Source organism: Paraburkholderia sp. UCT70 (assembly GCF_050434085.1).
GTDB lineage: Bacteria > Pseudomonadota > Gammaproteobacteria > Burkholderiales > Burkholderiaceae > Paraburkholderia > Paraburkholderia tuberum.
Genome location: NZ_JBNPVZ010000003.1, coordinates 975,022 through 1,032,692, shown reverse-complemented (window position 1 = coordinate 1,032,692; position 57,671 = coordinate 975,022). Strand labels below are relative to the sequence as shown.

The window sequence follows — 57,671 nt, the reverse complement described above, 5'->3', positions numbered from 1 at the left end:
ACCCATTTCAGTTTCATTGCGTCTCCAGTTTTGTAGCTTTAATCCACCCGTAACGACGTACGTTCAATACTCAACACGCCATGCCACCCGCTTCCTCAAGTCGGCAACAGATAGTCCTGAAACGCTTCGCGCAGCTGGTTCTTCAACACCTTGCCGGTAGCACCAAGCGGCATCGCATCGACAAACACGATGGCATCCGGCGTCCACCACTTCGCGATCTTCCCTTCGAAGAACCCCAGCAGTTCTTCCGCCGTCACCTGTGCATCGGGACGCTTCACGGCGACCAGCAGCGGCCGCTCATCCCACTTCATGTGCCTGGCCGCAATGCAGGCCGCGCTCGCTATCGCGGGGTGCGCGGCTGCGAGGTTCTCGATCTCGATCGAGCTGATCCATTCGCCGCCGGACTTGATCACGTCCTTGCTGCGATCGGTGATCTGCATGAAGCCGTCGGCGTCGATGGTCGCGATATCGCCGGTCGGGAACCAGCCATGCGCGTCGGCATCAATCCGCAGCGGGTTGCCACCTTCATTGCGGAAGTAGTTGCGCACCACCCATGGGCCGCGCACCAGCAGATCGCCAGCGCTCACACCGTCCCACGGCAGTTCCTGGCCGCTCTCGCCGAGGATCTTCATATCGACGCCAAACACCGCGCGCCCCTGTTTCGATTGCACGGCGCAACGGTCTTCCGGGCGCAGCGCCAGATGTTTCGATTTCATCGCGCCGATGGTCCCGAGCGGACTCAGTTCGGTCATGCCCCATGCGTGCAGGACCTCCACGCCGTACTCATCCTGGAACCTGTGAAGCATCGCGGACGGGCAGGCTGCGCCGCCAATGACGGTGCGCCTCAGGGTCGAGAATTTCCGGCCGGTCTGTTCGAGCCAGGTCAGCAGGCCTTGCCATACTGTTGGCACGCCGGCCGCAAATGTGACCTGCTCGGCTTCAATAAGCTCGTGCAGCGATTCGCCATCCAGCCCGGGACCGGGGAAAACGAGCTTGGCCCCGACCATGCACGCGACATACGGAATGCCCCACGCATTGACATGGAACATCGGCACGACCGGCAGGATCACGTCGCGCGCCGAGCAGTTCAGCGCATCCGGCAGTGCGGCAGCGAACGTGTGAAGCAGCGACGAGCGATGCGAGTAGAGGACGCCCTTCGGGTTGCCGGTGGTACCGGACGTGTAGCACAGCGTGCAGGCGGTATCCTCGTCGAAATTCGGCCACGCATAGGTGGATGAACTCCCTTCGACCAGATCTTCGTAGCACAGCAGGTTGGCAATACCGGTATCCAGCGGCATATGCGCGTGGTCGGTCATCACGATGAATGCCTTGACCGTCTTGCAGCGCCCGGCAATGGCCCTGACCAGTGGCAGGAACGTCAGATCGAAGCACAGGACCTGGTCTTCCGCATGGTCGACGATGTAGGCGATCTGGTCTACGTGCAGGCGCGGATTGATCGTATGCATCACTGCGCCCATGCCGGATATACCGTAGTACAGCTCCATGTGGCGATAGCCGTTCCAGGCGAGGGTGCCGACACGGTCAGACGGCCTGATGCCCAGACTCGTGAGCGCATTGGCCATCTGTCGCGCACGCCGGTGACAGTCGCGGAAGGTGTAGCGATGGATGTCACCCTCTACCCGCCGCGACACGATCTCCGTATCCCCATGATGGCGATCGGCATGCACGATCAGCGAGGAAATCAGCAACTGCTTTTGCAGCATCAAACCGTTCATTTCGTCCGTCCATTCTTTAATGCAAAGTCACGAGCCGACATCGCCCGCGGCAGCATTCGAGCCATTGAGCGCCTGCGGTCTTTTACCGGTCATTCGTCTGTTGCCAAAGACCGATCTCTGGAAGCGTTCACCCATACCATTCGTACAACTGATTGTTATGGCGGACCCCGAAGAGGTCGATGCAAGGATTTTTCAGGTGTGGTCGCTTCAGGTCACGCGGCGCATCGGGTCATATCACTACGCCGCCATTCGGGCTGATCACCTGACCGACCAGGTAATGATCGCCGGCGAGGTAGGTCACCGTCGAGGCGTATTCCTCCATCGTTCCCAGACGTCCGGCTGGCACCATCTGCCAGAACTGGTTGCGCTTTTCCTCACCGGCGGCCTCGAAATATTCCGTGAATTCAGGAGTGGCCACACCACCTGGCGCCATCGCGTTGACGAAGATATTGGCACCCGCCACTTCGGCCGCGACCGACTTCGTGAAGGCAACCACCGCGCCCTTGGTGGCGCTGTAGTGCGGGCTATGGGCGCTCATGGCCGAGATGCCGGCGATCGAGGCGATGTTGATGATCCTGCCGTCGCGCTGCGGATGCATCAGCCTGAGCGCTTCGCGGGTGCAGTAAAAGAGGCCGTGCACGTTAACGTCCCAGTAACGATGCCACTCCTCGTCGCTGATGCTGCTGGTGAAACCCAGCGACTGCCGCGGCACGGGCGTGGTCAGATACCCGTAATGCCGGTTGCGGCGCGCCGTATCGACGGGGGTGTTCGGCACGAGCGCGGCATTGTTGACGAGAATGTGCAGCGTGCTGAAGCGCTCGCCGATGGCGGCAAACAGACTGGCGACTTCGCTGCTGGACGACACGTCGCAGCGCAGCGCCAGACACGGAGCACCGGCCGCTTCCACCGCGGCGCGCGTTTGTTCCAGGGCCGGTATGTCGATATCGCAGATCGCGACCCGTGCACCGGCGCGGGCCAGATCAACGGCGATGGCGCCCCCCATGCCGCGGCCTGCGCCGGTGACGAGGGCGACTCGCCCTTCCAGATTCTGACGTTGGTTCTGCATTTTCATTACCTCACAGGTTGAATGGTTTCCAGTGCGGGCGCGCGGTGCCTGCGCGAGGCGCGCGCCGCGAGGGCGAAAAACAGCGCCGAACTGATCGTCATCACGTCAGTTGCGACGAGGACGCCCATCAGCGGAGCAGTGGCGCCAGCCTTGATGAAATGGTCAGCGGCCATACCGATGACCACGGTGCCGATGGCAAGGGCGAATACGTTGATCGACAGCATCGCGAAGCCCGTGACCGTCGAGCGCATGTTCTGCGGCGTCACGCCGGTAATAACCGTAATCGCCGGGCCGTAGACCGCCAGCGGCAGGAAGAATCCGGCGCACATGCCGATGTAAAACAGGGGTGACCCTGCCGGCACGAAGCGATAAGCCAGCATCAATGGCGCACAGATCACGACGAGGAGTGCCATGAAGCTGGCGTGACCGCCGCGCAGTTTGCTCGCCACACGATCGCCCATGACGCCACCCATCACCGCGCCCAGCGTGCCGAACACCAGTTGTAGCGCGCCGGTCCTGGTGGCAATGCCAGCCGCGTTCATGCCGCGCTCGTTGACGAGCCACAACTGCGAGAAGGAAAAGCTGGCAAAAACGAGGTGCACCAGTACGAAACCAACGATCACGAAGCCCAGCGCACGGTTGCTGCCGACGGTGCGCAACACCGCGAGCGCCTGGGCTACGAACGGTGCGCCGCGTTCCTGCGGTGCGAGCTGGCTACGGTCTTCCTTGAGCAGCGCCAGCGGCAAGGCAACGGCGACGCCGATGATGCCCAGGGCATAGAACGTGGTCCGCCAGCCGTGCGTGGCCCCAAAGCTGCCGGCGAGCAGGAAGCTGCAGCCGACACCTAAAGGAATCCCCATGAAGAACAGTCCCATGGCCGTGCCGCGCCGCTTCTCGGAGAACAGTTCAGCCAGCAGCGCCACCGCGGCAGGTACCAGCGCCGCTTCGCCGCTGGCAACGAAAAAGCGCGCCACGACCATCTGCTCGAAGCTCTGCGCGTGGCCGGAGGCCAGCGTGCACGCGCTCCAGATCAGCACGCCGGCGGCGATGACCCGGGTGCGGCTGAAACGATCCGCAAGGGTGCCCATCAACATCGCCATCACGCCGAAGCTCAGCACCCATACCGCGCCGACCAGAAAGCCGTATTGCGTGTTGCTGAGTGCCAGGTCTTTAATGATCTGCGGCGAGAAGCCGAGCAGCATATTGCGGTCGATGTGCGCCAGCAGGTGGATCACCAGTAGCGACGCCAGAACCGCAGAGGGGCTTTTCTTCCAGAACATCATCTGTCTCCATGCCTGAGAGGGGGTTTGTCGCTAGCGAGGCGCAACGCACTACGCTGCCGTGTTGCGCCCCGTTATCCCCGCTCAGGCGACCTTGCGTGCCGGCACGTCGCGCCGGCTGGGCGTCCGGTTAGGGACCATACGCAGGTTGTGCAGCGTCTCGTCGACCGAACTCCACTGGGTGCCGGTCTGGTAGATGCGCCGGGCATCCTCGCCGCTCGCGATGTCGCGGTTGAGCTCGCGCGCAATGCGCACCATCCGCTCGATCTGCTGCACCGAAGTCTCGCGTTCGCCATCCGGGCCGCGTAGCGTGTCCTCGATGCCGACTCTCACGTGCAGGCCCAGGGCAATGGCCATCGTGTTCATCGGCACGACATTGCGGTTATACGATTCGATCGTGAGGACGGCGCCGTCCGGCGTGCGACGGGCAAACTCGATCAGGTCGGCCGGATGTGACCACGACGAGCCGCCACCGAGCGTCACGTAATTGAGGTTCAGCGGCCCGCTATAGTCGCCCTTGCGGATCAGACGCTCGAGCGTCTCCAGTTGCGGCAGGTTCCCCAGCATGAACTGCGGCTGGATGCCGGCGGCAATCAGCCGCCTGATGTGCTCAACGTGCCAGGACGGATTGGACGGAGAGATCATGTCGCGGTAGGCCGCCTGCAGCACGGGATTCATGAACGAGGTGCCGGCGATGTCGGCCTCGGTCATCAACTCCATCACGTTCATCTGGCCGGTGTTGATCGCGACGGTGACCTGATCCGGACGCGGATTCAACTCCGCGAGCATGTGGCGCGTGTCGTCGTCGGCCCATTTGGCGGCTTCGCCTTCACTCTCGGGTGCAAACGAGATCGAGCCGCCGACCTGCAGAATCATCTTCGGTACCGCTTCGCGTAGACGCGCCAGCATCTCATTGAACATCGACAGGCGCTTGCTGCCTTTGCCGTCGGCTTCGCGGACATGCACGTGCAGGACCGTCGCGCCTGCGTTGTAGCAGTCGACGGCCTTCTGCACCTGCTCGTCCATCGTGACCGGGATATCGTCCGAATCGCCGGGGATCCATTGCGGCCCATAGGGCGCGACCTGGATCACGAGTTTTTCCTGGTTTTCAGGCAGCAGGGAGTCGTCAAGGAAATGCATGGTCTGTGTTCCTCTTTGAAAATTAATGAAGTGACGGCGCTGACGTCAGGCAACGGCCTGCGCAGCGTCGATGTTTGCCTTCTCGAAGGCGGCCAGTTCTTCCAGCAGGATCGGCGCGCCGAGACTGGAGGAATGAATGCCAAGGACGCTAACCGCCTGTAAGACCGCAGCGATTTCTTCCCTGGTGGCGCCCAGTTCGAGCGCGCGGCGGATGTGACGGCGTGTGCCCGGCGCATACATATGCGTGCAGGACGCGTCGACCGCGATGGCGAGGAACTCGAACACCTTCGGTTCCAGCACACCCGACATCACGGTGTGCATGCCCATCGCCATGAATTTCTCGGCCCAGACAGGATCGAGTTCTGCAATGGCATCCCAGGCGGGATTCCAGTTGCCGGTTGCGCGCAGTTGATCGCAGACCGGGGTCGCGCTGCGGCTCGTCTCATTGCTCATTGTTTCGCCTCCTCTCGAACTTCTCGAATTTCCGTACGCGTTGGTCATCACGCGTCTCTGGAGGCAAGTATCGGATACTGGCAAATAGCGGTTTGACAGATTGAGGCAAAAAATTTACATTTTGATGCACGAGGGAAAACCATATGTCCTATCTGCTTCGCAGTGCCGCCCTGACCAGTTACGTCGAAGTGGCCCGATCGGTGGGCCTTGATCCCTACCAGCAGTTGAGTGATGCCGGCATTGACCGTTCCGCGTTGCTGAACCCCGACATCATGATCCCGGCCGAGGCAGTGGCGCGGTTGCTGGAAACCTCCGCCCGGGCCGCTGCCGTCGAGGATTTCGCGCTGCGCATGGCCGAGACGCGCCACCTCTCCAACCTTGGCCCTCTCGGTTTTGCGATGCGGGAACAGCCGACACTGCGCAAGGCGCTCGAATCAATGGCGCACTATCTGCGCCTGCAGAACGAAGCGGTCGTGATGCGCGTCGAGGAAACGGCAGGACTCGCCATCATCCGGGAAGACCTCATGGGCGGCATGCCTGGCTCGATGCGCCAGGCAACGGAGTTGATGCTGGGCGTCATGTATCGGACGCTTGGCCTGGTGCTGGGCGCAGCGTGGAAGCCGCGCACCATCTGTCTCACGTACAGCGCTCCAGCCAGCCTCGCCATGCATACGCGTGTATTTGGCGCGCCCGTTGAGTTCAACCAGGATTTCGACGGCATCGTGTGCCTCGCAGCGGATCTCGACGCCGCGATTCCAGCTTACGATCCGGTCATGGCGCAGCAGGTGCGCCGGTATCTGGATTCGATGCTGCTTCAGTCCAACGCAACCATGTCCGACAAGGTCAGGAAACTGGTCATTGCGCTTTTGCCGTCTGGCACCTGCTCGGCCGACCGGATCGCGCAGCATCTGGGCGTGGATCGCACGACCGTGAATCGCCACCTCGCCCGTCAGGGTGACAGCTTTCTGTCGATTGTCGATGCGGTGCGGGTTGAACAGGTAATGCGGTATGTCAGTAGCGGCGACCGGCCGCTGTCTGAAGTGGCTACGCTGGTAGGATTCTCATCGTTGAGCGCGTTTTCCCGCTGGTTCAACGGCCGTTTCGGCTGCAGCGTTTCGACATGGCGCCGCAAAAATGCACAACGAAGTGCCGGGGCCCGCGATGCATCGCCTGGCTAGCCAGCGCGTTGGGTCGCTGATTCTCGTAGCAAGACGACGGGTGAAGCGGAGCGGTGAACCAGGGATCAAATCAACATCGACGAGTGTCTCGTGTCCAGCCGGAAGGGGACGACCAACAAGCCTTTTCGAGTGGCTGAAACTGGCCGACTACTGCCTGTCGGCAAGTGGTCACCCCGGAAAATCCGCGAAGAACAATCTTTTTTGGCCCGACGGTGCGAGAAATGCACGGATTGGAGTCGGCCCTGCCAGCTAGATAAGGGACGGTTGATCGCCCGCTTCGGGAGCGAGCGCGGTTCGTTCGCGCGGCGGAAGCGGGTACGGTTCCGCGTGCAAGGCGTCGGCTGGCAGCAATCGCAGGAACGATCTGGCTTCGTCCGTACTCCTGCACGAAAGCCAGTCAATGTGATCGGATTGCGGGAGCACGACGACAGCGCGCTTTTCCGCTCCGGGTTTGTGAAACCGCTTCATTAACGGATGATCGTCGGCGTTGAGCGTAAGCATCGTCATGCTCATGGCTTGCGTGCCGTCCGGGTTTTCCCACGTGCGCCATAGGCCCGCTATGGCACACGACACCTGATCAGCCAGACCGATCCGCCAGCGCACGGGCTTGCCGGTTTCATATGATGGCTTCCCCGGCGACACCCGCCCGTTCTTGCGTTGGCAACAGTTCGGGCCGTGAGTGCGGATGTATGGACGCCAGGCACGAGAGCACTCAAGCAATGACGCTATGGAGGATGGCGCGCTGGCGCGCGTCTCGAAACAGGGTCGAGGTTATTTCAAGCCGCATGCCCTTTGACGACGTGCGCTCCGCGGAGGCCTCGAGAAAGTATCGGACATTACGCCTGATCGCTTCCATATCGATTCCATAGATGTTGTAGCAGCATCTTCTGCCAGGCGGGAGTGACGCGCGCGATTTACAGGTTCCACATGGTCTCATGTATGGAGTGGGCGCTGTCTCTCGCAGTGAAAAACCTCTCCCTTTAATATTTTCATTTGATGGGGCATTGTCTGGCTTGATGAACGTATAAACACGATCTGGAAGCGATTCCGGGTAGAAGAGGAAACCGAAGCAAAAACGTGCCGAAGTGAATATATCCTGAAGATCGAAGCCTCTGAACGGGCGCGTCACGATCGTGCCGCCATATTCGAAGTACAGTTCTTCCCTGAAATGTATTGCGAACGCGCCTGAAGCGGCCACGATCTGATTACGCTCCAAAAACAGAAAGATGGCGCCAAGATCGACGGCATTGGCAACTTCACGCGCGCTGCGCCGAAGGATATTAGGATCGCTTTCCCGTTCGTAGAACGCAACAATGCCTGGAATGTCGCTGTGTTCTGCGCGTCGCAATGTGATGTCCATCATATGCGCTTTGTTGCGCCCTCCGCAATGTAATATTGGATCAGCCTTGGAACAGGGCACACACGTCTTCAGTTGACTAAAGGCGACGTCTCGCGAGCGGGTTCGAAATATAGCGAACCGCGAAATCGGAAAGCGGTGAGCAAGGCAACAGGCAAAGACTGGACAGCGCGAGCGTGCCTATCTTCTTCTTATAGCTCCAGAACGGATTGGCGACTATCGAGCGCAAATAACCATGCGACTGCCGGCTGACCCATCCCCAGCGCTTCGCGAACGAAGCCTGATAAACAGCAGAGCAAAAATACGCCTTCTCGAGTGAGAAGTCGTGAAACGATGGCGGAAGCTCTATGCCGAGCCGCGAGCGCGCCATCTGCCGAAGGATCGACCAACGCTTGGTCAACGCCCTGGGCGCCTTGTCGGTGCTGTCCGAATTGGCGAAATCGATTCCTGTGTTTTCGGTCCGATGCACGCGGTATGCGCCTAACGATTTCGGGATCGTCGCGATTGCTCCCAACAATGCGACCCCGTAGATCGCGTAGAAGTCTGCGCCGTAGCGATTACTGCTTGCTTCCGGCACGGGAAAGATTTTCTTTAATGCGCTGGTCCGGTAGGCGTTGCCTGACGCTGGCGGCGACGGATAGAGCCAACCCCGGCGCAGCAGGCTACCGCAGTCGACTGGCGCGGCGGAGTGAGGTACGTATGTACCCGTGGGCTTCCCGGCTGAATCCACAACGTCGAGACGGAACTGAACCTTGACGGAGTCGCCGGCCTCGAATGCTTGCATGACCTCGGACACCGCACCCTTGTACAGTAGATCGTCGGAATCGAGCAGGATCACGAATTCCGTGTCGATCATATTGACTACATCGTTATATGCGGAGACCTGGCCGCCGTTCTCCCTATAGAGCGCCTGGATGCGGCCGCCATAACTTTCTACGATTTCGCGTGAGCCGTCCGTCGATCCGTCGTCGATCACCAGAACACGCGTTTCCGGGTAGTCCTGAGAAAGAGATGAGTCAATTGCGTCGGCCAGAAAGCGACCGTGGTTGTAATTGCAGATCACGATTGTGATTTTTTGCATGGCGCTTCACCACTGTCGTTACCGCTAATGGAGAGTTCGCGAAAAACATCGGCAGGAAACTACCGTGCCCCGGGCGAAGTTGCTCGGAAGGAAGGCCTTATCGACAGGTAAGCGTCTGGTATCAGGCTTCCCCACTCGTAGTCGATCCTGTCCGGCATGAATGGCAGAACGCCCGCACCCGGCGTGAAAGTAAGTTCACCAAAATAAATCTGGTTATTGGGCGAATACAGGTCCACGCGGACATAGTCGAAGTCCGCCGAGAGCTTGATCCGAGCGTCCACGATCGCGTCGAGATTGTCCGGGCGAGGCGGCGGGTTTTCACTGGGTTTGTACTCGCCAATGACTACGTCCAGATGGTTCCAGTTGACGTCGTACAGATCGCCGCGCGTATCAGCGCCGAATCTGTCCGAGATGACGAGAATGTAGATGACCAGCCGGCCTGATTTGGCACCAAAGCACTGCAGCTTATAGTCGGGGGGAACGTTGCCGCTCTCATCGAGCAGCAGTTGCTCGAAGAAGATACGCGGCTTGATGGGGCGATAGTGCTTTTCCCGACCGATCTTGTAGAAGTCGAGGGACAACCAATGGTTCGCGAGATCCCGCAATTCCTCGAATGAGGTTGCCGATTTGTTTCTGACCACCTTGACATAAGTGCTGCCGTGATTCGCCTTCATCACGAACGAGTCCGGCAACGCATCGAATACCTCTTTCGTGAAGGTCTCGGGGGCGGCAAGCAACGGTATAAGATGGCTCTCGCCAAGCTTTCTCGCAACATAGTCCCTGACCGTAAGCTTGTCGGTCAACTCGGTGAGCCACGGATCCGGCCGCAGGCTTTTCTGCAGAATTTTCTCGTTGAATGTTGTCGGACGAAGCAGGTTCGGATAACGGCCAATGTACTTGTGATGCAACAGGCTCAAGAACAATGGCGCAGGCAGCATCGACTTGGCCGCGTCTTTCAGCTTGCGCAGAGTTGGGTTGGTCGTCGTCATGGTTCCCATCCCGTCAGATAGTCTTGCCGTATGTGAGGCCAGGCCAGCCTTCCAGGTACGTCACTGCGGAGGTTAGCGCACAGAGTCCGTCGTGATTGACGGCGTCGCTAAAGGAAGGTACTTTGGCCCATTTTCGCGAAAACGGCGGCTTCTGCAGGGCTCTTTCGGGATGAAAAGGTCCGGAGCCTTCTCAACGGCCAGAGATGGAAACTGCGTCCGCAAGATGGCTGGCGTGCGCGGCGATTCGTTCAGCAGCGAATTCAGCCCGCACCGGTCTGCCGTGAGGATATCCCTGCGCATGCGGGTACGCCCGCCGTCAGCAACGACGCGATCCAGAACCAGGTCTACCAATCGAACGAGATCGTCGCCGGTCAGTTGCTCGTAGCGCTTCACCGCAGGGCTAACGTAGTGTTCGCACCTGTGCCATCGCAGTCGAGCGCTACGGTCCCTAGCAGGTCCAGAAGTGCCGCCAGGCGTTGCCGGTCCTGAGCGGTAATTCCCGGCCGGACAAGCACGCCTTCAACCTCCGATACGCAGTAATCCCGGCGGATAACCCGCGGACGGCGCACCAGGGTGTTCACCGCAGCTTCCAGCTGTCCTATTTCGTTACGCACGACACCCATTTGCCTCTCCGCAATCCCGAACTGAAATCCGACCTGCTGAGACACCTCTCTCATGCGGTCGCCTGCAAATTCCGACAACGCCCGTCCCCGCTCTACCTGGGCGTTACAACGAGCCATATGACCAGAACAACACCCGTCAGCACTGCGAGCAAACGTCGCTAGCGACATCGGGAACAGCCTTTGAGATCGACCGGCATGTGCACCGGGGAATCAGATGTTTGTCCGAGCCTTCGGTGAAAGTGTCCGATAGTCATTCTTTGAGCATGGCGGCCCCGGCTCCGAGACTGTTCGCGCCTTGGCGCGGCAGGCACACGGTTAACACGGCTTAAGTTGGATCCGAATCGCGTCGATAGCGCCGTGATGTGCCTGCCCTGCTGCAACAAAATTCAGCGCACAACAGAGCGATGATGCGCGCGACACGTTGAGACGGTTGCCGGCGAAATGGCACAATAAATTACTGGCGCCTAAGCGCGCGGAGCAGGCAAGCGGGGCGCTCAGTAATGAATTGTCAGCGGCTCGGGATAGTATTGCGTGAGCGAATAGGAGCTTTCGGGAGACCAGGCTTCCAACGTCTCCTGACCGGGCGAGCATCGGCCGCTTATCAAGAAAGACATAAACGTCGTCTGGACTGAGTAAGTGTCGCCCGCAATATATACGGTCGCATCGACTCCTTGTCTGACGATTTGGGATGGCCGTACTTGCGAGGTCGCGGCAGCGGTCGGAGTGATTAGCGGGCTGCCACTGCAGTCTGATGTCGGATATGCAGAGAAGTCGCCCGCCCATTGAAATTGCGACGCTGAATGCTGACTACCGTTACTGATGCTTACCCGTTGAATCGGAGCAAAAATCACCGCGCCGTTCACGAGAAGAACAGTGCCAAGCGGCTCATAGCTAATCAGCGGCCCCACCACCTTGCCTTGGCTGTCAAAGACCTTCGGGGTGCGTTGCCCACCCCGTTCGCCGCTTTCCCTACCGCCTGACCCGCTTCCGTCGAAGCCGTAAGACAAAGTCGCCATACTTAGGGCGAGGAGAGCAGCCACCAGCACTTTGCGCACTTGAACCTCCATTGTCAGTGATGCGGCTAGGGTCGGGACTGAGCCGTTGCGGACCATCACGAACTGAAACGTACTCCGTCTAAAGAATAGCTGCTGGCCTCGCGCAGGCATGCCGATGTCTCCGCGTTTCGCGCCATTTTGCTGTACGGTCGTGGCCACATGTCGCGGGCCCGCATTCCTGACGCTTCCTGCAGGTCAACGTGGGCCACGACAAACGGCATCCGCCGTGAGCCTGGGCGAGCTCGAACGGTTGCATTCGAACGGCTCGGAGGACCGCTAGCTGCTAGTGATCGCCCGCCCGGCGGCGGGACAAGCCAGCGATTGCCTCCATCCACGGAGCTGGCCGGCGAGCAAACGAGGCGTGCTTCTGTTTTCGCCCAGCATCCGCTCTCTGATGTGACCAATCAAATGGCCGCTGGACCTCGGAAACTGCCGTCAAGGTTGTGCAGGCTCTACGTCCGCAGTGGGTCGTAAGTACCCATTCGCGGAAGCAAGAGTCGCCGCTTCGGAGCCGCCTCGGGCGAACGGCCGGTTATTGCCGTGCAGCCGCCCCATGAGGCGCGATAGCTGAGCGTCCGCAATGGCCGATCACCGCCGAATGCAAACGGCATACGTGCGCCGAATCCCGCAAGACCCTGATCGGCAGCACGTGACCCGAAGCGGTCCTTCAGTTTTCGCGAAAGCAGCCGTTCAACAGTCTGTGAAGTCTTGGATCAAAAATCATGTTTACCCCAGAGTTTTCTGCAACCGATGCCGCCGAGCATATCCTGCTCGCCAATCACTATCTGGAGACAGAAGAGGCGCTGAATCTAAGCATTGCATTCGTTCGGGGACGCATTCACTTTGGCCGACAACACGTACCTCTGCCCGCAACGTTTGTCGTGCACTACGACGTGCGCGGTGAACCGGCCCGGGATTTCCGGAGGCTCCACTTCTTGAGAAAATGGAGCTATGGAAAACACCAAGAAGAAGTCCCCAAGGTACTCGCCGGAAGTTCGTGAGCGGGCTGTGCGAATGGTGCTGGAACACCAGGGCGACCGCGAATCGCAATGGAAAGTGATCGCGTCGATCGCAGCGAAATTTGGCTGCTCGGGTGAAACGCTGCGTAGCTGGGTGCGCAAGGAAGAGCGGGATCGGGGTTTGCGCCCGGGCACAAGCACGCAGGAGCAGGATCGGCTCAAGGAACTGGAGCGGGAGAACCGTGAGCTGCGCCAGGTTAATGAAATCCTGCGCAAGGCGTCAGCATATTTCGCACAGGCGGAGCTCGACCGCCGACCGAAGTGATGATCACGTTCATCGATGATCACCGGCACGTCTACGGGGTCGAGCCGATCTGCAGGGTGCTGCCAATTGCCCCGTCGACGTACTACACGCATGTGGCCCGCCGCGTCAATCCAGGCCTGGTGCCGCCGCGGGCCCAGCGCGACAGGATGCTCAAGGATGAGATCCGGCGCGTGTGGGAAGAAAATTTCCAGGTGTATGGCGCAGACAAGGTCTGGACGCAATTGAAGCGGGAAGGCATTGTCGCGGCGCGCTGCACGGTCGAGCGGCTGATGAAGCAGATGGGCCTGCGCGGTGTGGTGCGGGGCAAGACGGTACGCACGACAGTGAGCGATGGTTCGACGCCGTGCCCGAAGGATCTCGTGAACCGGCAATTCACGGCCGAACGGCCCAATGCGCTGTGGGTGTCAGATTTTACCTATGTATCGAGCTGGCAGGGCTTCGTCTATGTCGCGTTCATCATTGACGTGTTCGCCCGACGCATTGTCGGCTGGCGTGTGTCGAGCTCGGCGCGCACGGACTTCGTTCTGGACGCACTGGAGCAGGCCTTGTGCGAGCGACAGCCGGCGCAGCAGGACGGGTTGATACATCACAGCGACCGCGGCGTGCAATACGTATCGATCCGCTATACGGATCGGCTGGTCGAGGCTGGCATTGAGCCGTCAGTGGGCAGCGTGGGCGACTCCTACGATAACGCACTGGCGGAAACGATCAACGGCTTGTACAAGGCAGAGGTGATCCATCGCCTCGGACCATGGCGCAATCCGCAGGCCGTTGAAATTGCGACGCTCGAATGGGTCGACTGGTTCAACAATCGTCGGCTCTTCGGCCCCATCGGCAACATTCCACCTGCTGAGGCAGAAGCCGCTTATTATTCAAAACTCGCTGGGTCCGCCATCGCGGCGTGACTCAAGCAAAACAGCCTCCGGGAAACCCGGGGCGGTTCAGATCACGTTCATCGATGATCACCGGCACGTCTACGGGGTCGAGCCGATCTGCAGGGTGCTGCCAATTGCCCCGTCGACGTACTACACGCATGTGGCCCGCCGCGTCAATCCAGGCCTGGTGCCGCCGCGGGCCCAGCGCGACAGGATGCTCAAGGATGAGATCCGGCGCGTGTGGGAAGAAAATTTCCAGGTGTATGGCGCAGACAAGGTCTGGACGCAATTGAAGCGGGAAGGCATTGTCGCGGCGCGCTGCACGGTCGAGCGGCTGATGAAGCAGATGGGCCTGCGCGGTGTGGTGCGGGGCAAGACGGTACGCACGACAGTGAGCGATGGTTCGACGCCGTGCCCGAAGGATCTCGTGAACCGGCAATTCACCGCCGAACGGCCCAATGCGCTGTGGGTGTCAGATTTTACCTATGTATCGAGCTGGCAGGGCTTCGTCTATGTCGCGTTCATCATTGACGTGTTCGCCCGACGCATTGTCGGCTGGCGTGTGTCGAGCTCGGCGCGCACGGACTTCGTTCTGGACGCACTGGAGCAGGCCTTGTACGAGCGACAGCCGGCGCAGCAGGACGGGTTGATACATCACAGCGACCGCGGCGTGCAATACGTATCGATCCGCTATACGGATCGGCTGGTCGAGGCTGGCATTGAGCCGTCAGTGGGCAGCGTGGGCGACTCCTACGATAACGCACTGGCGGAAACGATCAACGGCTTGTACAAGGCAGAGGTGATCCATCGCCTCGGACCGTGGCGCAATCCGCAGGCCGTTGAAATTGCGACGCTCGAATGGGTCGACTGGTTCAACAATCGTCGGCTCTTCGGCCCCATCGGCAACATTCCACCTGCTGAGGCAGAAGCGGCTCTGGTGCAAATAGGCGGTCTGGACGAGATTTTTGTTATAGAAAGGATACCTCATCAAGCAGACAGGACGGCCTCCCAAACTGCGGGCGCAGCGGTATCTTTGAGGCCGAGCTTCGCGAGGCTGAATTGGCCCTTGCGAATACGATGGACCAACTCAATACCTGAGAGAGTAATCGCTGCGTTCCTGAAACGTTTGAAGCCGAGCATGACTTTCGTCCGGGACTTGATGTTGCGGTGGTCCTGCTCGACCAGATTATTGAGATATTTCGAGGATCGGACGTTTGTGTCCTCAGGCAGCAAGCCATCGGCCTTCATCTCGCGCACGGCGCGGTGCGAGGCTGCATAACCATCAAGCGTGATGGTCTTCGGTGGCTGGCCTTGATGTTCGATTGCCTTCCTGAAAAAGGCTTTTGCCGCCTTCACGTCGCGCCTGGCGCTGAGCATGAAGTCTACTGTCTGGCCCACCCGATCCACCGCTCGATAAAGATAGACCCACTTGCCGCGCAGCTTGAGGTAAGTCTCGTCGACACGCCACGACCGCCCGGTGGGCCTGCCAAAGCGGTTCCACCGTTTCACGAACTCCGGCGCAAAGCGCCGCACCCAGCGCAGGATCGTCGTGTGCGCCAGCGACAGACCCCGTTCCGCCATCATCTCGACCAGATCGCGCAGGCTAAGCTTGTAGCGCAGGTACCAGCGAACACACAGAATGATCACATCGCGGTCAAAGTGACGGCCTGCGAACAGTTCGTCAAGGCTCTTCAGCTTGCTCATCGTCGGTTCTCAATTCGTTCAGCCTGACACCTTAACCGATTCGCCCCCGCGCTATTTGCACCAGAGCCCTTGCTGACATCCTCGTTTCGAAGTTCGCTGATCATCAACCGCTGTACCGGCAGTCGGCAATTGCCGCGCGTGACGGCGTTAAGCTCGACCCCGCCAGCATGGGGCGCTGGGTCGGCCAGTGCGAGGCTTTGTGCGAGCCGTTGACCGAAGCGCTGCGCGTCTACACGATGGCAACGTTCAAGCTGCACGCGGACGACACGCCGATCCCGGTGCTTGCACCGGGCAACAAAAAGACGCGCACGGGTCGCCTGTGGGTGTACGTTCGCGACGATAGCCGTTCGGGCTCGACGGACCCGGCCGCAGTCTGGTTTGCCTACTCGCCCGACCGAAAGGGGATACATCCGCAGACTCATCTGGCCGGATTCAAGGGCGTCCTGCAGGCCGACGCCTACGGTGGTTTCGACGAGCTGTATGCAGGCGGCAAGATTCGTGAGGCAGCTTGCTGGGATCACGCGAGACGGTACATATACGACGTTCATGTCCGCACGCCGACTGAGTCGACAAGGCACGTACTCGAGCTGATCGGCGAACTCTACGACATTGAGGCTGATATCCGGGGCGAGCCCGCCGCCGAACGATTGCGCGTACGGCAGGAGAGGAGCCTCGCGGTGCTCGCGACCATCAAGGCGTGGATGACGGACAAGATCGCGACCCTGTCGGCAAAATCCGAGTTGGCCAAGGCGATACGCTACTCGCTCAATCAATTGAACGCACTCGTTCTGTACTGCGAAGACGGTCGTATTGAGATCAGCAACGCTCTCGCCGAAAACGCTCTGCGCTGTGTAAGTCTGGGGAGGAAAAACTTCCTGTTTGCAGGCTCCGACAGTGGAGGCGAACGGGCCGCTGCCATGTACGGTCTGATCGGCTCGTGCAAACTGAATGACATCAACCCCCGTGCATATCTTGAGGTTGACCCGGTTCGACGGACGGATTTGCAGCCTGCGATTTGATGCGATCTAACCTCCGTTGAGTGTTGAGTCGCGGGTTGTCCACGGGCGGGCGGCGGGTCGCCTCTCACGACCATGACGCTGCCCGCCGGTGGACAACCCGCAAGGCGATACGGTTTGCCTTTTAACGTTGAGGTTTTCGAATTCAAGCGGCGAACGATAGCCAATGCCGCTGTGTAAGCGGCGTACGTTGTACCAGCCCGTGCGACACGTGTCGCCGTCCGCCGGACGTAAATCGGCAATGTAGTGGATGGCAAAGTCTGTTTCTGTCTTGTCACGCGCGGCTTGCCGTGCCGTGACCTGCCGTACGACCGGCAGTTGCCTACCTGGACGTGCGTGACTGGTAACGGTCGGGTGCGAAGCTCCAGGGACAACGTCTCGTCGAAAGACGTCATTACTGGCGACGGTGAGTGACGACGCTGCAAGCCGCAATGCGGCGTAGAGGCCAGGCAAGTTCCGCATGCGCAACAGATGTGAACCGTTGATAAACCTCGTAAACAACAACGGGCCGAAGCGGCTTACAGGCCCGAGCCAAAAAGGCACGCAGCTGGATGCTCCTTTGGGTTGTAGGAGCACGTCGTCGCAACGCTGCCGGGGAAAAGACGGGCGCTAAACGGACAGGCCCGCTGCGAGGAGAAGTTCAAATTGCATCTGGGTCGGCAGGAACGGGAACGTGGTAAGCCCGATTCTCCGCCATCGGTCTGAAGTCGGGCCCGTGGCAGGTGAGCCGTGAGGCAAGCTGTTGGGGGAGTGGGTAAGAGAACGCGGAAAAAGCGAATGTCGGGCTGTAATCGCCCGGACAGGGGTTCAAAATTTGCCCCGACCTGAAAGGGTGCTGACTTCCGTGTGGTGCAGCTGTCGCAGACGCGCACCTGAGGTCTCGGAAAGGCAGCTTGAGAGTGGCCGGCGCAAGCTGGTTCAGCGCCTTTCCCCTGAGTGATCAGGCAGACCGACGACGCGAGGGTTTGCGAAGGCCCTGTGCGGTTCCGGCAAGGCCGGCGTCAGTGCGACGCTTAACGCGGTGCTCGAGCCGTATGCGGGGAAACTCGCACGTACGGTTCTTCGGGGGCTCCGTGTCCGCAAGGACACGGGGCTACCCAATTCCAGGAACCAGAAGATGCGTTGCCGGGCCTGTTCACGAGTCGCAAAGAGTTCTCGCGAGAGTAGCTCCGCTTCAAGCGTGCCGAAGAACGATTCGCACATCGCGTTGTCGTACGCGTCGCCGGCCGTCCCCATCGACGGTTGCACACCGGCTTCGCGGCAGCGCCGTCCGAATGCAATAGAGGTGTATTGGCATCCCTGGTCCGAATGTAGAATTACGCCCTCGTGGCGTCGCTGCAGCAACGCCATATCGAGTGCGCGCAGCATCAGTTCGGTGTACAGATGGCTTGACATCGCCCAGCCTACAATTCGGCGACTGAACACGTCGAGGACTACGGCCAGATACAGAAACCCCTCGCCAGTCGGGATGTAGGTGGCGTCCGCCACCCACAGCATGTTTGTCGCCTCCGCGCAGAAGTGCCGACGCACCAGATCCGGAGCGCGCCGAGCCCCCGCGCGTTGCCGCGTGGTGTGTGGCCAGCGCCGCCGGCTCGCACCATGCAGGCCGGCCAGGTGCATCAGACGTGCGACCCGCTTGCATCCCACATGCACGCCTTCCCACGCGAGCTGCGCATGGATACGTGGCGCCCCATATGTGCCGCGTGAATTCGCATGCAGCGTGCGGATGCGCTCGAGCAGTTGCGCATCGCTACACGAGCGTTTCGATGGCTCACGCACCAGCCATGCGTAGTAGCCGCTCGCGGAGACCCTGAGCAGCCGTGCCATCGTGGCAATGGGCCACCTGGCCCGGTTCGCTCTCATGAATCCGTACCGCCCTTCGGCGGAACGGCTCCCGTCTCCCTCGCGAACCAGGCCGCGGCCTGCGAGAGAATGTCCCTTTCCATCTTCAGTTGCCGGTTCTCGCGACGCAACCGTGTGAGTTCCTGCCGCTCGGCCGTGGTCAGCCCGTCGTGACGCACACCCGCATCGCGATCGGCCTGCGCGACCCAGTTGTTGATCGTCTGTTCGGTCGGCTCGAACTCGCGCGCCAGATCCTCAGGCGTTCTTCCGGCCTTAACCAGCTCGACCATGTGAGCCCGGAATTCCACAGGGTATGGGGTACGATGCCTGCCCATTTTCGACACCTCCTGATCAAAAGCATAGGTGTCCGTTTTCGCGGGTCAACTTCATCTGGAATACATCCTGACTCACATCGCGGACCACAAAATCAGTCGCATCGACGAACTGCTGCCCTGGAACGTGGTCGGCAAGTTGCCCACGCAATCCACTCCGCCGTCAGCGACAACCTGATCGCCGCAACGTCTCCTGCCGGTATCCGCGAGGTATCGATCAACGCGTTACCGCTAGCGTGCCACATGCGCGCGACACCTCACGAACGGCCGACGCGAGGCGCTTACATCCCAGCCGTGCAGAATACCGGTTCATGAGAACACCGTTCGGTTTATTCGAGGACCACGAGTATAGGAAACGCCACCCGCCGGGCGCAGCCGCGCCGTTCGCAGCCGTTTTCACTCATTGTGGTTCCTGGCCGATGTTATCGGGCTGTTCTCAAACAATCTGGTCTCGTTCTCACGCAATGTGGTCCCACGCGTGCCGATATTCTCAGCGAATGTGGTCCCGCAAACCCGATGTAATCGGTTCCTGCGTCGGATGTAATCGGGCCGCTACATGTATCCATCGCTTGACCTGCGTCAGTTCCGGAGAGAGTAGCGAAGACTTATCGTGGATATGAAGAAGGAAAAATACCCCCGAAATTCATAAACTTGTTAGTAGCCGATCCTGATTCGGGCCAGCCTTTCCTCGGACAAGATTCGGCTCGACCGGGCAAATCTGAATGGATGCGGACAGTCGAGGTGGCCATCATGAACGGGCGTAGACTGTGCCAGCTATTGCTGGTGCTCGCGGCCTTGGGCGCCAGCGGTGCAACCTTGGCCGGCAGGGGGGGCGGTGGCTACTATCATGGCGGCGGCTACTATCGTGGCGATGGCTACTATCGTGGCGATGGCTACTATCGTGGCGATGGCTACTATCGTGGCGATGGCTACTATCGTGGCGATGGCTACTATCGTGGCGGTGGCTACTATCGTGGCGGCGGCTACTATCGTGGCGGTGGCTACTATCGTGGCGGTGGCTACTATCGTGGCGGCGGCTACTATCGTGGCGGTGGCTACTATCGTGGCGGCGGCTACTACCACGGGTACTACTATCGCGGTGGTTACTGCTGCGGCGGGTACATCGGTTTCTATTTCGGCCCGGGTTTTGTCTATGGTTATCCGTACCCGTACTACTACCCCGGCTATGACCCTTACTGGCCTATGGCGGACGGCGTGTCCTCGTCGCCGACTCAGTACATAGAGCAGGGGCAGGACGGACAGGCGGACATGGGCGGCCGCGCCGTGCCGCAAGCGGCCTACTGGTATCACTGCGGGAAGCCCGAGGGCTACTACCCGTATATCAAGGCCTGCCCCGGCGGCTGGCAAAGGGTACCGGCCCAGCCGCCCGACAACTGATTCGGCAGCACGCCGCGGTGGCGATCGAAGCCGCCGAAGCGCCAGGTGATGTCCGGCTGGAGCACAGACAGCCAGACGTCGAGGCCGATCAGGTCCGCCCAGTGCCAGCGGCCACAGCTCGGCTCACCGAGTCACCCCGGTTCGCCCGACTTTACCTTCGCACCGACGTTCTCGGCAGAGGAATGGCGCGCGGCGCAATCCGAGCGCCTTCTTAACAGGGCTGCGATTATTTCTGCGTCGCCAGGTGCAGTTGCCGCGCCATGGCCGCCGTTATTGATTGCGTGACCGTACCAGTAGTTCCCCACGGATCGACACTGGACTGCATCCGCGCCACGGTGGATTGCAGGTGCCACTGATCGCCGCTTTGAACATCGGCCAGTTCATCCCACGCGATTGGTACGGACACGCCCAGGCCCGGGCGCGCGCGCACCGAGTAGGTGTAGTGGCTCGATTACATCCTACGCAGGGACCGATTACATCGGGTGTTTCGGGACCACATTAGCTGAGAATGTCGGCACGCATGGGACCGCATTACGTGAGAACGGGCCCACCTTATGCGAGAACAGCCCGATTACATCCGCCGGGAACCACATTCAGCGAGAATGCCCGCGAGTCTGAGCCACGGTGGGTGTCACCGCCGGCTAAGACCCATTCCTGCCACTCAGTTAGTTTCTGCGAATATCACCACCGCGCTCTAGAACGGCCGTTCTGCCCCCGCCGCCCCGTCGGATGTAACTGGAGGCCGGGATTCGCGTTCGCTTCCGTCCATGCTCACGAAGGACTAGTACAACGTCCCGTAATTAGCTTTAATAATTCCGTGTGTAGGATGAAGCTAACGTCAGCGCCCTGTGCGCGGCGTGTGTGTTCAGGGCCGCAGCAATGTCTGCGGCTTTTTTTTTGGTGCGCCAGGCATGGCGCGTTGCGCGAAAGCGCAACTGGTTTTGGCTGTGGTGGCCAAGCTGGTGACTTGGAGGTGCAAGTCCTCTACACACCCGGCAAGGGGAAGTGTTAGCTGAAGGCAAGGGTGTCGCGGGCGACTGCGAATCTGAAGGAAGCCGAAAGCAAAATGCTGGCCTGACGAACAGGAAGCGGATTAGGCGGTGTAGCGGAGTAAGGCGGCCAAAATCGTCAAAGCCCAATACTTGCACGGAACGCTACGACGTAGATCCGACAGGCATAAGCAGGAAGGTCGCGCGTCTTACCCTGGGAGGCCTGTTGGTCTGCCTTGTGCTACTGCCGTCGAGAGGCGGCAGGATGGGCCCGCAGGAGTCAGCCGAAGCCGTAGTAGCTGCTGAGACCAGGGCAGTGAAGGGCCGAACCTGTCATGAGTGGATAGTCGCGCATGCTCTCTGAGCGGACAGGACAGATGCCCGAGACAACTCGGGGCCTGCCACCAAAGGCTGGCGGAGCCGGAAGCTCCAAGAGCGGTGGCGGCGTCTATTGGACGACAGGCGACATGATGAACGAAACGAAGCTCGCTGGGGCGGTATGCGCAGTAGGCAGGAACCGCCGTATACGGAACCGTACGTACGGTGGTGTGGGAGGACGGCGGGGGTGACCCCGCCTCCTACCCGATCATTCGGGGCTATCTCCGGCGCTTGCACCGGGTATCCGGTGCCGCTAACTTCGACGGCACAAATCGCCATGCAGAGCTACCGGAGGGAAAACGGCGGCCTCGGGTGTCGCCGAACGTCGGTATGGGCTTTGGCGTGACTGAGTTCAACTGGAAGGCCGGACCCAGCGCGACAACCAGCATCGGATTTGTGGCGGTCGTGAGGATCCGCAAGGCCCATGCCGCTGTCGCCGTGTTCTCCCCCACTGCGCGCTTCGGCGAATCGCGCGGCAAGCCATTTTTCAGCGAAGCCGATGCGCTGGTGGGTGGCTCTAGTGCAGGATGACGTATTGTCGATGACCTGTTGACTTCCCTTCGCGACAGCGGGAGAAGTCAATGCTATTGAGCCTTTACGCTGGTCAGAATTCTGAGAATAAGCGACTCGCATGGGATGTAATAAATATTTCTCAATATCAGATTATAAGCGGCCATGTCTGAAAAAGAGACTGCCCTATAAACGCCATATTCAAATATGAATAGGGGTGCTGCACGGCGCCATTGATTGGACTGCCAATTCAGACATCGAGGTGCGCGTCCAGATCGGCTCGGGCCCAGCCCATCAAGGTTTCCACGGTCACTCGCCGGCAGGGAATGGCAAGCGTCGCTTTCCATGCAGGCTAAATAAGCAGACAAATCAAAAAAGTACTCCGCATATTGCAATTGAAAACTGAGCGGTTATGATGACGTCTCTGTCAGGATTTCCCTAACGTTCGCTTTGCTTGGCAAGGGAAATATTTGCCGCCATTCTCCGTGAAGAGGGTAATTAATGCTCGCGGCGCAAACAGACTAAATCGAGGAGACGATATGCTGAGTCCCCATGAATTCGCCACCCTAATGCTCATCAAGGACGCGCCGGATCAGATCGAACTGGGCCGCGCCGAGCTCGACACGCTGCTGGAGCGTCAACTCATATCACTGGAAAGCCGCGCCTCGGGCCATCCACGTCCTCATGTCACAAGCGAAGGCGCTTCCATTCTCAAGGCCGTCGCGCGAAGGCGCTAGGGAATTGCGGCGCGTGCCGCTGCCCCACGCGGCGAGCGCGCCGAAGAAAAACTAAGCGAAGCAGCTTTTGTTGGACTTTAATGTGTAGTGCCTCCTGCTGTAACGACCCGCCGAAGTATTCGCGACGCATGCTGCCTGGCAGGCGTCCTTGCGCTTCGGTCCATCCATCATCGCCTTTCGCCGTGGTACATCCGGTCGACCGGGGCTTCGCGCGGCGGACTGAATCCTGAGGAATTTCAATAATGGCTCTATCGAGTCCCGAGCAAATCGCCGCATCGCAGAAGGCTGGCCTCGACGCATTCTTCGGATTGACCGGCAAGGTCTTTGAAGGCGTCGAAAAACTGGTCGCCCTGAACCTGCAGGCCATCAGGTCCACGCTGGCGGAGTCGCAGGAGAACCTGACGAAGGCGCCCGGCACAACCGACCCGCAGCAGTGGTTCACGCTGCAAGCCGGTTTCACCGCGCCTTTCGCGGAGAAATCACTGCCATACGGCCGTCAACTCTTCGACATCGCGTCAACCACGCAGGCTGAGATCGCGCAACTCGCACAAACGCAGTACGAACGGTATAACGCACGCATGCAGGAATTCATCGAGGAAGCGGCGAAGAGTGCTCCCGCGGGTTCCGAAGCGGCGATCGCCGCATGGAAGTCCGCGATCAGCGCCACCACCACGCTGTGCGAATCGCTGCAGAAGACGGGGCAGCAGGCCGTGGAGATGGCCGGGACCAGTCTCGAAGCCGTCACGGCCTCAGCGTCCAAGGCCGCCAAACGTAGTGCCGCCGAGTCGGCTGCCGTGGTCGCGAGCGCGAAGCACTGAGACTCAGGCGGGCAGCGATGCCCGCGTTATCGGTTCCATATCTATATGTAGGATTCCTTTTATTTATTCTGGGTAAGGATCTGGCATTTCAATGCATCCAATTCTTGACTGAAGGCAGTGTTGCTCCAGACGGGTACGCCGCCGGTATTTGTGAGGACGATTCGATGGCAAAGCAGATCGCGGTGGTAACGGGTGGCATGGGTGGACTGGGCGAGGCGATCAGCATCAAGTTGCATGACGCCGGTCATGCGGTCGTAGTTACCCATTCGCCGGGCAACACCGGTGCGAACGAGTGGCTCGCACGCATGGAAGCCGAGGGACGACAGTTCCGCGCGTATGCGGTCGACGTCGCCGACTACGACTCATGCGAAAAATGCCTGGCGCAGATCAGAGCGGAGGTCGGACCGGTCGACATCCTGATCAACAACGCCGGCATCACGCGCGACGCCAGCTTCAAAAAACTGGACAAGGTCAATTGGGACGCGGTAATCCGCACCAACCTCGATTCGGTGTTCAACATGACGAAGCCGGTGTGCGACAGCATGGTCGAGCGCGGCTGGGGCCGCATCATCAACGTGTCGTCGATCATTGGCTCCAAGGGCGGGTTCGGCCAGACAAACTATGCGGCGGCAAAGGCCGGCATGCATGGTTTCACGAAATCGCTGGCGCTCGAGGTGGCAAAAAAAGGCGTCACTGTCAACACGATCTCGCCCGGCTATATCGCGACGAAGATGGTGATGGCGGTGCCCGAGGACATCCGCGAGACAAAGATCATTCCGCAGATTCCGGTCGGCCGGCTCGGGCAGCCGGACGAAGTCGCTGCACTCGTGCTGTACCTGTGCTCGCGCGAAGCGGGCTTTGTGACCGGGCGCCAACATTGCGATCAATGGAGGGCAGCACCTGCAGTGAACCCGAGAGATTAGCAATGGAGGTTCCGATGAGCGAAGCAGTGGCAATCGTCGTAGGTTCATTCGTGCTGGTGACGGCAACAGCGTTCGTCGCCGCTCACTATCACCGGGAGCAAATGCACCGAAAACTGCTTAGACGGCTGGATTACTATCGCGACTGGTGGGATTGGAGCAGCGCCCGGCATTGAATCTCTGCGCTCGCCCCCTGTTGTTGCGGTACGGGGGGGTGATTGTATTGATAGCTTGTTGATCTGGTCAGCGTCGACATCTTCGTCTTGCATGATCGCCGAGAACTCCCCAGTTTTAGCGTTCGCGAGAATCAGCTTGGTCATGCTCACGCGATACTGCGGACAAAACCGATACTAAGCGCAAGCCAAACCGCTTCCGCCGTTACCTTCATCCAATCTTCAATCCATCGCGATTGGGCGAACTCACTGGACGAGTGTGTCGTCTACGACCCGCTGCCCAGCGCTGAACCCTGCCATGAGCGCGGCGGCTTCCGTCGCGAAAGGCTGCTGGTTATCTGCTGTCAGCCGTATCGGCGCAATCATGAGCCGAGTAGCGCCCGCCGTTCTAATGTGCACGACGGCGATGAAGCCACGCGGTGGCAGCAATGTAACGTTGCCAGACGCTTCCCACACTGGTTCAAGCTCGACCGCGATCTCGAAGCCTTTGTACGTATAGATTCTTTTCATCTGTCTATTTGAATTGTGACCCCGCTGTCTCGCACTCTACGAATTCAATTCTTCGACGTAGGCCCCTTCTCCCGTTCCGTTACGGAGGGTTCGCGAAAAGTGTTTGAACAATTTTTTCAGGGGCCGCCATATTCACCTTTCTTTCAAAGTTGGGGCTGGTGGGCCGCACGAATGACATTATGCCCACAATACCGCCACGGTAAATGATCGGCGTCACTGGCGAGCCTCGTCGAGGCATTGATAGCTCATCGACCGCTTTCAGGCGCAGCTATCGATCGAGGCGTCGCCGCGTCGAAGGGCCGCTCGCTCCTCATTAGTTGACGTTCGCGAACAGATCGTGACGGGCCGTTTCTGGCCGGGTGCCGCCTCATGCAATGGGCGTGCTTAGCCTGAACGTCGCAACGCGGCGATCGGCAGCACGCGACCCCTCTTCTGCCGTTTGGCCCCGAGCAATCCCGATGGCGGCTTCCGAGGCGCAACGGACATCCGTGCCTCCGCGGCTGCCGGTACGCTCCCTGCCTTTACCTACGGTCGCGGATCGCAAGGATCGTGTCTCACCGCTTTGTCCGGTGGGGTTGGCGAGCCGGAAAATTGTCGAGAGATGGGCCACGCTGACGGCACCCGCATGAAGTCTGATGGAGGGGCGGAGGGTCACGAACCAGGAGCGCCTCTGCAGCGAACCTCCGCGGCACGGTTCTGGTCGGCCTTGGCCACGGCGCCGAAGCCGCGTCGGTGGCGCGTCAGGCCCGACCCAGTCGACGGCACAGTCCGAGTAGCGTGCAGGTCCTCACCGCGGCCCTCCGACCCAATCCCAATGGCGCCGCGGTCGCCGAAGTGTATCCTGACAAGACGCTTGCGGCTGTAGAACGTTGCAGTCCATAGCGATGCCGTCGCGCGACTTGCTTTTCGAGCGCACCCGGCCCGTTAGGCGGATGGATGTTAACGTCTTCTTAACTCAATACTAGGCAGCAGTCCGACGGCAGAGTGCGACAGATAAACCCCTACGTATGGTTCCGGCGCGATGCGTAACAGCTTTCAAATCTTGTGGGACGATGGCGAGCGCGTCTTCTGTCGAGGGCGGCGCCCGGGCGATGGCGATGGCGGCGACGATGTCCTGATTGCGCGGCCCGCCGCCGAACATCCACCACCCGCCAGCTTCGATCGCCTCGCGCACGAATTCGGATTGAAGGACGAACTCGATGGCGGGTGGGCAGTGCGGCCACTGGAGTTGGTGCGCGAAGGCGGCCGGACTCTGCTGGTGCTCGAGGATCCGGGCGGTGAGCCGCTCGCGCAGCTGCTCGGCGCGCCCATGGAGGTGGGCAGGGTTTTGCGCCTCGCCATCGGCATCGCCGCGGCGCTCGGCAAGCTCCATCAGCGCGGCCTCGTCCATAAGGACCTCAAGCCCGCCCATATCCTGGTGAACTGCGCGGACGGCCAGGCGCGGCTCACCGGCTTCGGTCTCGCCTCGCGGCTGCCGCGCGAGCGACAGGCGCCCGCGCCGCCCGAGACCATCGCCGGCACGCTCGCCTACATGGCGCCCGAGCAGACCGGCCGGATGAACCGCTCGATCGATTCGCGCAGCGACCTCTATTCGTTTGGCGTCACGCTCTACCAGATGCTCACCGGCGCGCTGCCTTTTACGGCCGCCGACCCCATGGAATGGGTGCACTGCCATATCGCCAGACAACCGGTGCCGCCAAACGAGAGGGTGGAGAGGATCCCGGTTCCGGTCTCCCAGATTGTTATGAAGCTGCTCGCCAAGACGGCCGAGGCGCGCTACCAGACCGCGGCCGGCGTCGAGCGCGACCTGCAGCACTGCCTGGCCGAGTGGGAGCGTCAGCACCGCATCGATGACTTCCCGCTGGGCGAACACGACACGCCCGACTGGCTGCTGATTCCCGAGAAGCTGTATGGGAGAGCGCGGGAGATCGAGACCCTGCTCGCGTCCTTCGACCGCGTCGTCAAAGGCGGCGCCCCGGAGTTGATACTGGTGTCCGGCTATTCGGGGATCGGCAAATCCGCGCTCGTCCATGAACTGCACAAGGTGCTGGTGCCACCGCGCGGGCTCTTCGCCTCGGGCAAGTTCGACCAGTACAAGCGCGACATTCCCTATTCGACGCTGGTGCAGGCTTTTCAAAGCCTGGTGCGGCCGCTTCTGGGCAAGAGCGACACCGAGCTGGCGAGCTGGCGCGACGCGTTGCTGGAGGCGCTGGGGCCCAATGCACGGCTCATGACCGATCTCATCGCCGAACTGAAGCTCATCATCGGCGACCCGCCGCCAATCCCGGAGCTTGAGCCGCAGCAGGCACAAAGCCGTTTCCAGCTCGTATTGCGCCGATTCATTGGCGTATTTGCCCGACCGGAACATCCGCTGGCGCTCTTTCTCGACGATCTTCAGTGGCTCGACGCGGCGACGCTCGACCTGCTCGAGGATCTGCTGACCTGCTCAGATCTGCAGCATCTCATGCTGATCGGCGCGTATCGCGACAATGAAGTCGATGTCACGCATCCGCTGATGGTCAAACTTCAGGCCATCAGGATCGAAGGTGCCAAGATCGATGAAATCAGGCTTTCGCCGCTCGCCCGCCAGCACATCGAGCAGTTGATTGTGGATGCCCTCCATGGCGAACCTGACCGCGCCGCGCCGCTGGCGCAGCTGGTGCATGAGAAGACCGCCGGCAACCCGTTCTTCGTGATTCAGTTTCTGCACGCACTTGCAGACGAGGATTTGCTCACCTTCGATTATGACGCGGCGTGCTGGTCCTGGCATCTCGATCGCATTTATGCCAAAAGTTACACCGAGAATGTCGTCGACCTGATGGTTGGCAAACTGATCCGCCTGCCAGCCGAAACGCAGCAGGCGTTGCAGCTACTGGCCTGCCTCGGCAACACCGCCGCGATCGCGATGCTTGCGATCGTTCTCGGGACTTCGGAGGAGCAGGTGCATGCGGCGCTGTGGCCGGCGGTCCGTGAGGAACTGATCGAGCGCCTGGAAGGTTCGTACAGATTCATCCACGACCGGGTCGAGGAAGCCGCCTATTCGCTGATCCCGGAAGCTTTCCGCGCCGAGGCCCACCTCCGGATCGGTCGCTTGCTCGCGGCACACACACCTCCCGGGAAGCGGGAGGAGGCGATCTTCGACGTCGTCAGTCAGCTCAACCGCGGCGCCGCGCTGATCACCGACCAGGAGGAACGGGACCAACTCGCCGAGTTCAACCTGATCGCAGGCAAGCGCGCCAAGGGGGCCACCGCCTACGCCGCGGCGCTCGCCTATCTCGTCGCTGGTGTGGCGCAGTTGGCGGAGGATTGCTGGGCGCGACGGCATGAGCTGATCTTTGCGCTGGAGCTGAACCGGGCCGAATGCGAATTCCTCACCGGCCAGTTATCGGTCGCAGAGGAGCGACTGGCGGCGCTGTCCAATCGCGCCACGACAACGGTCGAACAAGCCATCGTCGCGTGCCTGCGCATGGATGTCTGCACGACCCGCGATCAGAGCGGCCGCGCAGTCGCTGTGTGTCTCGATTACCTCCGGCGTGTCGGTATCGAATGCTCAGCCCATCCGAAAGAGGAGGAAGTGCGCCGCGAATACGAGCGCATCTGGTCACTGCTGCGGGGCCGGACGATCGAGGAGCTCATCGATTTGCCGCGCATGGAGGACCCCGCATCCCTCGCGACTGTCGAGGTTCTGACCAAGGTCTTGCCGCCGGCCTTGTTTACGGATGCGAACCTGGCTTCCCTGACGATCTGCAAGGCGGTCAGTGTGAGCCTCGAGGGGGGCAACTGCGATGCTTCGTGCTTCGCCTATGTCCAGCTCAGCAAGATTGCCGGACCGTGTTTTGGCGACTACCAGGCCGGATTTCGATTCGGCCAGCTCGGCTATGAACTCGTCGAACGACGCGGGCTAAAACGCTTCGAGGCGAGCACCTATCTTTGCTTCTCGCTTTTTGTCGTGCGCTGGACAAAACACGTACGGGCTTGCCGTGATCTGCTGCGCCGAGCGTTCGAAGCGGCGAACCGGATTGGCGACCTCACGCATGGGGCCTACACGTGCAGCCTTCTCAACTCGGACCTGCTCTTCGCCGGCGAGCCGCTGCCCGCGGTGCAAGGCGAAGCCGAACACGGCCTCGCGTTCGCCGAGAAGGCGCGGTTCGGCCTTTCAATTGACCTCATTACAACGCAACTCGCGCTGGTACGGACGCTCCGCGGCTTGACGCCAAAATTCGGTTGCTTTGACGACGGGCAGTTCGCCGAGCTTCGCACCGAAAACCATCTGTCCAGCAACCCGGCCCTGGCGATCGCTGCGTGCTGGTACTGGATCCGGAAGTTGCAGGCGCGCTATATGGCCAGCGACTATGCGGCGGCTGTGGACGCCACATCGAAGGCGCAACCGCTGCTCTGGACCTCAGTCTCGTTCTTCGAGGAAGCCGACTATCACTTTTACGGCGCGCTGGCCCGAGCCGCATACTGGGACTGCGGCGACGCCGCACGAGCCAGCGATCGGCAGCAGCATCTGGACGCTGTGGCTGCGCATCACAGGCAACTGGAGGTCTGGGCGGAAAACGGTCCGGAGAACTTCGAAAACTGCGCCGCGCTGGTCGGCGCCGAGATCGCCCGCCTGGAGGGCCGCGGGCTTGATGCCGAGCTGCTCTACGAGAAGGCCATCCGCTCGGCCCAGGCAAACGGCTTTGTCCACAATGAGGCACTCGCCAACGAACTCGCCGGGCGGTTCTACGCGGCGCGCGGTCTTGAGAAGATTGCCGGTCTGTATTTGCAGGACGCCCGCTACTGCTACCTGCGATGGGGCGCCGAAGGGAAGGTGCGGCAACTCGAGGAGAAGTATCCGCACCTTGGGACGGAAGCGTCCGCGCCCAGCGGGACGGGCACGATCGGGACGCCGGTCGAACACCTCGACCTCGCGACCGTGATCAAGGTGTCGCAGGCCGTCTCGGGTGAGATCGTTCTTGAAAAGCTGATCGATACGCTCATGCGCACGGCGATTGAACAGGCCGGCGCCGAGCGCGGCCTGTTGATTCTGCCCCGCAGCGGAGAGCAGCACATTGCCGCAGAAGCCACGACCCGCGTCGACTCGACTCATGTGGAACTGTGCGACGTGCCAGTGAGCACCGCAGTGTTGCCGGAGTCGGTCCTCTATCACGTCCTGCGCACCCGGGAGAGCCTCGTTCTTGACGATGCCGCGCTCGAGCCATCGTTTGCCGGGGACCCCTACATCGGTCAGCGGAGGGCTCGTTCCGTTCTCTGCCTGCCCTTGATGAATCAGGCCAGGCTCATCGGCGCGCTCTACCTCGAAAACAATCTGACCACGCGCGTCTTCGCGCCGGCCCGGATTGCAGTGCTCCGGCTCCTCGCTTCTCAGGCGGCGACTTCGCTCGAGAATACCCGCTTGTACCGCGACCTCGAACAACGCGAAGCCAAAATCCGGCGCCTGGTCGACGCCAACATCATCGGGATCATGATCTACGATCTCGATGGCAAAATCGTCGAGGCCAACGACGCGTTTCTGCGCATCGTGGGTTACGACCGCGAGGACCTCATAGCGGGCCGGCTACGCTGGATGGACCTCACGCCACCGGAATGGCTCGCCCGTGACCTGAGTCAATGGTTACCACAACATAAAGTGACTGGGCGCCTGGAACCGTTCGAAAAGGAGTACTTCCGGAAAGACGGCAGCCGCGTGTCCGTGCTGATCGGCGTCGCCACGTTCGAGGAGGGCGGAAACGAGGGTGTCGCTTTCGTGCTCGATCTGACGGACCGCAAGGAAGCGGAGCACCGCTTGCACGAGTCCTACGAGATGCTGCGGGAACTCACCTCCCATCGAGAGACGGCTCGGGAGGAAGAGCGCAAGCACATTGCGCGGGAAATGCACGACGAACTGGGACAACACCTCACCGCGCTTCGTATGGGGGCGTCGGTATTAGCTATGCAGCTTGGCGACGGTCACCCTGAGCTCGTCGAACAGACCCGGGCATTGACCGCCCTGGTGGACACCACCATGCAGGTTGTCCGGGGCGTCATCGCGTCGCTACGCCCTGCAGCACTAAACGAAGGCATTGTGGCCGCGCTCGAGTGGCTCGCTGCCGAATTCAACCGCAATCCGCGCACGGTGTGTCGCCTCCGCTTGCAGGACGAGACTCTCGTGCTGAGCGAGGACCGCGCTATCGTGCTGTTTCGCGTCGCCCAGGAGGCGCTGACCAACGTTGCCCGTCACGCTGCGGCCATGCAGGTGACCATCACGCTCGAGCGAACGCCGGATGCCTGTCTGCTGGAAGTACGGGATGACGGAAAAGGATTCGATCCTCTGGCGACCAGAAAAAAATCGTTCGGGCTGGCGGGGATGAAGGAGCGCGTCCTGATGCTGGGTGGTCAAATCGATCTTGTCAGTTCGCCGGGAAACGGCACGACGATCAAGGTATGTCTTCCCGTTCATAAGGGTGTGCCAACATAGCCGCCCAGAACCGGTTTCGAAAAGACTCCCGAGGGGGCTACTAAAAAGCGCCCACGGGGTGCGCGATTATGAAATGAACCGTTGCGACCAAGCCGGCTTCTGGGTTTGGGTTACCTCGTTGATACCGCACCACGCAATGAATCTTGCCGCGAGATACGCGACGGACATGCCCTGCATATGAAGGTCCGGTGTCGGGGCCGAGCCGACGTTCGAACGTCCGTATGAGAGCTCGAGCGAGCGGCCGCAGTTGGCCGATTGCACCAGTTCGCTGAACTTCTATAGACCGGACCTTGGAATCGTCGACGGCAACTTTCCGGCGGATTGTGTGAACGCTTACTGCCGGCCACTAGCCGCCGGTCGAGGTCGCCATCCAATTTGAATAACCAAGGGCTCGTTCGCCCTTGCTCAATGGCCGGTCTCCGGCGAGCGAATTACCGGTGGCACTGCCTCAACTCGGTAGAGTCGAGATGTGACGCGGTGGCGTTAGGCTGGGTTTGTCTGTTGCCGCCTCTTTCGTCTGGCGGTGCCCGAATAACCTCACCGTTGCTCCGTTTTCACACCCCGCTCATCGAACCGGACATGCAGATTTCCCGCATCCGGCTCTCGGACAAGACATCACGCCTTCGTACACGGCAAGTTACAGCCAAGGGCCCGTCAGGCGTACGAGACCGAAGTGCCCGTAGAGGTGCTGGAGTGGATAGCTCCCGCCCCGGCGACGCCTGACCTTATGCTTGTTCCGTAACCACCGGCGCAACCGCGCAGCGGTATAGCTGTCGAGCGCCCGGTACGCGCGTCTGAACGTCCCTACCTTAAAGTAGTTCGCCCAGCCGCGTAGCATGCGATTCAACTTGCCAACCAGCTCCGTGGTGTCCAGCCACGTCATAGAAGCGGCGGTCAGCGCATGAACCTTCTCAACCATGCGCCGGATACTCTTCTTCGACGGACGCATGCCCATGCGGGCCTGACCAGTCGTCGCTGAGTACATCCGCCCAAACGTGTAACCCAGGAAATCGAATTCCCCTTCCGGAACCGCACAAAGTTGTGTCTTCTCCTCGTTGACCGTCAGCTTCAGCTTGCTCATGATCTCGCGCAGTCGAGACAACGCTTCTTCAGCTTTGCCTCGCTTGCACAGGATCACCAGATCGTCCGCGTAGGTCACGATTCGACTGCCAAGACTTCGCTCAAGCCCGAGCTTCTTCCATGCCAACACAAACCGGCGCATGTAGATATTCGCCAGCAGTGGTGAGATGGGTGAGCCTTGCGGAATGCCGCGCCTGCTGTCCTTGGCCTCGGTCGTACGTGTCTTCCGGCCTCGGTGATCGGTTTCTTCAACGGAGCACTCCAACCACATCCTGATCAGATGCAGCACGCGCCGATCCACGATGCGTCGCGCGAGCGACAACATCAAATCGGCGTGGGGAATACTTCCGAAGTAGTCCGCGAGGTCGGCGTCTACGACGTCCGTTTGCCCTCTATGCAGCCGCTCTTCCACCTCGATCACCGCTTGCTGGGCATTTCGCCCCGGGCGGTAAGCGTACTGCTCTGGTGGGAGGTCAGCTTCGAAGATCGGTTCGAGCACCAGCATCGCTGCTGTCATGCACACCCGATCTCGCAAGGTCGAGATGCCCAGTGGCCTCAGCTTGCCATTGGCCTTCGGGATAAACACTCGTCTGATAGGGTCCGGCCGGTAAGTCTCCTGCCTGAGCGCAAGCGCCAGTTCGCCAAGCCATTTCTGCACCCCATACGCTTCGACCTCCGTGAAGTCTTGCCGATCGACACCCGGGGCGCCCCTGTTCGAGCGGCACTGGGCGTACGCATGCGCCAGCACATCCTCACGATAGATCTTGTCGTACAGAGCATAGAAGCGGTACCCGGCTTCTGCCTTCGCTTTCGCGTGTAACGCCATCTGCAGCTTCTGAACACTGATCGGAGTTGATAGGTTTCCCAATCTCCAGGTCCCTCACTACGTGTTGCGTTTGTCTTGAACTGAGGCCCCTTTCCTCCACCGGCATTACCCGGCTTCAGCGGTACTACGGGCCTCTCCGTCACCCCAAGGCGCCCGGCCTGTCCCTCACGGGCGTCCGGTTGGTCATCCCTGACCACGCCAGGGGGCTTCCCGTGTTGCGTGCGCTTCCCTTGTGTGCATGCTGTCGCCACTACCCCGGCGCAGCGACTGGATGTCCTGCCTGCTCATTCACCCAGCCGTATCAGCCTTCCCCGTAATGGCAGTCGGGTCGGCCTGCGCATCGACCTTTTCGAGGCTTGCTCGGCGTTCACACGTGTTACGGCCTGCACACTCGCGCTGTCACCGTAATTTGTGACACGCTACACCGAAGGCTTCAGCCATTTCGTTACCTCCATAGCTGCTCCGGTTGCTTCCGGCTGGAGCGGTTGCCGGGTGGGGCTTACACCCACTGGGAAAACGCCGCCTTTACACGGCGCACGCCAACTGCGGCCGTTGGCTAGCGCTTTCAGGCGGACATTCGAGCGTCGGCTTTCCTCCCTGACAGCGGACTCTCACGCTGCGAACTTATTTGGCGAGTCGTCGGCCTCGGGACAAACTCTTGCGTTCTTTTGAGACACTCGGGGTGCCTAAGCTTGAAAAGCGTCTCGTGGCCGCCTACGATACCGACAACAGATTCCAAGCGAATTCTCGCGAAAGCCGAGCGGTTTTTGGGCGGATTCCGGGGCGTAACCGGCGTCGGGGCAAATTGGCGCGACTTATTAAAATGATCAGCAATCGTTTCAATAAACTCTGGCGCTCTCGTCGTCGTATCGACGGAGAGTCTAGTCGTGGTCCTTGGAGGCACGGAGGCGAAAATGCGCAGGCTGTTACTCGTGGTTGGACTGTTGGTGACTTTCGTGTCCGGAGGATCGGCAACAGCTGCAGACTCCGGCCCTTACCTGGTTGGGCATTGGAAGCTGGCTGATACGTTTACGGAGTCTAAAGTACCGCCAGTAGTGACTGATAATACCGAGTTCGTTTTCCTCAATCCCACGCCATTAACTCTGACGCTCGAATATGCTTTTTTTGATTCGGCGGGGACTTTTTGTGGTTGCGACCGCGATACGCTCGCGCCAAATGGGCGTACTCGGTACACCATGTTAGCGGAGCTGAATGGCGGGCAGTTTTCTCAAGCGCTGTGCCCGAGCAAGACGAACCAGACCGACGGAGTGATGAAGACCATAGTCTTTACGAAAGCGGACGGGGGTGATGTTGATGTTGGCGATGCAGTAGAGGCGGGTTACCAAATCGACTTGTTTAACGGCGGAAGAACGGAATCCGATTTAAAGGCTGTTTTGCTGAATCCGCACACAAAGGCTGAAATCAATTCGATTCATAAGCAGTGCAACACGTTCATCAACAGCACAAGTTCATCAAAAAAGAAATAATTGACCGCAATAAAACGGCTGCGGCTTTCCCTGCCTTTCGCGCGGGATCGCAGCCGCTCGCAGTCTGTCTCGCCGGCTACGAGTCGGCGATGACGTTGGACCGTTCGAACGTCGGCTTCTATGGGGACTTGTTTGTCAAGCCGTTTTGATCACATGAAGGGCTTGGATCTCATGGTGGCGCCTGTAGGTTGTTGAGTGCGTGAAGCCTTGACGTGACATGGCTGTGCCATGGTGGTCCGAGGTCGGGGTGTGACGAGCGTTCGAGCCAGTGCCCGAACGAACTTCTATCCGTGCAGGGCGCCAACACCCTGCACCTCATGCAGCATGCGCGCAAGGCGCGCTGGCAAACCCCGGTTATGGGCGCGCCCCATCTCTGCGGGACGGTCACGGGGGCCGTGACCCGCCGACGTTCGCGACGCGCGCAATAGGAGTAACGGCGATAGCACTTGCCGGGCCAGCACATAGGCATCTATGACCGCTGGTATCCAGTAAGCTGCCGTTGAGGTGGCGCAGGTTCCAACGGCGGCAGTGGGTCGGGAGTACGCACTGCCGACTGGCCGCTTCCAGGCAGCGGAATTCCACTGGCCGCTTTCCAGCGATGAGTTTGAAGAGCGGACTGACGCAGCCCGACCCACTTCGGCCCTTCGACGCCGCCCGAATTGAACGGCGGCTCGCAATGTATAACAGCCGTTGGTACAGCCTCGTTGGCCGGCAAATGATCAGTCGAAGCGTCGTTCGCGCGGTATTGCGCACTACTTTCCCGGATGACCACTCGGCGCGAATCCTGCGCTGGCGATACACCCAGAGCGGCTACCGAGCGCAGGGTGTTCAAACACTTCACAATGGTTCGGCAAAGCTTCTTGGCCTACCGGCGTTCCCGAACGGAAACTGAGCTAAATGATGGAAGCGGCTGCGCGCGTCAGCGAGGAGGCTTTAGTGCGGTAAGGTAAGCGGTGCGCTCGGCCGTGACCAATCGGCGACCTTCAACTTGCGGGCGGAGGATCTGTTCGAAGAACAGTCGTTCGTCCGCTGTGAACTGTTTCGCGAGAATGTCGCCGAGCCGCGGAGCCCAAGGGTGAGGGGAGCTGCCAAGCAGCACATCCCAGGAGGTGACCGCGGCGGGGCGTACATCAATGTGGAACTCCATATGAATATCCGTGAACCCTGCATCTAATGCGAAGCGGACCAGATCGCGTTCGCCGTAGTTTACAATCGGACTCGCAGAAATTTTTTCCTCAGTATCGGGAAATTGAGCGGCTTTCCAGCGATGCAGCAGGTGAAAGAAGTTGTCCCCGGCGTTCTCGGGCAGGCCCTCAACGACTTGCCTCAGAGAGCTTGCCTCGATTGCATCGTCGCGCATAATCGGTTCAGCGATCGATAGCCGGCCGCCGGGTCCGAGAATCCGGTGAAATTCCCGTATGGCGGCCATCTTGTCGGGGACATAAGCGAGAACTGCCCGTGTCGTGACTGCATCGACAGAGTCGCCCTCAATGCCGTTGAGCAATTCGGCGGAGCATTGGATGAAGACGCATTGATCCTGAATGTTCCGCTGAACTGCGAGTGCTTCAGTGTGACGAAGCAGAGGCGCCGAAATATCTGTCAAAAGCACGCGCAGTGATGGGCCTATGCGGTCGATAGCGCTAAAGCCGATCAGTCCATCACCGGCACCGATGTCGGCGAGCGTCATGCCAGGAGCAAGCCTCGCGCCGTCCAGGACGCGGTCCGCAGATTGTTTGAGTTCGGCATGGAGGGCTCGTTCGTGCCCTGGATCATCGGCATGCCGAATATGCAACAGCCAATCGGACCACACATCGGATTGCGGCTGGGAGTCGCGGCTATTCATGTCGAGGGGCCATTGTCGATTGGGGGCGTTACTGTCGGCGCATGAATGTAGAGGAAGTTACCTTATGAGAACCTGAAGGACGTGTCATCAGTGCGGGAAATCGCAGAGGAATATCTAGCGTCGAACTGTGGATAGACAAAGGAGCCTGCGCTATGAGAGGCTTCGCATCATGCCGGCACGGCGATCCTTAAAGATAACGAGAGCTAGAACGTGAGTGAGTGGGAAGCTGGCAGCATTGATGGTATTGCGTACACGTACGGCTATTGCGACGAACTGGATCCGCTGCGCCTTAGACTTCCGTTGCTACAGTCGGGCGTCGCCCCTCCGGCGCTGCATACCGCCTGCGAGCTAGGATTCGGCCACGGCGTCAGCGTGAATATCCACGCAGCCGGGTCAGCTACAGAATGGTTCGGTACTGACTTCAACCCGTCTCATGCAAGCTTTGCACGGCAACTGACACAGTGCGCCGGATCGCAGGCGAGATTGTTCGCTGAAAGCTTCTCGGAATTCTGTATGCGAGACGATTTGCCGAAATTTGATTTCATCGGCATGCACGGCATCTGGAGCTGGATTTCCGACGAAAACCGTGTGCTCATTGCCGATTTCATACGACGCAAACTCAATGACGGCGGCGTCGTGTATATGAGCTATAACACCCAGCCCGGGTGGGCCACGATGTTGCCGGTGCGCGAATTGATGCACGGTCATTTTCAGGCGAGCGCGCGACTGAATGCACACGGCGACGTGCCCACCGAAACGCGAGCCCAGACGCACATTGCAGCGGCGATAGACTTCCTAAAGACCGTGATTGCGACGCAACCCGGCTACACAGTGGTCAACCCTCTGCTGGCTGAACGTGTCGACGCATTGTGCAAGGAGAACACGCACTACCTAGCACATGAATATTTCAATCGTGACTGGCAGCCCATGACTTTCTCGCAGGTCACATCATCGCTTGCCGCGAGTGGTTTGACTTATGGCTGCTCTGCAGACTATCGCGATCACGTTGACGAGATCAATCTCAACCCAGTTCAACGCGCCTTGTTGGCGGGCATTCCAGATACCGCTTTACGTGAGACCGTCCGAGACTTTTGCATCAACCGGTCAATGCGGCGAGATTACTGGGTCAAAGGGAGCCGGGCGCTCGGTGAAGAGGCGCAGCAGACGGCGCTGCGCGCGCATCGCGTCATGCTGGCGCTGCCGAGGGCTTCGGTCTTGCTGAAGGTGCGCGGAGCGCTGGGAGAAGCGACACTACCGGAAAGCTCATATGGTCCGATTCTCGACGCACTTGCCAGCCATCACCCCGCCAGTCTGGCCGATATCGAAAACAACGTCCGCGGACGTGGGATTACGCTCCCCTTCATCGTCAAGGCCGTGACATTGTTAGTGGGGGCCGGCGTGTTGCTGAATGTACAGGATGAGGCGCGCGTTGAGCTCGCTCGTCCGTCATCGGACAGGCTGAACGCCGCTATTTGCGAGCAGGCGCTCCAGCAGGGGGACGTACAATTTCTGGTCAGTCCGGTGTCCGGATCGGGTGTTTTGATTCCCCGTGTTCCACAGCTCTTCCTATTGGCGAGGCGGCGTCACTTAAGGGAACCAGCACAGTGGGCCGGATTCGCCGAGGCTGCTTTGCGCACGAGTCCCGCGCCAGCTCACGCCATGGAGGACGTTTCCGTTAGCCCGCCGAACACCAGCCGCGATCTGATTGCGGAAGCGAATCGCTTCGCTGAAATACATCTTCCGATATTGCAGGCGCTGGGAATCGCTTGAGGAAGAGATACGGTCGGCGGCATCGCGCGCTAACGCAAGCGCCAGAAAACCAGGTAAAGCCACTGCGTCGCGCGAAGCATGTGGCCATGCAAGCGCGCGTCGCAATAAGCCGTTCTGCGAACGGCCGCTGTCTAAATGGATCGGCCACTTGAATGTCCACCGCTCGATGCGGCTGAACGTCAGCAACTGGCCGCAGGTAGCCTTTCGCCCGATACCCGCCTTCGATCCAACAGAGGCGTCCTTCGCTCCAGTTGAAAGCAAACGCTCGTTGGAGCGTCTCGTTGGCCGGGGCCGGCTTCCGCGAGGGACTGCTTTGGCGAGGTTGAACGCGGAGGTTCAGCCCCCTCTACCTTCGATGGTGCGGTCTACACAGAAATGGCCCGATGCGGTGAGCGGCAGCGCTTCGCGCCCTGATGCATCACCATCTGTTGCGCAACTCGCGAAGCTTGAGAAACACCGTCCTGGGATCGGGTTTTTCCGGGAGATCCGGGAAGCTTTCCCGCAACCTGGCGATCACGCTTGCGCTTGTGAGCCGGAAGAAGGTGTTGAATTGCTCTTCGTCCTTGAGCGTGGTGACGATCGAGGTCTTCGGGTCATGACCGGCCACGCGGGGAAGCAGGGCCCGGGCAGCGGCGTTTTCCGGCTCGAGCGACAACGTGAACCTCAGATTGTTCTCGATGTAGTCATGCCCGGGGTAGATCTTTGTGTCGTCCGGCAGTTTGGCGAGCTGGCCCACAAACGTGGCATGCAGCTCGCCCGGATCGCCGCCGTTGTGGCAATTGCCGGCGCCCGCATTGAAAAGGGTGTCGCCGGAAAACAGCGCCGGCTGGTCGGTATGTGATCGCAGGCAGACGTGACACATGGTGTGGCCCGGCGTGTCCATGCATTCAAGTTCGACCCGCTTCCCGACCCTGATGATGTCTCCGGCCTTGACGCCGCGGTCCACCCCCGTAATGCGAGCGCCGGCCCTGAAATGAGCAAGCAGTCTGGCGCCCGTGGCCGCGACCATCGCTTCGTTGCCGCCGGTGTGGTCCCGATGCTCGTGGGTGTTGAGGATCTGCGTGATCTGCCACCCCTTGGCCTTCGCGGCGGCGAGGCACTTTTCATGGTCCAGCGGATCGATGGCAAGTGCTTCGCCGGTTTCCGGACATGCAATCAGGTAGTTGAAGTTGCGGTAGGCATTGCCAGTCCAGATACGCTCGACGATCATCGTGTGCTCCCGAGGGCTTGCTGCCGACGAACAGGCATAGGGCGCAAGCCATGTTACCGACCTGAAGCCCATGGAACCGGATCGCCGCCGGGGCAACCCGTAGGCTTCGATCTTTCGAATATGGTAGCAGCGGTCGTCCAACGCCTGTTGGGATTGCTCTAGCCAAGACAGCCGGAGCCTCGTCAGACGACATTTCCGCGGGTCACCGGGCCCGAGACGGCTCATACTGCAGATGAGTCCGTGACCGGAGGCGCCAGGCTAGAGGGAGTTCGAGCTTGCGCGGCTCACCCGGCGTGCGGCGCTCTTACGCTCTTCGCGGCGCAGCATGAGTACCTTAGCTGCTCATCCCACTCGGATCCACGTCGCTCGGGGCGTCGGCAGGCTCCCGCTCCTGACTTGCCGACGTGTCGCCAGCGAGCTCGTCTAGGGGCAGCTGCCAGAGACGTAAGGGCAAGCCGGTTCCAGCGATCCCGCCTGGAACGGCGAGGCGAAATCCACTATCGTGTCAGTTGAGGTGCATTGCAGGCGCGCAGGATCCCCGGGCGAGATGTCTCGCCCGATGCCGCCGGCGACGATCGCAGGACCGAAGCTGTCCTCTGGAGCGCTGCGCGGCGCTGCTGGCTTGTTAGCGTCGAAGGACTGCACGCTCAACGCGCTCACGGTCGGTCGATCACGGATGGAGGTGTCTCATGGGCACTAAAGGTCTGCTCGTCAGGTTGGAAGTCAAGGCCGGCTACGACGACGCCAGGGCGGAAGACGTCCTGCGCTCGGCTCTCGCGATGGGTCGGGCGGAAGCCGCAACGACCGCGTGGTTCGCGATCAGATTCGGGCGATCGGAGTACGGCATCTTCGACGTGTTCCCAGACGATGCCGGCCGCGAGGCGCATCTGGCGGGGCCAGTTACACAAGCGCTGCTGGATGCCGGCGGCAGCGTGTTTGCCGGGGCGCCGCTGATTCAGGAGCTCGACGTCCTAGCCGACAAGTTGCCTGCAACATCATCGGGCGAGCCGGTCACGAAGGCGCTGCTCCTCACGTTCAAGGCAAAGGCGGGCCATGAGTCGCAGGTCGCGCAGTTCCTTCGCGACGCGCAAGCACTCGTGGAGCAGGAACCCAAGACCATTGCCTGGTTTGCCATCCGCCTTGACGACAGTCACTTCGGCATCTTTGACGTCTTCCCCGACAACGGCGGTCGGTTTGCGCACTTGACGGGTCATGTTCCGCGGGAACTCGCCAAGCATTCGCTGTCATTGCTGGGCAGCGTGCCGGATATCGGAATGCTCGACGTTGTCGACGCAAAATGGGCCGACCAGTCTGCGGGGGCACGGTGACGGTCCAGCAGACGGCGAACGAGGCCTGATAGGGAACCTTCCCCAAAGGTCGGAATCTGCCTCCGGTCGTATCGTCAGGGACAGCGCAAAAAGTCTTACAGTGAATATCGCGTTGCACGGCGGTTCCCGGCCCCGAGAGTTTTCAGGCAAGACCGTCCGTGTTCGACCCATTTCTGACGGTCGGGTCGTCGCGGTTCCAACGGCAGGTATCAGATTGGAACGGCCATACGGGGCCTTCATATATGGACTCGTCTTCGGCCCACTCCGACCGCCGCGCTGACCACGCCAATGGCCCGACGGCGGGTTTGCGGTGAACTGTGATCGACGGCATAGGCAATCGCCACCCTGCGTCTATCGTCAACACGCTATCGACGATTGCTCACGCTGCGTACTGGCTCGCAATTCATGCTTCTGGCACTCACAAACCACCACCATGGCGACGACCGTGTTGCTGGTCCTGAGCAAATTCTCCAGCAAGCATTCGTTCGTGGATTTCCTCCGGCGCTGCGCCAGCGAGGCACGCGGCTACGAGTTTCTCAGGATCGACGAACGCCCGACGCGCGTGACTGAACCGGCCCGGGATTTCCGGAGGCTCCACTTCTTGAGAAAATGGAGCTATGGAAAACACCAAGAAGAAGTCCCCAAGGTACTCGCCGGAAGTTCGTGAGCGGGCTGTGCGAATGGTGCTGGAACACCAGAGCGACCGCGAATCGCAATGGAAAGTGATCGCGTCGATCGCAGCGAAATTTGGCTGCTCGGGTGAAACGCTGCGTAGCTGGGTGCGCAAGGAAGAGCGGGATCGGGGTTTGCGCCCGGGCACAAGCACGCAGGAGCAGGATCGGCTCAAGGAACTGGAGCGGGAGAACCGTGAGCTGCGCCAGGTTAATGAAATCCTGCGCAAGGCGTCAGCATATTTCGCACAGGCGGAGCTCGACCGCCGACCGAAGTGATGATCACGTTCATCGATGATCACCGGCACGTCTACGGGGTCGAGCCGATCTGCAGGGTGCTGCCAATTGCCCCGTCGACGTACTACACGCATGTGGCCCGCCGCGTCAATCCAGGCCTGGTGCCGCCGCGGGCCCAGCGCGACAGGATGCTCAAGGATGAGATCCGGCGCGTGTGGGAAGAAAATTTCCAGGTGTATGGCGCAGACAAGGTCTGGACGCAATTGAAGCGGGAAGGCATTGTCGCGGCGCGCTGCACGGTCGAGCGGCTGATGAAGCAGATGGGCCTGCGCGGTGTGGTGCGGGGCAAGACGGTACGCACGACAGTGAGCGATGGCTCGACGCCGTGCCCGAAGGATCTCGTGAACCGGCAATTCACGGCCGAACGGCCCAATGCGCTGTGGGTGTCAGATTTTACCTATGTATCGAGCTGGCAGGGCTTCGTCTATGTCGCGTTCATCATTGACGTGTTCGCCCGACGCATTGTCGGCTGGCGTGTGTCGAGCTCGGCGCGCACGGACTTCGTTCTGGACGCACTGGAGCAGGCCTTGTGCGAGCGACAGCCGGCGCAGCAGGACGGGTTGATACATCACAGCGACCGCGGCGTGCAATACGTATCGATCCGCTATACGGATCGGCTGGTCGAGGCTGGCATTGAGCCGTCAGTGGGCAGCGTGGGCGACTCCTACGATAACGCACTGGCGGAAACGATCAACGGCTTGTACAAGGCAGAGGTGATCCATCGCCTCGGACCATGGCGCAATCCGCAGGCCGTTGAAATTGCGACGCTCGAATGGGTCGACTGGTTCAACAATCGTCGGCTCTTCGGCCCCATCGGCAACATTCCACCTGCTGAGGCAGAAGCCGCTTATTATTCAAAACTCGCTGGGTCCGCCATCGCGGCGTGACTCAAGCAAAACAGCCTCCGGGAAACCCGGGGCGGTTCAGCAGTCTCGGGTGAACGATAATTTCGGTGTTCATCTGCACGCTCCTTGCTAGATACTGATTAATGAAACGAAACCGTTTCGTTCATATAAACTAGCAGGCTGGCATCAGACTGTCAACGCAAATTGATACGAAACCGTTTCGTTCGTTTACACCCCGGTCCGGCCGTGATACATCCACGGTGTATCCATACTCAAGCTACGCCTGCCCGAAGATGCAGAACTCAAAAGACTCGGCGCCGAAAAACAATGCTTCGAAGCAGTCAGCCGTCCGCGCGGGGCGCCCCCCTGGCAAGCTGGCCGGAGAAGTGGACGAACGCATACTTGACGCCGCATATCGCGTATTTATGGAGCGTGGTCTCCATGGTGCGAGCATTGACGAAATTGCGCGCCTCGCGCGCGCCGGCAAGCCCACGATCTATGCACGGTTTGAGACCAAGGAGGCCCTCTTTGCGGCTGTCGGCCTGCGCAACGCCGCACGGGTCAGGGCCCACTTCGGCAAGTACTCGACTACCGGAACGACGCTCCAAGCAAGGCTTCTCAGCATCGGAAAGGATATGCTGGAGAGGCTGCTTGCGGACGATGTGATCGACTTCATGCGGCTTTCCGCTGCGGAGGCACGCCGCGTCCCTGAGCTGGCCGATTTTGGTCGGAACGCGCGTGAGCGCGGGGCTTCAGCAGCATTGGAAGCCTTACGCGAAGCCGCGAGCGCCACTGACATCCGACGTTTCCCAGCCTTCAGGCCCGAACGCATCGAAATCACGGCGCGGTTCTTTCTTGACCTGGTCGTTGGCCCGTTGCTCATGCGTGCGCTCGTCGGCGAAAGCCTGAACACGCTGCGAGCGCAGATCGACACCCACGTGCAGAGCAGCGTCGCCTTTTTCCTGGCGGGGTGCCGGAGTGCCTAACGCGCCCCGCGCGCAAGCTCCCGGCATACTGTCCAGTGCACCGACCGCAGCAACGCAAGTGCGCTCGCTGGCCGCGCTCGAAAATGACCTTCTTCCAAGCGTGGCGCAAATTGCGCAAGACCTCAATATGGTCGGGCTGACCGTCCGGCAGGCCGAGCAGGCCTTGGATCAAGCATTAAATCCTCGCTCCATGAAAAAGCGAGTGCCGTCTCCCCCACCCTTGTTCAAGAGCTCGGGCACCTCAAGGTCGGGAGTCCAGGCGGGTTCATCACATCGATTTCGGCTGCTGTCGGGCGGGTGCAACAACGAGCCACAGAAATCGAGCGACAGTTGACGCATCTTCATTCGCCCCATCAACGACCGTTAGTTCAAAACGTCATCTGCCATGGGTCACATAGCCGCTCGGAAGCCGCCGTTCGCGAGACTTATCGGAGTGACCAATGTGGGTCGGCAAGGAGCGCTCGTGTTTGACGCGCGGACGTCCGGTAAGGAAGCGGAGCTGACCGCTGAACGTGCCCAGCGAGGACGACAGACAGCGTGCCCCTGCCGTCGCGCACGATTTCCATCAGCCTCTTCAGGCCGACCAGTGTCATCTTAGGATGTAGCTGATGCGCGTCGTCGATGAACAGGGCGACCGGCTTCTTGCGTTTGCGGATCAACGCGCGCAGCGTCGCACGCATGCGGGTTGCGGGTCGACGGGACCGAAGGAAAGTCTGCGCTGGGCATCTCGCGGATCATCGAACACGTGGATGAATTGCCCGCACTCGTCGAAGCGGCGGTGCGTGGAGCGTTCGGCGACGTGCAGTCGTCGCAGTTGCATCGACCCCATCGACGTCTGCCTGCAACGGGGCAGCGACGGGTGGTAACAGCGCGGGAGCGCCGCACCGCCGCCGAAAAACTGGCGCGCACTGCCCCTCGGCAATCCTCAGACAACCGGACCCGCGCGCACCGCCATGCGCGAGTCCGTGCAGGCTCACGCTGCGTCTGCGCAGCACTCACGCGCCACCGCGAGCGCTTCACGAAACTCAACCAGTTCCGCAATCGTCAGCATCGGCAGCTTGTGCTGCTCTGCAAAGCGCTCCACGTCCGCGCCGCGCGTCATCGTGCCGTCCGGATTCATCAGTTCGCACAGCACGCCGGCCGGCTTCAGACCCGCGAGAATCGCCAGATCGACGGTGCCTTCCGTATGGCCGCGTCGCGCGAGCACGCCACCCGGCATCGCCCGCAACGGGAAAACGTGGCCAGGGCGCACGATGTCAGCAGGCTTCGCGTTGTCGGCGATCGCGGCGCGGATCGTCGTCACACGGTCAGCGGCCGACACGCCCGTCGACACGCCCTCGCGCGCCTCGATCGAGACGGTGAACGCCGTACCGTGACGGCTCTCGTTGTTGGCGGCCATCGGCGGCAGTTCGAGCGAGCGGATCTTCTCGTCGGACAGACACAGGCACACGATGCCGCTGCATTCGCGGATCAGGAGCGCCATGGTTTCGTTGGTGAGACGCTCGGCGGAGACGATCAGATCGGCCTCGTTCTCGCGGTCGTGATCGTCCTGCAGGACGACGGCGCGGCCATCGCGCATCGCCTGCAAGGCAGTGGCGATACGGGGCGGGACAGCTTCGGTGGCAAGCAGCGGCAGATCGGCGAACGCGCTTTCAACAAACGTGGCCGGTGCAGGAAAGGTTGTAAAGGACATATGAAACGCTCATCGCAAAAGTTGCGTGCACCTTACACGAGGGAGGTGTTGCACTCCAAACTGGATCGCGCCCTTGCTTTCGTTCTTTCCTGGAGTGACATCACTGCAAAATTAAGGACTTGATCAGCCATGGCTTCGATTTGTTGCACAGTCTTTTCGTCGTCACAACCGCAGTCGCGAAACTTGACCGCTGCTGAATTAATGGCTACGCCAAGGGGTACGGGCCACCCACGCAGGGCGTGGGTTATTGCACGGAGGGCGTTCAAACCCGCCATGGGCCCTTGCACCCCAAATCCACAGCAGATCGCCCCTACAGCTCGACCATCCAGATACACTCTCTCGTCAGCGCTCATTTCCTCGGTGTAGTCAATAGCATTCTTGAGCAGCCCCGAGACACCGCCGTGATAACAGGGCGAAGAAAAAATAACGCCATCCGCTCTTCGCAAGGCATCAATAAGAGCCTTCGCATCCGGCGCAAGAACCTTGGATTGCGGCTCGTACAATGGCAACATCAGGTCTGCGCCACGAAACAACATGGTCTCCGCGCCAGACTGTTGTGCTTTGTGCAACGCGATGGCGAGTGACTGCTCGGACGAGGATCCCGGTCGGGTCGTCCCCCCCATTCCTACGATAAGTGGTCGCTTCATCATCATGACACTCCTATGTTTTGTGTGGCACCTGGGTCAATTTTCATTTGAGAGAGCTTTTTCCCGGCTCACCTTTTCAGCTGAATGCTTGTCGAACATGGCCTGTCTGGCTTGCATCGTCAGGACATCTAACTTATCCCAATTTTCACTGACCCATTGGAATGAAGACTGACGCGACGTATTCGACCTTCTGAAATGTGGCACAACGTAGCGCGCGTATAGCTCGTATGACCGCTTCGTTGCGTCAAAATCTGCCCAGTTTGTTGCCAGATGTAAGAACGCGCCAAAATCACCCTGCTTTCTATGCAATCGCTCAATCATCGCAATGGCATCCGCTGGCGTGCCGATAACAGCTCGTCCGCTTTCGACCAGCGCTTGCGCAGGGTCGCGACCGCGAAGATCCCGGTAGCGGGCCGGAAAGATGACGTCGTTGTAGGCTAAAAATTCCTGGATCCCGTATCGGACGTTCTCGTATGCCTTTTCGCGAGTCTCCGCAATGTGCATCGGCGCAACGAGGCGAAGTCTATCAAGTCCGACATGTTGTCCGTTCTCGGCGGCCAACTCCTGAGCCACTTGCCAATTCGTCGCCAAGGCGTCGTATCCGCTCCCCTCGGTCGCGGTGACACAAAGCATACCTAAGCCGTATTTTCCGGCCGCACGACCACCTGAGGGTGTCACAGAACTTGCAACTGCAACCTCCGGATGAGGGCAGGTGAAAGGCCTCAAATGAAGTTTGGCCTCGACCAGGGAGAACCAGTCCGTGGTCTCCGACACCGTTTCCCCTCGCAGCAGACGCATGATTACGTCCAGCGATTGCGCCATACGATCGCGCAGCGCACCTGGCTCGATACCAAGCATCATCGCATCCGAATTCAGGGAGCCGGGTCCCACCCCCAACATCACTCGACCACGGGTCATGTGATCCAGCTGAACAATGCGGTTTGCAACCATAAGCGGGTTGTGATAGGGCAGCGACACAACACCGGTTCCCAACTTGATCCGCGTTGTGCGCTCTGCGGCCGCGGCAATGAACAATTCCGGAGAAGAAATGATCTCGTAGCCCGCTGAATGATGCTCGCCGATCCATGCTTCCTCGAAGCCGAGTTTGTCGAGATGTTCTACCAGTTCAAGGTCCCGTTGCAACGCCAGAGTGGGGTCTTCGTTGGGTGTGTGATAGGGCGCAAGAAAAATTCCACTGCGGAGATTCTGTCCAAGCATGATGGTTCCTATTGTCAGTTAATTTCCGACTCCGGCGCGAGTCGGGTACCCGGTACGCGGTGCGCCTCCGGTGCTCATCAGTCGCACTGATCCGCCTTCAGCCTCACGCCCAAGTGCAACGCGATGCCACTCAGGAACAGCAGCGCAGCCAGCAGGTATAGTGCAAGATCCATGCTGCCGGTCGTGGTTCGGATCTGGCCGATTAACCACGGGCCCACGATACCGCTCGTCATACCGATACTGCTGATAGCAGCGATGCCGGGCGCGGTCGTCTTGCCTGGCAAGCAGGTCGGCGGCACCGCCCAGAAAACGGGGAAGGCGGCAAAACCCAGCGTGGTGCATATCGACAGCAGTGCGAGCATCACCGGAAAGCTTGGCAAATGCAACGTGAGCGCAGCAAGCGCGGCGGCGCCACCGAACACGCAAAACCAGAAATGCTTGCGGCGATCGCGTGCCCGGTCCGAGTGGCGTGCGATGAGGATCATTCCGACCGCGCCGATCGCGTTCGGAACGACGGTATAAAGGCTGATCGCCACGACATCTACGATCCCGAAATCGCGAATCATCAGTGGCATCCAGAGAACCAGATTGAGCGTAGCGCAAGTCAACGCAAAATGGACGAACGCAAAGAGATAGACACGCGGGTTGCGCAACACGGCGAGCAGTCCGCTGGAGTCATGCGCGCCGCTGCTCACCTCGCCGCTGCCCGCGAGCAGCAATTCAAGGCGCTGCTTTTCGTGAGTCGTAAGCCAGTTCGCATCCCTCGGCTTATCCACGAGGCAGAACGGCGCGACGAATGCCAGCAGCACAGCAGGCAAGCCTTCAATGACGAACAACCATTGCCAGCCCAGAAGACCCAACACGCCGCTCATATCACGCATGATCCAGCCCGACGCCAGTCCCCCGCACACGCCGGCGCCGGTCAAGCCGGCGAAAAACACCGACAGCACACCGGCGCGCCGGTTCGGCGGGAACCAATACGTGAGGTACAGGACCACCCCGGGAAAGAAGCCGGCTTCGAATACGCCGAGCAGAAAGCGCAGCACATAGAAATTGCCGGGCGTTGAGACGAACAGCATTCCGACGGAAGCGAGTCCCCATAACAACAGGATGCGCGTGAAAGTCCGACGCGCGCCGAACTTCGCCAGCAGCAAGTTGCTCGGTACTTCAAAAAGAACATATCCGACAAAAAACGTCGCGGCACCAAGGCCATAGATCGCGTCGCTGAAGCCCAGGTCGTGCTTCATCTGCAACTGGGCGAAACCGATGTTGGTCCGGTCGAGATAGGACACCACATAGCACACGAACAGAAAGGGAACGATTCGCCAGGCGACCTTGCGAAACAAAAGCTCGTCCGCGTCCGCGTCCGCGGTAGCGGCTGCGGCTGCGGCGGTAGTCACGGGGACCGTCGCCGTAGATCCAATGATCTTCTCCATGTCTCTCTCCCGATTTTAAAAAGTTGGAAGGACCGCTTGGGCGCCCTCCGCTTTTCGCTCATATAATTTAACGGTCGGTCCATTAAATCATAGCCAGTGCCGTTCCGCGCAAGTCGGTACTTTCCCTGATCGAGCTCGCGCCGTCGACCTCCGGGGCAGCGACGGCCATCCGCACACGATCGTGCCGTCTTCAGGGAAACTACCGACGCACCTCTCTTTGGACTTATGGTTTAATGGACCGACCGTTAAATCATTGCTGGCTCGCGGAACTTCGCAGTCTCACCGCCGGACGGAGCAAAATGGGGGGATATCGTGTCAATCGAAGCGCATCAAGCCCTACTGGAGCAGGGTCAACTTTGCTATCAGGCGTGTCAGGACTGCGGCCACGTCTGGCTTTCACCACACACGCATTGTCCGAAGTGTTTAGGTGCCAACTGGAAATGGGCTCCCGCGTCGGGTGGCGCAACGTTGGTCAGTTTTGTGGTCTTTCATCATGCATATCACGACGCGCTTGCGGACGAGGTTCCCTATGCGGTCGGCATTGTCGAGCTATCAGAAGGACCGCGGCTGATTAGTCGCCTCGCCGGCGTGGCGGATCCGGAAAAGTTTTGCATTGGACAGCGACTGACGTATTCAATCTCACCTCGCCGCGGCGTCGCCGCAACGACCTTTCTACCGAAGGGGTGACCATGGCTTCGTGCGCCGTTCGAATTGATGCAGGGGTCTTTGGCAATCGCCACGGGTCGATTGCTGCGCGGTTTTGCCAGGCGCCTCGCGATCTCCTTGCGCCCGATTGAACGGCCTCAACTCTGGCTGAAGCTCAAAGATTTAAGCCCGGAATATCTGACATGAAACCTCTCGACGGAATACGCGTGCTCGATCTGACCAAGGTCCTAGCAGGGCCGCTATGCGCGCAGTACCTGGGCGATCTGGGTGCTGAAGTGATCAAGGTGGAGAGTCCCAAAGGCGATGACACTCGCCATTGGCCGCCCTTCCACACCGACGCAAATGGCGGCGAGAAAACGGGAACCGTCTTTCTCAGTGTGAACCGAAATAAAAAGAGCCTCGGCCTTGACCTCAAATCAGATGAAGGTCGCGCGGTGCTGCGCAGACTCGCTCGCACGGCCGATGTGCTGATCGAGAGCAACGCTACGGGCGTAGTCGAACGGCTCGGGATTGATTATGCGAGCCTCTGCGCTGAGAACCCGCGTCTTGTGTATTGTTCGATCTCCGGCTTTGGACGCAGCGGGCCACTGAAGGACAACAAGGGCTACGACCTGATCGTCCAGGCCTTCACCGGCGTGATGGCGATGACGGGAGAGCCGGGTGGATCACCGGTTCGGGTACCCCTATCCCCCATTGATCAGGCGACCGGACTCAACGCGCAGTCTGGCATTCTCGCTGCGCTATATCAGCGGGAAAAAACCGGACGTGGCGCTTTTTTGGAGGTTTCACTTTTCGAGACCGCGATAGCCCTGCTTGGATTCAACCTTCAGCGAAGCTGGACGCGGGGCACGGCGCCTGCAAAGTCCGGCACAGGGCATGAATCTCTCTGCCCTTACCGGGTGTTTAAGGCTTCCGACGGTGATGTGCTGATCGGTGTTGCAAACGACTCGCTTTGGCGAAAGTTCTGTGACGCCGTTGGCCGGCCAGAGCTCGCTGACGACGAGCGTTTCAGCACCAACGCCGAGCGCGTGCGTCACGCCGATCAGACGAACAGGATCGTTGAGGAGATTGTCGGTCAACGTTCGATAGATGAGTGGGTTGCACGCCTGACAGAACTTGGCGTGCCTTGCGTTCCGTTAAATGATGCGCTGCAGGCCGCGGATCACCCACAGACGAAAGCGCGTGAACTTGTCCAGGAGTATGTGCATCCGCGCCTCGGTCCGTTGAAGGGGGTGGCAAACCCGGTTCTCTTTGCTGGTATCCCGCGGGATGTTGGCACGCGCCCACCCGGACTCGGTGAGGACAGCCGCGCCGTCCTCGAAGGACTCGGTCTCTCGGGGACCGAGATCGACCGGCTGATCGCCACCCGCGTTGTCATTGCATAGCCGTTTTTTTCAGGGATCGCCAAATGTCCGTCAATTTCAGTGTCGAAGATCACATCGCAACGATCACATTGAATCGTCCCGAGCGGTTGAACGCACTCGACGAGGAACACTACGCCGCCTTGTCTGCGGCGTGGATCGAAGTCAGAGACAACGACGACATCCGCGTGGCAATCGTCACGGGCGCTGGAGAGAAGGCTTTTTGTGTGGGTGCCGACCTGAAGAGCTATAACCCTGCGACGCGGGGCTGGGCCGATCTCTGGCTCACGCAGCGTCAAAGCCTTCTGAATCGAGGACTTGAAGTCTGGAAGCCGGTCATCGCGGCCGTCAACGGGTATTGCCTGGGCGGAGGTCTCACGATGATGCTAGCCACGGACCTGCGCTTCGCCACGCCCTCTGCAACCTTCGGCCTTTCTGAAGTGCAGCGCGGCCTCATCGCGGCGAACGGTGGAACGCAGCGCATCGCACGGCAGCTCCCTCACGCCATCGCGATGGAAATGCTGCTGGAGGGCACCGCTATCAGCGCAGAGCGTGCGGCCCATTTCGGCCTCGTCAACGCCGTCGTTTCGCCCGCTGAGCTGATGGTGACCGCGCGCGCGCACGCCGAACGCATTGCCGCAAACGCGCCTCTTGCCGTTCAGGCATCCAAGGAGCTTGCAACCCGTAGCCATGACGTTGACCTCTCGTCCGGTCTGCGAATGGAGCAAACCATGGCGCGGACTCTGCGCCATACCCGCGACGCGGCCGAGGGCCGGCAAGCTTTTGCCGAAAAGCGTCGGGCCCTGTTCACTGGAGAATGAGATGCGCGGCAAGGCAGTGATTGCAGGCGTTGGACATACCCGCTTTGGCAAGCTTGAAGGGCGAACTCCCCTGGCGATGATTGTCGAGGCAGTTGCCATGGCCGTTGGTGACGCCGGCATTGACAAGGAGGCTATCGATGCAGTGATGGTGAAATTTCCGACTTCGAAGCCCGAGTTCATGTTCGGCCAGCAGGTAGCGGAGGCGCTCGGAATCCAGCCAAAGGTCGGAGGCGTCTGGGATCAGGGCGGCGCAGCAAACATTGGACTGATTTCGCAAGCGGCGTTGGCGATCGAGGCGGGTCTGTGCGAAATAGCAGTGGTCTGTTTCGCCGACAATCCCAAGTCGGGAAGTCGCCACAACTACAGCCGCCCGCATGGCGCGGATGCGATCCACGGCTGGTATGGGACACCCGCCGGTTACGCGATGATCGCCCGCCGTCATATGGCCGACTTCGGCACCACCCGCGAGCAACTCGGGGCGGTCGCGATCGCGGCCCGCCGCCATGGCGCCGCCAATCCCAACGCACAGCTGCGGCGCCCACTTGACCTCGACACCTACCTGGCCTCGCCCGCACTTGTCACGCCGCTCCATCGAGACGACTGCGCCCTGGTGTCTGACGGCGGGGCCGCGGTAATCGTCATGAGCGCCGAGCGGGCGCGAAAGCTTCAGGTGCGCGCCCCAGTGCCAATTCTGGGCTTCGGGCAAGGCAATACATCCTGGTCCGTCGCGCAGCGTCCCGTGCTGACTACTACGCAAGCTGTTGTCTCTGGCGCGAAGGCGTTCGAAATGGCTGGACTGACGCCAAAAGATATCGATGTGGCACAGATCTACGACTGCTTCACCATCACGGTTCCGATGACCCTGGAAGACTATGGCTTCTGTCGCAAGGGAGAAGGAGGCGCTTTTGTATCCGGCGGCCGAATCGAAATTGGGGGCGACCTGCCCATCAATACCTCAGGCGGGCTTTTATCGGAAACTGGAATGCCCGGGTTGCAGCTCGTGATCGAGGGCGTCCGTCAGATGAGGGGCGAGGCCAATCTGCAGGTCCCGCACGCAAAGACCTGTATCGTCAGTAATCAGGGCGGCGTCATGACGACACACGCAACGCTAATCCTCAGTCAATGAGGTCAACTTCGTCCGGTAAGCGCCGGAATAAGTCACGTTTCTGAGCATGGAAATGGAGCAAGTTATGGATAAGTCCTACGCCCGCCTGGGCCTGTACATCGACGGCGCGTGGCGCGACGCAGCCACCTCAGCCCCGATTATCGATCCAGCCACAGGCGAGGAGATCGGTCGAGTGCCTCATGCCAGTGTCGCTGACCTCGACGACGCGCTCGCAGCCGCGCGGCGCGGCTTCGACGCGTGGAGCGCGATGGGCGTCGATCGACGCACACCCATCCTGAAAAAAGCAGTCAGTCTTTTGCGAGATCGCGCCGAGACCATCGGCGCGATCATGAGCCTAGAGCAGGGAAAACCCGCGGCTGAAGGTACGGCAGAGGTGCTACGCTCGGCGGCACTGCTGGAGTGGGATATCGAAGAAGGCCGCCGACTCTACGGCCGAATCATCCCCGGGGCCGCGGGTATGGCAAATTCGGTAGTTCGCTTGCCGATCGGCCCTGTCGCAGCCTTCACGCCATGGAACTTCCCGGCCTCGATTCCGGCGCGCAAGCTCGGCGCCCTGGCCGCGGGCTGCTCCGTCATTCTCAAGGCCGCCGAGGAGACTCCTGGGACTGCCTGCGAGATGGTCCGCTGCTTCGAAGAGGCGGGCCTTCCAGCTGGAGCACTGAACCTTGTTTTCGGAAACCCTGCACAGATTTCAGCATACCTGATCGCTTCGCCCGTGATTCGAATGGTGACCCTTACCGGGTCAGTTCCCGTCGGCAAACTTGTTGCAGCGCAGGCGGCGGCGGAGATGAAACCTGCAGTAATGGAGCTTGGTGGACATGCTCCAGTCATCGTTTGTGCCGATGCGGCCCCTGAAACGGTAGCGCGTGCCGCGGTCATGGCCAAGTTCCGCAACGCCGGACAGATCTGCACCTGCCCCACCCGGTTCTTTGTACATCGTTCGCTTTACGAGCGTTTCCTGTCGACCTTCGCTGACGGTGCGCGCGCTCTACGGGTCGGTCCAGGCAGCGATCCCCAATCTCAGATGGGACCGCTGGCGACCGAACGGCGCGTCGAAGCTGTGGATTCCCTGATTGCTGATGCGATCGGGCGCGGTGCGCGACTCGTTGCCGGCGGCGCACGCCGGAAAGGGCCAGGTTACTACTACGAACCCACGATCCTGGCCGACGTACCACCTGGCTCACGTGCACTGCACGAGGAGCCTTTTGGCCCCATTGCACTCGTGCTTGCGTTCGACGAACTGGAGGAGGCGATCGCCGCTGCGAACGCGGTGCCGTACGCGCTCGCGAGCTACGCCTTTACGGATTCGGCGCGCAACATCGACCTGCTGACACGTACTTTGGACGCAGGCCTGCTGTCAGTGAATCATTTTGGTGCGTCCCAGCCCGAGGGACCGTTCGGTGGGGTCAAGGACAGCGGGTTAGGCCAGGAAGGCGGGATCGAGGGATTGCACACCTTTACGACTCTGAAATATGTCCAACTTAAGACCGCCGCGTAACACCTTCCTGGACGGGGGAGACGTCGACTGCACTTACGGTAAGACCATTGATATGGTAGCCTCCATCGGTACATGATGGACTATATCCGGAGCAGCAGGTGACCGACGCCTCCCCAAAACTCGATGTTATAAAGGTGCCAAACCGATATGGGGCACTGGCTGACGTGCTACGTGAGAAGATCTTTTCGGGCGAATTCCCTGAGGGCACCGCCCTGCCCGCGGAGCGGGACCTGGTGGCGCAAACCGGGTTGAGCCGGAGTTCCGTGCGCGAGGCATTACGGGTACTCGAGGCTGAAGGCCTTGTGCGAATAAAGCTCGGCCGATATGGTGGGACCGTCGTAGAGCACCAGGGCAGAGGGGTGTTAGGACGGCTCGTCGACCTCTTCATAAAAGGCCGAAAAATCCGCTTCGAGGCGGTGCTTGAGGCACGTCAGGCACTCGAGCCAATGCTTGCCTATCTTGCTGCACGCGAACGAACAGAAGAACAGTTGCTCCATTTGCGAAATTTGACGGAGGCGCTTGAAAAGGCCTCTTCCGATAAACGCGGGGAGACGGCAAAACTCAACGTCGACTGGCACCTCGCGGTCGCCGCGGCGAGTAATAACGAGTTGCTTGCAACGTTCATGGAGTCGATGGCAGACGCGTGCCTACGCGCGTCGGTTATCGAGGACCATGGCTCGGAAGCTTTGCGAGGGGGCATGCTACGAGCGCACCGCGGGATTCTCGAGGCCATTGAAGCGCAGGACAGTGAAAAGGCCTTCCGCCGCATGGCCCGACATATAAATGCCTACGCCAGTACGTTAGCCGGACTTGCCCCACGCGAGGTTTCCCTCGGTTAGCAAGCCCACGCATCGGCTGCTTCGCTCACCGGCGCACACGGACTTCGGCCTGGATGCGCTGGAACGGGCCCTGTACGAACGACAGCCGGCGCAGAAGGATGGGCTGATTCATCACAGCGACCGCGGCGTGCACCTTAGGTTCAAGGGGTCGTTGCAACACCTGATGTTTATGACGCGAGTAGTAGATCTCTCAGTGCTTCTGCTGGTGCTTTCCACCCAAGGCTCTTACGCGGTCTGCAATTCAGTGCGTCTGCGACGGCATCGAATTCACGCTCCGTGTACCGGTTGATGTCAGTGCCTTTCGGAAAGTATTGACGTAACAGACCGTTCGTATTCTCATTGGTCCCGCGTTGCCACGGGCTTTGAGGATCGCAGAAATAGATCTCCAGACCTGTATCGATTCGAAGCTGCACATGCTGGGCCATCTCTGCGCCTTGGTCCCACGTGAGTGATCGTCTCAACCGCTCTGGTAATAACACGATCTTCGCAGCTATGGCATTGCGGACAGCCTCCGCGCCATGACCCGCCAGCGGTGGCCCATTCTTGACTCGCACGCCGTTGCCATGGCCCTCCATAGGTGGGAGATGGAGCAACATTGTAAAGCGGGTGGTACGCTCGACCAGCGTGCCCAGTGCGGATCGGTTAAGGCCGATGATCAGGTCACCTTCCCAGTGACCCGGAACAGCACGATCAGCAGTCTCAGCCGGTCGTTCACTGATCATGACCTCCGGAGTGATGAAATGCTTTCTACGCTGTTGCGTCCTGGCTCGAGGCACACGAAGTGCACGGCCCGTACGCAGACACGCAGTAAGCTCTCGTCGCAGAGCGCCACGGCCCTGGATGTAAAGCGCCTGATAGATGGCTTCGTGAGAGATTCTCATGGATTTGTCGTCGGGATAGTCGACCTGCAATCGTCGACTGATCTGTTCGGGACTCCAGCAGGTGCCCCAACGCCGGTCCGCGCGGCGGCCTTGCCGTCGTCCTTTCCACGGTACGTCAGGTCCTGCAATCGGCCTGCCTCCTGAGTCGGTGACTGCTCCGGCCAATCGACTCGGCACATACTTCTTTAATCTCTCGTTCTCTGCCAGCCTGGACGCTTTGGGACGTTCCGCTGCACGCTCTGCTTTCCACTGAGCAACCGTCGCCCTGTATATCAAAGTACCACCACGGGTTGCAGCGTTACGGCGCAACTCGCGTGAGATGGTCGAAGGTGAGCGCTGCAGTCTTCGCGCGATCTCACGAACCCCTCAATCCTGTGCCCGCAGCAGCGCGATTTCTTCGCGTTCAGAAAAAGTGGATAGCGTCAAGCAGGAAGTCCGGTTTACCGACAAACATCTTGGCCGGTCGGCCGAGGTGATTGTCGCTGCGTCAGGGGAGCATGGTTGTCGCTCCGTTCGGGTTGTCAGTGGGTAATTGACGGCGGCGCTCTTTCTGTTTGTCTCTAGCTGATTGACACCAGGCCTGCCAGGCGATCGCATTATCGGTCTTCCCGTCTGTTCCGAACCCCAACCCTGTGGTCGTCCCATTTGACACCTCCTTTAGGAGATGTTGCAACGACCGGTTGAAATCGCCCAATACGTCAGCATTCGATACAGCGAGCGACTGGCCGAAGCCGGCATCGAACCATCCGTCGGCAGCCGCGGCGACAGCTACGACAATGCACTGGCTGAAACGATCAATGGCCTGTACAAGGCCGAACTGATTCATCGGCCGTCTAGTTCGAACGTTGCCAGACTAGACCCCAACAGAGCAAGCGGCCACTTGGATCTATACTTGGGCAGTTGGAGACACCCATGGCTAATCACGACAGGCTGCATCCGCTACGTCCGCTCCTGAAGAATTGGGTTTGGGAGCATGGCCGAATCGGTACTCGCTATCTGGACTGCATCGATGGCGAAATCAAGTTTGACGAAGGCAAGAAGTCGCGCTTCGCGGCCGAAGAATACATTTTCGTGCCGCTCGACAAGGATGCTGACGACGATGCGTCTGTGGAGGGTCCTCCGATCCAGGAGGCGGGTCTTGCCCGGTTTTTGAGGGCAGCGCAGTTGGGCAAGCCGGAGGAAGCCGGCTCTATGGTGGAGGTCCAGCGCGCAGTGCAGGACTGCGTGGAACTTGG

General features: G+C 60.2%; 45 protein-coding genes, 6 pseudogenes and 3 other annotated features (2 of these 54 only partly in view). Of the genes and pseudogenes, 27 read left to right on the top strand and 24 right to left on the bottom strand.

The features are described 5' to 3' along the window. The 6 genes from OKW41_RS22695 to OKW41_RS22670 form a co-directional block, all read right to left on the bottom strand. Nucleotides 1–17 carry the 5' portion of a porin gene (locus OKW41_RS22695; RefSeq protein ID WP_429574024.1) on the bottom strand. The gene continues 1,108 nt to the left of window position 1, outside the view, so only the first 17 of its 1,125 coding nucleotides appear in the window; it begins with the start codon at nucleotides 15–17; the stop codon falls past the left edge of the window. A gap of 78 nt (nucleotides 18–95) precedes the next feature. Then, nucleotides 96–1,736 (bottom strand): 3-(methylthio)propionyl-CoA ligase, encoded by a 1,641-nt coding sequence (locus OKW41_RS22690; RefSeq protein WP_429574023.1) that lies wholly within the window; start codon nucleotides 1,734–1,736, stop codon nucleotides 96–98. Between the two features lie 229 nt (nucleotides 1,737–1,965). Then, nucleotides 1,966–2,802 carry an SDR family NAD(P)-dependent oxidoreductase gene (locus tag OKW41_RS22685; RefSeq protein WP_429574022.1) on the bottom strand — a complete coding sequence of 279 codons (837 nt, stop codon included), beginning with the start codon at nucleotides 2,800–2,802 and terminating at the stop codon, nucleotides 1,966–1,968. A 5-nt stretch (nucleotides 2,803–2,807) separates the two neighbouring features. Further along, a complete protein-coding gene (locus OKW41_RS22680; protein ID WP_429574021.1) occupies nucleotides 2,808–4,085 on the bottom strand; it encodes an MFS transporter in 1,278 nt (425 codons plus the stop codon). Between the two features lie 81 nt (nucleotides 4,086–4,166). Beyond that, entirely contained in the window at nucleotides 4,167–5,222 is a 1,056-nt protein-coding gene (locus OKW41_RS22675; RefSeq protein ID WP_429574020.1) for a 3-keto-5-aminohexanoate cleavage protein, read from the bottom strand. 45 nt (nucleotides 5,223–5,267) lie between these two features. Beyond that, nucleotides 5,268–5,675, bottom strand: coding sequence for a carboxymuconolactone decarboxylase family protein (locus OKW41_RS22670; protein WP_429574019.1), 408 nt, complete (start codon nucleotides 5,673–5,675; stop codon nucleotides 5,268–5,270). A 143-nt stretch (nucleotides 5,676–5,818) separates the two neighbouring features. Between OKW41_RS22670 and OKW41_RS22665 the strand changes: the two genes are divergently transcribed. Next, the gene (locus tag OKW41_RS22665) at nucleotides 5,819–6,853 is read left to right on the top strand and encodes an AraC family transcriptional regulator (protein WP_429574018.1); all 1,035 of its coding nucleotides are present in this window, start codon (nucleotides 5,819–5,821) and stop codon (nucleotides 6,851–6,853) included. A gap of 249 nt (nucleotides 6,854–7,102) precedes the next feature. Here OKW41_RS22665 and OKW41_RS22660 read toward each other — a convergent pair whose 3' ends face one another. From OKW41_RS22660 to OKW41_RS22635, 6 genes are all read right to left on the bottom strand, one after another. Then, nucleotides 7,103–7,456, bottom strand: coding sequence for an SOS response-associated peptidase family protein (locus OKW41_RS22660; protein ID WP_429574017.1), 354 nt, complete (start codon nucleotides 7,454–7,456; stop codon nucleotides 7,103–7,105). Nucleotides 7,457–7,565: 109 nt separating this feature from the next. Then, on the bottom strand, nucleotides 7,566–8,216 hold the full coding sequence (locus OKW41_RS22655) for a hypothetical protein (protein ID WP_429574016.1): 651 nt from the start codon (nucleotides 8,214–8,216) through the stop codon (nucleotides 7,566–7,568). A 73-nt stretch (nucleotides 8,217–8,289) separates the two neighbouring features. After that, a complete protein-coding gene (locus OKW41_RS22650; RefSeq protein ID WP_429574015.1) occupies nucleotides 8,290–9,291 on the bottom strand; it encodes a glycosyltransferase family 2 protein in 1,002 nt (333 codons plus the stop codon). Between the two features lie 59 nt (nucleotides 9,292–9,350). Further along, nucleotides 9,351–10,289, bottom strand: a complete 939-nt coding sequence (locus tag OKW41_RS22645; protein WP_429574014.1) for an ATP-grasp fold amidoligase family protein — start codon at nucleotides 10,287–10,289, stop codon at nucleotides 9,351–9,353. Between the two features lie 63 nt (nucleotides 10,290–10,352). Further along, nucleotides 10,353–10,673, bottom strand: a complete 321-nt coding sequence (locus tag OKW41_RS22640) for a hypothetical protein (protein ID WP_429574013.1) — start codon at nucleotides 10,671–10,673, stop codon at nucleotides 10,353–10,355. 724 nt (nucleotides 10,674–11,397) lie between these two features. Beyond that, nucleotides 11,398–11,958 (bottom strand): hypothetical protein, encoded by a 561-nt coding sequence (locus tag OKW41_RS22635; protein ID WP_429574012.1) that lies wholly within the window; start codon nucleotides 11,956–11,958, stop codon nucleotides 11,398–11,400. A gap of 722 nt (nucleotides 11,959–12,680) precedes the next feature. Between OKW41_RS22635 and OKW41_RS22630 the strand changes: the two genes are divergently transcribed. From OKW41_RS22630 to OKW41_RS22620, 3 genes and pseudogenes are all read left to right on the top strand, one after another. Then, entirely contained in the window at nucleotides 12,681–12,959 is a 279-nt protein-coding gene (locus OKW41_RS22630; protein ID WP_429574011.1) for a hypothetical protein, read from the top strand. Beyond that, a protein-coding gene (locus OKW41_RS22625; protein WP_429574010.1) for an IS3 family transposase occupies nucleotides 12,910–14,147 on the top strand; the annotation gives its coding sequence in 2 pieces (ribosomal slippage) (nucleotides 12,910–13,213 and nucleotides 13,213–14,147; 1,239 coding nt in all). The genes OKW41_RS22630 and OKW41_RS22625 overlap by 50 nt, the downstream gene beginning before the upstream one ends. Then, nucleotides 13,200–13,316 (top strand) — a sequence feature (AL1L pseudoknot). It overlaps the preceding gene by 117 nt. 39 nt (nucleotides 14,148–14,186) lie before the next feature. After that, nucleotides 14,187–14,259 (top strand) — a sequence feature (AL1L pseudoknot). Further along, nucleotides 14,188–15,048 (top strand): annotated as a pseudogene (locus tag OKW41_RS22620) (IS3 family transposase); the annotation flags it as partial. (Overlaps the previous feature by 72 nt.) Nucleotides 15,049–15,104: 56 nt before the next feature. On the opposite strand, the gene OKW41_RS22615 reads toward OKW41_RS22620, so the two are convergent. Next, nucleotides 15,105–15,812 carry an IS6 family transposase gene (locus OKW41_RS22615; RefSeq protein WP_429574362.1) on the bottom strand — a complete coding sequence of 236 codons (708 nt, stop codon included), beginning with the start codon at nucleotides 15,810–15,812 and terminating at the stop codon, nucleotides 15,105–15,107. Nucleotides 15,813–15,889: 77 nt separating this feature from the next. Between OKW41_RS22615 and tnpC the strand changes: the two are divergent. Next, nucleotides 15,890–16,840: pseudogene (gene tnpC / locus OKW41_RS22610) on the top strand (IS66 family transposase); the annotation flags it as partial. A gap of 915 nt (nucleotides 16,841–17,755) precedes the next feature. Here tnpC and OKW41_RS22605 read toward each other — a convergent pair. Both OKW41_RS22605 and OKW41_RS22600 read right to left on the bottom strand, forming a co-directional pair. Beyond that, nucleotides 17,756–18,664, bottom strand: coding sequence for an IS3 family transposase (locus OKW41_RS22605; protein ID WP_429574009.1), 909 nt, complete (start codon nucleotides 18,662–18,664; stop codon nucleotides 17,756–17,758). A 32-nt stretch (nucleotides 18,665–18,696) separates the two neighbouring features. Continuing rightward, nucleotides 18,697–19,014, bottom strand: a complete 318-nt coding sequence (locus tag OKW41_RS22600; protein WP_429574008.1) for a transposase — start codon at nucleotides 19,012–19,014, stop codon at nucleotides 18,697–18,699. A gap of 52 nt (nucleotides 19,015–19,066) precedes the next feature. Between OKW41_RS22600 and OKW41_RS22595 the strand changes: the two are divergent. Together OKW41_RS22595 and OKW41_RS22590 are read left to right on the top strand one after the other, a co-directional pair. Further along, nucleotides 19,067–19,189: pseudogene (locus OKW41_RS22595) on the top strand (transposase domain-containing protein); the annotation flags it as partial. A gap of 572 nt (nucleotides 19,190–19,761) precedes the next feature. After that, the gene (locus OKW41_RS22590) at nucleotides 19,762–20,409 is read left to right on the top strand and encodes a hypothetical protein (protein WP_429574007.1); all 648 of its coding nucleotides are present in this window, start codon (nucleotides 19,762–19,764) and stop codon (nucleotides 20,407–20,409) included. A 226-nt stretch (nucleotides 20,410–20,635) separates the two neighbouring features. Here the strand turns inward: OKW41_RS22590 and OKW41_RS22585 are convergent, their stop codons facing one another. After that, nucleotides 20,636–20,839 carry a hypothetical protein gene (locus OKW41_RS22585; RefSeq protein WP_429574006.1) on the bottom strand — a complete coding sequence of 68 codons (204 nt, stop codon included), beginning with the start codon at nucleotides 20,837–20,839 and terminating at the stop codon, nucleotides 20,636–20,638. Nucleotides 20,840–22,088: 1,249 nt separating this feature from the next. Here OKW41_RS22585 and OKW41_RS22580 point away from each other — a divergent pair. The 6 genes and pseudogenes from OKW41_RS22580 to OKW41_RS22555 all read left to right on the top strand — a co-directional run bounded on the left by OKW41_RS22580 (nucleotide 22,089) and on the right by OKW41_RS22555 (nucleotide 31,907). Further along, nucleotides 22,089–22,307, top strand: coding sequence for a hypothetical protein (locus tag OKW41_RS22580; protein ID WP_429574005.1), 219 nt, complete (start codon nucleotides 22,089–22,091; stop codon nucleotides 22,305–22,307). A 518-nt stretch (nucleotides 22,308–22,825) separates the two neighbouring features. Next, entirely contained in the window at nucleotides 22,826–23,023 is a 198-nt protein-coding gene (locus OKW41_RS22575) for a hypothetical protein (RefSeq protein ID WP_026226204.1), read from the top strand. A gap of 242 nt (nucleotides 23,024–23,265) precedes the next feature. After that, complete coding sequence (locus OKW41_RS22570) at nucleotides 23,266–23,841, top strand: phasin family protein (RefSeq protein WP_429574004.1); 576 nt, start codon at nucleotides 23,266–23,268, stop codon at nucleotides 23,839–23,841. 164 nt (nucleotides 23,842–24,005) lie between these two features. Then, nucleotides 24,006–24,750 (top strand): annotated as a pseudogene (gene phbB, locus OKW41_RS22565) (acetoacetyl-CoA reductase). Between the two features lie 28 nt (nucleotides 24,751–24,778). Beyond that, on the top strand, nucleotides 24,779–24,937 hold the full coding sequence (locus OKW41_RS22560; RefSeq protein ID WP_429574003.1) for a hypothetical protein: 159 nt from the start codon (nucleotides 24,779–24,781) through the stop codon (nucleotides 24,935–24,937). Between the two features lie 1,528 nt (nucleotides 24,938–26,465). Continuing rightward, nucleotides 26,466–31,907, top strand: a complete 5,442-nt coding sequence (locus OKW41_RS22555; RefSeq protein ID WP_429574002.1) for an AAA family ATPase — start codon at nucleotides 26,466–26,468, stop codon at nucleotides 31,905–31,907. Nucleotides 31,908–32,544: 637 nt separating this feature from the next. Here the strand turns inward: OKW41_RS22555 and ltrA are convergent. Then, entirely contained in the window at nucleotides 32,545–33,813 is a 1,269-nt protein-coding gene (gene ltrA / locus OKW41_RS22550) for a group II intron reverse transcriptase/maturase (protein ID WP_429571360.1), read from the bottom strand. Nucleotides 33,814–34,727: 914 nt separating this feature from the next. Between ltrA and OKW41_RS22545 the strand changes: the two genes are divergently transcribed. Further along, on the top strand, nucleotides 34,728–35,300 hold the full coding sequence (locus OKW41_RS22545) for a hypothetical protein (protein WP_429574001.1): 573 nt from the start codon (nucleotides 34,728–34,730) through the stop codon (nucleotides 35,298–35,300). A gap of 919 nt (nucleotides 35,301–36,219) precedes the next feature. Here OKW41_RS22545 and OKW41_RS22540 read toward each other — a convergent pair. Further along, nucleotides 36,220–37,143 carry a class I SAM-dependent methyltransferase gene (locus OKW41_RS22540; protein ID WP_429573066.1) on the bottom strand — a complete coding sequence of 308 codons (924 nt, stop codon included), beginning with the start codon at nucleotides 37,141–37,143 and terminating at the stop codon, nucleotides 36,220–36,222. Nucleotides 37,144–37,353: 210 nt separating this feature from the next. Here OKW41_RS22540 and OKW41_RS22535 point away from each other — a divergent pair, with 210 nt between their 5' ends. After that, nucleotides 37,354–38,913 (top strand): class I SAM-dependent methyltransferase, encoded by a 1,560-nt coding sequence (locus OKW41_RS22535; protein ID WP_429574000.1) that lies wholly within the window; start codon nucleotides 37,354–37,356, stop codon nucleotides 38,911–38,913. Between the two features lie 418 nt (nucleotides 38,914–39,331). On the opposite strand, the gene OKW41_RS22530 is transcribed toward OKW41_RS22535, so the two are convergent. Further along, nucleotides 39,332–40,123, bottom strand: coding sequence for a hydroxyacylglutathione hydrolase (locus OKW41_RS22530; RefSeq protein ID WP_429573999.1), 792 nt, complete (start codon nucleotides 40,121–40,123; stop codon nucleotides 39,332–39,334). 689 nt (nucleotides 40,124–40,812) lie between these two features. Here OKW41_RS22530 and OKW41_RS22525 point away from each other — a divergent pair. The 4 genes from OKW41_RS22525 (at nucleotide 40,813) to OKW41_RS22510 (ending at nucleotide 44,250) form a co-directional block, all read left to right on the top strand. Continuing rightward, complete coding sequence (locus OKW41_RS22525) at nucleotides 40,813–41,451, top strand: putative quinol monooxygenase (protein ID WP_429571239.1); 639 nt, start codon at nucleotides 40,813–40,815, stop codon at nucleotides 41,449–41,451. Nucleotides 41,452–41,884: 433 nt separating this feature from the next. Beyond that, a complete protein-coding gene (locus OKW41_RS22520; protein WP_429573998.1) occupies nucleotides 41,885–42,118 on the top strand; it encodes a hypothetical protein in 234 nt (77 codons plus the stop codon). Further along, a protein-coding gene (locus tag OKW41_RS22515) for an IS3 family transposase (RefSeq protein WP_429573997.1) occupies nucleotides 42,069–43,306 on the top strand; the annotation gives its coding sequence in 2 pieces (ribosomal slippage) (nucleotides 42,069–42,372 and nucleotides 42,372–43,306; 1,239 coding nt in all). Before OKW41_RS22520 ends, OKW41_RS22515 begins: the two co-directional genes overlap by 50 nt. After that, nucleotides 42,359–42,475 (top strand) — a sequence feature (AL1L pseudoknot). Its footprint overlaps the gene before it by 117 nt. Before the next feature lie 251 nt (nucleotides 43,307–43,557). Beyond that, complete coding sequence (locus OKW41_RS22510) at nucleotides 43,558–44,250, top strand: TetR/AcrR family transcriptional regulator (RefSeq protein WP_429573996.1); 693 nt, start codon at nucleotides 43,558–43,560, stop codon at nucleotides 44,248–44,250. Nucleotides 44,251–45,223: 973 nt separating this feature from the next. Here the strand turns inward: OKW41_RS22510 and ribB are convergent. The 4 genes from ribB to OKW41_RS22490 form a co-directional block, all read right to left on the bottom strand. Beyond that, a complete protein-coding gene (gene ribB, locus OKW41_RS22505; RefSeq protein WP_429573995.1) occupies nucleotides 45,224–45,943 on the bottom strand; it encodes a 3,4-dihydroxy-2-butanone-4-phosphate synthase in 720 nt (239 codons plus the stop codon). A 32-nt stretch (nucleotides 45,944–45,975) separates the two neighbouring features. Further along, on the bottom strand, nucleotides 45,976–46,596 hold the full coding sequence (locus OKW41_RS22500; protein ID WP_429573994.1) for an NADPH-dependent FMN reductase: 621 nt from the start codon (nucleotides 46,594–46,596) through the stop codon (nucleotides 45,976–45,978). Nucleotides 46,597–46,626: 30 nt separating this feature from the next. Then, nucleotides 46,627–47,808 (bottom strand): LLM class flavin-dependent oxidoreductase, encoded by a 1,182-nt coding sequence (locus OKW41_RS22495; protein ID WP_429573993.1) that lies wholly within the window; start codon nucleotides 47,806–47,808, stop codon nucleotides 46,627–46,629. 77 nt (nucleotides 47,809–47,885) lie between these two features. Next, nucleotides 47,886–49,244 (bottom strand): MFS transporter, encoded by a 1,359-nt coding sequence (locus OKW41_RS22490; protein ID WP_429573992.1) that lies wholly within the window; start codon nucleotides 49,242–49,244, stop codon nucleotides 47,886–47,888. Between the two features lie 312 nt (nucleotides 49,245–49,556). Here OKW41_RS22490 and OKW41_RS22485 point away from each other — a divergent pair, with 312 nt between their 5' ends. The 6 genes from OKW41_RS22485 (at nucleotide 49,557) to OKW41_RS22460 (ending at nucleotide 55,555) form a co-directional block, all read left to right on the top strand. Beyond that, complete coding sequence (locus OKW41_RS22485) at nucleotides 49,557–49,931, top strand: Zn-ribbon domain-containing OB-fold protein (protein WP_429573991.1); 375 nt, start codon at nucleotides 49,557–49,559, stop codon at nucleotides 49,929–49,931. 161 nt (nucleotides 49,932–50,092) lie between these two features. Then, complete coding sequence (locus OKW41_RS22480) at nucleotides 50,093–51,295, top strand: CaiB/BaiF CoA transferase family protein (RefSeq protein ID WP_429573990.1); 1,203 nt, start codon at nucleotides 50,093–50,095, stop codon at nucleotides 51,293–51,295. Nucleotides 51,296–51,318: 23 nt separating this feature from the next. Further along, entirely contained in the window at nucleotides 51,319–52,092 is a 774-nt protein-coding gene (locus OKW41_RS22475) for an enoyl-CoA hydratase/isomerase family protein (RefSeq protein WP_429573989.1), read from the top strand. Between the two features lies 1 nt (nucleotide 52,093). Beyond that, complete coding sequence (locus OKW41_RS22470) at nucleotides 52,094–53,218, top strand: thiolase family protein (RefSeq protein ID WP_429573988.1); 1,125 nt, start codon at nucleotides 52,094–52,096, stop codon at nucleotides 53,216–53,218. Between the two features lie 64 nt (nucleotides 53,219–53,282). Then, nucleotides 53,283–54,716 carry an NAD-dependent succinate-semialdehyde dehydrogenase gene (locus OKW41_RS22465; RefSeq protein ID WP_429573987.1) on the top strand — a complete coding sequence of 478 codons (1,434 nt, stop codon included), beginning with the start codon at nucleotides 53,283–53,285 and terminating at the stop codon, nucleotides 54,714–54,716. Between the two features lie 98 nt (nucleotides 54,717–54,814). Next, complete coding sequence (locus OKW41_RS22460; protein WP_429573986.1) at nucleotides 54,815–55,555, top strand: FadR/GntR family transcriptional regulator; 741 nt, start codon at nucleotides 54,815–54,817, stop codon at nucleotides 55,553–55,555. Nucleotides 55,556–55,722: 167 nt separating this feature from the next. Here the strand turns inward: OKW41_RS22460 and OKW41_RS22455 are convergent. Beyond that, nucleotides 55,723–57,081: pseudogene (locus tag OKW41_RS22455) on the bottom strand (IS30 family transposase). A 43-nt stretch (nucleotides 57,082–57,124) separates the two neighbouring features. Here OKW41_RS22455 and OKW41_RS22450 point away from each other — a divergent pair. Both OKW41_RS22450 and OKW41_RS22445 read left to right on the top strand, forming a co-directional pair. Next, nucleotides 57,125–57,265: pseudogene (locus OKW41_RS22450) on the top strand (IS3 family transposase); the annotation flags it as partial. A gap of 83 nt (nucleotides 57,266–57,348) precedes the next feature. Further along, a protein-coding gene (locus OKW41_RS22445) for a hypothetical protein (RefSeq protein ID WP_429573985.1) crosses the window boundary here: on the top strand, nucleotides 57,349–57,671 show its 5' end (the start). Its footprint extends 481 nt past the window's final position; 323 of the gene's 804 nt are visible here — the first part of the coding sequence; it begins with the start codon at nucleotides 57,349–57,351; its stop codon lies beyond the right edge, outside the window.

What these genes read in the sequence shown, in the direction of transcription:
- OKW41_RS22690 (WP_429574023.1), bottom strand. Translation starts at nt 1,736, where the DNA reads ATGAACGGTTTGATGCTGCAAAAGCAGTTGCTGATTTCCTCGCTGATC.
- OKW41_RS22655 (WP_429574016.1), bottom strand. Translation starts at nt 8,216, where the DNA reads ATGATGGACATCACATTGCGACGCGCAGAACACAGCGACATTCCAGGC.
- ltrA (WP_429571360.1), bottom strand. Translation starts at nt 33,813, where the DNA reads ATGGCGTTACACGCGAAAGCGAAGGCAGAAGCCGGGTACCGCTTCTAT.
- OKW41_RS22475 (WP_429573989.1), top strand. Translation starts at nt 51,319, where the DNA reads ATGTCCGTCAATTTCAGTGTCGAAGATCACATCGCAACGATCACATTG.
- OKW41_RS22500 (WP_429573994.1), bottom strand. Translation starts at nt 46,596, where the DNA reads ATGATGATGAAGCGACCACTTATCGTAGGAATGGGGGGGACGACCCGA.
- OKW41_RS22560 (WP_429574003.1), top strand. Translation starts at nt 24,779, where the DNA reads ATGAGCGAAGCAGTGGCAATCGTCGTAGGTTCATTCGTGCTGGTGACG.
- OKW41_RS22605 (WP_429574009.1), bottom strand. Translation starts at nt 18,664, where the DNA reads ATGGCACGGCTGCTCAGGGTCTCCGCGAGCGGCTACTACGCATGGCTG.
- OKW41_RS22555 (WP_429574002.1), top strand. Translation starts at nt 26,466, where the DNA reads ATGCGTAACAGCTTTCAAATCTTGTGGGACGATGGCGAGCGCGTCTTC.
- OKW41_RS22530 (WP_429573999.1), bottom strand. Translation starts at nt 40,123, where the DNA reads ATGATCGTCGAGCGTATCTGGACTGGCAATGCCTACCGCAACTTCAAC.
- OKW41_RS22645 (WP_429574014.1), bottom strand. Translation starts at nt 10,289, where the DNA reads ATGGGAACCATGACGACGACCAACCCAACTCTGCGCAAGCTGAAAGAC.
- OKW41_RS22540 (WP_429573066.1), bottom strand. Translation starts at nt 37,143, where the DNA reads ATGAATAGCCGCGACTCCCAGCCGCAATCCGATGTGTGGTCCGATTGG.
- OKW41_RS22480 (WP_429573990.1), top strand. Translation starts at nt 50,093, where the DNA reads ATGAAACCTCTCGACGGAATACGCGTGCTCGATCTGACCAAGGTCCTA.
- OKW41_RS22590 (WP_429574007.1), top strand. Translation starts at nt 19,762, where the DNA reads ATGAACGGGCGTAGACTGTGCCAGCTATTGCTGGTGCTCGCGGCCTTG.
- OKW41_RS22520 (WP_429573998.1), top strand. Translation starts at nt 41,885, where the DNA reads ATGGCGACGACCGTGTTGCTGGTCCTGAGCAAATTCTCCAGCAAGCAT.
- OKW41_RS22510 (WP_429573996.1), top strand. Translation starts at nt 43,558, where the DNA reads ATGCAGAACTCAAAAGACTCGGCGCCGAAAAACAATGCTTCGAAGCAG.
- OKW41_RS22575 (WP_026226204.1), top strand. Translation starts at nt 22,826, where the DNA reads ATGCTGAGTCCCCATGAATTCGCCACCCTAATGCTCATCAAGGACGCG.
- OKW41_RS22525 (WP_429571239.1), top strand. Translation starts at nt 40,813, where the DNA reads ATGGGCACTAAAGGTCTGCTCGTCAGGTTGGAAGTCAAGGCCGGCTAC.
- OKW41_RS22685 (WP_429574022.1), bottom strand. Translation starts at nt 2,802, where the DNA reads ATGCAGAACCAACGTCAGAATCTGGAAGGGCGAGTCGCCCTCGTCACC.
- OKW41_RS22470 (WP_429573988.1), top strand. Translation starts at nt 52,094, where the DNA reads ATGCGCGGCAAGGCAGTGATTGCAGGCGTTGGACATACCCGCTTTGGC.
- OKW41_RS22630 (WP_429574011.1), top strand. Translation starts at nt 12,681, where the DNA reads ATGTTTACCCCAGAGTTTTCTGCAACCGATGCCGCCGAGCATATCCTG.
- OKW41_RS22675 (WP_429574020.1), bottom strand. Translation starts at nt 5,222, where the DNA reads ATGCATTTCCTTGACGACTCCCTGCTGCCTGAAAACCAGGAAAAACTC.
- OKW41_RS22600 (WP_429574008.1), bottom strand. Translation starts at nt 19,014, where the DNA reads ATGGGCAGGCATCGTACCCCATACCCTGTGGAATTCCGGGCTCACATG.
- OKW41_RS22570 (WP_429574004.1), top strand. Translation starts at nt 23,266, where the DNA reads ATGGCTCTATCGAGTCCCGAGCAAATCGCCGCATCGCAGAAGGCTGGC.
- OKW41_RS22665 (WP_429574018.1), top strand. Translation starts at nt 5,819, where the DNA reads ATGTCCTATCTGCTTCGCAGTGCCGCCCTGACCAGTTACGTCGAAGTG.
- OKW41_RS22670 (WP_429574019.1), bottom strand. Translation starts at nt 5,675, where the DNA reads ATGAGCAATGAGACGAGCCGCAGCGCGACCCCGGTCTGCGATCAACTG.
- OKW41_RS22545 (WP_429574001.1), top strand. Translation starts at nt 34,728, where the DNA reads ATGCGCAGGCTGTTACTCGTGGTTGGACTGTTGGTGACTTTCGTGTCC.
- OKW41_RS22650 (WP_429574015.1), bottom strand. Translation starts at nt 9,291, where the DNA reads ATGCAAAAAATCACAATCGTGATCTGCAATTACAACCACGGTCGCTTT.
- OKW41_RS22680 (WP_429574021.1), bottom strand. Translation starts at nt 4,085, where the DNA reads ATGATGTTCTGGAAGAAAAGCCCCTCTGCGGTTCTGGCGTCGCTACTG.
- OKW41_RS22490 (WP_429573992.1), bottom strand. Translation starts at nt 49,244, where the DNA reads ATGGAGAAGATCATTGGATCTACGGCGACGGTCCCCGTGACTACCGCC.
- OKW41_RS22465 (WP_429573987.1), top strand. Translation starts at nt 53,283, where the DNA reads ATGGATAAGTCCTACGCCCGCCTGGGCCTGTACATCGACGGCGCGTGG.
- ribB (WP_429573995.1), bottom strand. Translation starts at nt 45,943, where the DNA reads ATGTCCTTTACAACCTTTCCTGCACCGGCCACGTTTGTTGAAAGCGCG.
- OKW41_RS22495 (WP_429573993.1), bottom strand. Translation starts at nt 47,808, where the DNA reads ATGCTTGGACAGAATCTCCGCAGTGGAATTTTTCTTGCGCCCTATCAC.